33 protein-coding genes and 3 pseudogenes (2 of these 36 only partly in view) are annotated in these 57,671 nt (G+C 73.1%); 25 read left to right on the top strand and 11 right to left on the bottom strand.

Translation table 11 applies throughout. The features are described 5' to 3' along the window. The 5 genes and pseudogenes from ACFVVO_RS27445 to ACFVVO_RS27425 all read left to right on the top strand — a co-directional run. Window positions 1–37: the end of a methylaspartate mutase gene (locus tag ACFVVO_RS27445; protein WP_390058256.1), read on the top strand. 1,295 nt of this gene lie to the left of the window's left edge; the window shows 37 of its 1,332 coding nt (coding positions 1,296–1,332); its start codon lies off the left edge, out of view; it ends in the stop codon at window positions 35–37. 35 nt (window positions 38–72) lie between these two features. Then, window positions 73–6,102: pseudogene (locus tag ACFVVO_RS27440) on the top strand (type I polyketide synthase); the annotation flags it as partial. Window positions 6,103–6,197: 95 nt separating this feature from the next. Beyond that, a complete protein-coding gene (locus ACFVVO_RS27435; protein ID WP_390058255.1) occupies window positions 6,198–7,463 on the top strand; it encodes a type III PLP-dependent enzyme in 1,266 nt (421 codons plus the stop codon). 28 nt (window positions 7,464–7,491) lie between these two features. Continuing rightward, complete coding sequence (locus tag ACFVVO_RS27430; protein ID WP_390058254.1) at window positions 7,492–23,862, top strand: SDR family NAD(P)-dependent oxidoreductase; 16,371 nt, start codon at window positions 7,492–7,494, stop codon at window positions 23,860–23,862. Between the two features lie 75 nt (window positions 23,863–23,937). Further along, a complete protein-coding gene (locus ACFVVO_RS27425; RefSeq protein ID WP_390058253.1) occupies window positions 23,938–25,578 on the top strand; it encodes a PhpK family radical SAM P-methyltransferase in 1,641 nt (546 codons plus the stop codon). Window positions 25,579–25,668: 90 nt separating this feature from the next. Here the strand turns inward: ACFVVO_RS27425 and ACFVVO_RS27420 are convergent, their stop codons facing one another. Further along, the gene (locus ACFVVO_RS27420) at window positions 25,669–26,064 is read right to left on the bottom strand and encodes a ribonuclease domain-containing protein (protein ID WP_390058252.1); all 396 of its coding nucleotides are present in this window, start codon (window positions 26,062–26,064) and stop codon (window positions 25,669–25,671) included. 200 nt (window positions 26,065–26,264) lie between these two features. On the opposite strand from ACFVVO_RS27420, the gene ACFVVO_RS27415 reads away from it, so the two are divergent. Next, complete coding sequence (locus ACFVVO_RS27415) at window positions 26,265–27,455, top strand: cytochrome P450 (RefSeq protein ID WP_390058251.1); 1,191 nt, start codon at window positions 26,265–26,267, stop codon at window positions 27,453–27,455. A gap of 85 nt (window positions 27,456–27,540) precedes the next feature. Here the strand turns inward: ACFVVO_RS27415 and ACFVVO_RS27410 are convergent, their stop codons facing one another. Beyond that, complete coding sequence (locus tag ACFVVO_RS27410; protein ID WP_390058250.1) at window positions 27,541–28,563, bottom strand: Gfo/Idh/MocA family oxidoreductase; 1,023 nt, start codon at window positions 28,561–28,563, stop codon at window positions 27,541–27,543. A gap of 118 nt (window positions 28,564–28,681) precedes the next feature. On the opposite strand from ACFVVO_RS27410, the gene ACFVVO_RS27405 reads away from it, so the two are divergent. The 8 genes from ACFVVO_RS27405 to ACFVVO_RS27370 all read left to right on the top strand — a co-directional run bounded on the left by ACFVVO_RS27405 (window position 28,682) and on the right by ACFVVO_RS27370 (window position 39,277). Continuing rightward, on the top strand, window positions 28,682–29,431 hold the full coding sequence (locus tag ACFVVO_RS27405; RefSeq protein ID WP_390058290.1) for a GntR family transcriptional regulator: 750 nt from the start codon (window positions 28,682–28,684) through the stop codon (window positions 29,429–29,431). 211 nt (window positions 29,432–29,642) lie between these two features. Next, window positions 29,643–30,647 (top strand): sugar ABC transporter substrate-binding protein, encoded by a 1,005-nt coding sequence (locus ACFVVO_RS27400; RefSeq protein ID WP_390058249.1) that lies wholly within the window; start codon window positions 29,643–29,645, stop codon window positions 30,645–30,647. After that, window positions 30,644–31,684 (top strand): ABC transporter permease, encoded by a 1,041-nt coding sequence (locus ACFVVO_RS27395; RefSeq protein WP_390058248.1) that lies wholly within the window; start codon window positions 30,644–30,646, stop codon window positions 31,682–31,684. The genes ACFVVO_RS27400 and ACFVVO_RS27395 overlap by 4 nt, the downstream gene beginning before the upstream one ends. After that, complete coding sequence (locus ACFVVO_RS27390; protein ID WP_390058288.1) at window positions 31,651–32,454, top strand: ATP-binding cassette domain-containing protein; 804 nt, start codon at window positions 31,651–31,653, stop codon at window positions 32,452–32,454. Before ACFVVO_RS27395 ends, ACFVVO_RS27390 begins: the two co-directional genes overlap by 34 nt. Before the next feature lie 143 nt (window positions 32,455–32,597). Then, window positions 32,598–33,743 carry an ROK family glucokinase gene (locus ACFVVO_RS27385; RefSeq protein WP_390058247.1) on the top strand — a complete coding sequence of 382 codons (1,146 nt, stop codon included), beginning with the start codon at window positions 32,598–32,600 and terminating at the stop codon, window positions 33,741–33,743. Beyond that, on the top strand, window positions 33,740–34,321 hold the full coding sequence (locus ACFVVO_RS27380) for a sugar kinase (protein ID WP_390058246.1): 582 nt from the start codon (window positions 33,740–33,742) through the stop codon (window positions 34,319–34,321). The genes ACFVVO_RS27385 and ACFVVO_RS27380 overlap by 4 nt, the downstream gene beginning before the upstream one ends. A 130-nt stretch (window positions 34,322–34,451) precedes the next feature. Further along, a complete protein-coding gene (locus tag ACFVVO_RS27375) occupies window positions 34,452–37,331 on the top strand; it encodes an SNF2-related protein (RefSeq protein WP_390058245.1) in 2,880 nt (959 codons plus the stop codon). Then, window positions 37,328–39,277 carry an SWIM zinc finger family protein gene (locus tag ACFVVO_RS27370; protein WP_390058244.1) on the top strand — a complete coding sequence of 650 codons (1,950 nt, stop codon included), beginning with the start codon at window positions 37,328–37,330 and terminating at the stop codon, window positions 39,275–39,277. The genes ACFVVO_RS27375 and ACFVVO_RS27370 overlap by 4 nt, the downstream gene beginning before the upstream one ends. Before the next feature lie 49 nt (window positions 39,278–39,326). Here the strand turns inward: ACFVVO_RS27370 and ACFVVO_RS27365 are convergent, their stop codons facing one another. The 4 genes and pseudogenes from ACFVVO_RS27365 to ACFVVO_RS27350 form a co-directional block, all read right to left on the bottom strand. Next, window positions 39,327–39,521 carry a hypothetical protein gene (locus ACFVVO_RS27365; protein WP_390058243.1) on the bottom strand — a complete coding sequence of 65 codons (195 nt, stop codon included), beginning with the start codon at window positions 39,519–39,521 and terminating at the stop codon, window positions 39,327–39,329. Window positions 39,522–39,651: 130 nt separating this feature from the next. Next, window positions 39,652–39,938 (bottom strand): annotated as a pseudogene (locus ACFVVO_RS27360) (ATP-binding protein); the annotation flags it as partial. Window positions 39,939–39,952: 14 nt separating this feature from the next. Beyond that, window positions 39,953–40,294, bottom strand: a complete 342-nt coding sequence (locus ACFVVO_RS27355) for a DUF3140 domain-containing protein (protein ID WP_390058242.1) — start codon at window positions 40,292–40,294, stop codon at window positions 39,953–39,955. Between the two features lie 75 nt (window positions 40,295–40,369). Further along, on the bottom strand, window positions 40,370–42,502 hold the full coding sequence (locus ACFVVO_RS27350; protein WP_390058241.1) for an MMPL family transporter: 2,133 nt from the start codon (window positions 42,500–42,502) through the stop codon (window positions 40,370–40,372). A gap of 80 nt (window positions 42,503–42,582) precedes the next feature. Between ACFVVO_RS27350 and ACFVVO_RS27345 the strand changes: the two genes are divergently transcribed. The 9 genes from ACFVVO_RS27345 to ACFVVO_RS27305 all read left to right on the top strand — a co-directional run bounded on the left by ACFVVO_RS27345 (window position 42,583) and on the right by ACFVVO_RS27305 (window position 50,056). Then, window positions 42,583–43,089, top strand: coding sequence for a MarR family winged helix-turn-helix transcriptional regulator (locus tag ACFVVO_RS27345; RefSeq protein ID WP_390058240.1), 507 nt, complete (start codon window positions 42,583–42,585; stop codon window positions 43,087–43,089). Window positions 43,090–43,401: 312 nt separating this feature from the next. Continuing rightward, entirely contained in the window at window positions 43,402–43,884 is a 483-nt protein-coding gene (locus ACFVVO_RS27340; RefSeq protein WP_390058239.1) for a GNAT family N-acetyltransferase, read from the top strand. Between the two features lie 386 nt (window positions 43,885–44,270). After that, window positions 44,271–44,765 carry a GNAT family N-acetyltransferase gene (locus ACFVVO_RS27335; protein ID WP_390058238.1) on the top strand — a complete coding sequence of 165 codons (495 nt, stop codon included), beginning with the start codon at window positions 44,271–44,273 and terminating at the stop codon, window positions 44,763–44,765. A 529-nt stretch (window positions 44,766–45,294) separates the two neighbouring features. Then, the gene (locus tag ACFVVO_RS27330) at window positions 45,295–45,498 is read left to right on the top strand and encodes a cold-shock protein (RefSeq protein WP_023586116.1); all 204 of its coding nucleotides are present in this window, start codon (window positions 45,295–45,297) and stop codon (window positions 45,496–45,498) included. Window positions 45,499–45,842: 344 nt separating this feature from the next. Further along, complete coding sequence (locus ACFVVO_RS27325; RefSeq protein ID WP_390058237.1) at window positions 45,843–47,336, top strand: DEAD/DEAH box helicase; 1,494 nt, start codon at window positions 45,843–45,845, stop codon at window positions 47,334–47,336. A 45-nt stretch (window positions 47,337–47,381) separates the two neighbouring features. After that, window positions 47,382–47,786, top strand: coding sequence for a CBS domain-containing protein (locus ACFVVO_RS27320; RefSeq protein ID WP_390058236.1), 405 nt, complete (start codon window positions 47,382–47,384; stop codon window positions 47,784–47,786). Window positions 47,787–47,836: 50 nt separating this feature from the next. Next, window positions 47,837–48,145 (top strand): SCO5918 family protein, encoded by a 309-nt coding sequence (locus ACFVVO_RS27315; protein ID WP_390058235.1) that lies wholly within the window; start codon window positions 47,837–47,839, stop codon window positions 48,143–48,145. Between the two features lie 1,126 nt (window positions 48,146–49,271). Beyond that, complete coding sequence (locus ACFVVO_RS27310) at window positions 49,272–49,610, top strand: MerR family transcriptional regulator (protein WP_390058234.1); 339 nt, start codon at window positions 49,272–49,274, stop codon at window positions 49,608–49,610. A 242-nt stretch (window positions 49,611–49,852) separates the two neighbouring features. Next, complete coding sequence (locus ACFVVO_RS27305) at window positions 49,853–50,056, top strand: cold-shock protein (RefSeq protein ID WP_030052720.1); 204 nt, start codon at window positions 49,853–49,855, stop codon at window positions 50,054–50,056. Window positions 50,057–50,331: 275 nt separating this feature from the next. Here the strand turns inward: ACFVVO_RS27305 and ACFVVO_RS27300 are convergent, their stop codons facing one another. After that, the gene (locus ACFVVO_RS27300) at window positions 50,332–50,952 is read right to left on the bottom strand and encodes a hypothetical protein (protein ID WP_390058233.1); all 621 of its coding nucleotides are present in this window, start codon (window positions 50,950–50,952) and stop codon (window positions 50,332–50,334) included. 339 nt (window positions 50,953–51,291) lie between these two features. Between ACFVVO_RS27300 and ACFVVO_RS27295 the strand changes: the two are divergent. Further along, window positions 51,292–51,632: pseudogene (locus ACFVVO_RS27295) on the top strand (hemolysin III family protein); the annotation flags it as partial. 335 nt (window positions 51,633–51,967) lie between these two features. Here ACFVVO_RS27295 and ACFVVO_RS27290 read toward each other — a convergent pair. The 4 genes from ACFVVO_RS27290 to ACFVVO_RS27275 all read right to left on the bottom strand — a co-directional run bounded on the left by ACFVVO_RS27290 (window position 51,968) and on the right by ACFVVO_RS27275 (window position 57,466). Beyond that, complete coding sequence (locus tag ACFVVO_RS27290) at window positions 51,968–53,203, bottom strand: PP2C family protein-serine/threonine phosphatase (protein ID WP_390058232.1); 1,236 nt, start codon at window positions 53,201–53,203, stop codon at window positions 51,968–51,970. A 586-nt stretch (window positions 53,204–53,789) separates the two neighbouring features. Then, entirely contained in the window at window positions 53,790–55,475 is a 1,686-nt protein-coding gene (locus tag ACFVVO_RS27285) for a ribonuclease J (RefSeq protein ID WP_390058231.1), read from the bottom strand. Window positions 55,476–55,973: 498 nt separating this feature from the next. Then, complete coding sequence (locus ACFVVO_RS27280; RefSeq protein WP_390058230.1) at window positions 55,974–56,993, bottom strand: DNA-directed RNA polymerase subunit alpha; 1,020 nt, start codon at window positions 56,991–56,993, stop codon at window positions 55,974–55,976. 116 nt (window positions 56,994–57,109) lie between these two features. Further along, on the bottom strand, window positions 57,110–57,466 hold the full coding sequence (locus ACFVVO_RS27275; RefSeq protein ID WP_390058229.1) for a hypothetical protein: 357 nt from the start codon (window positions 57,464–57,466) through the stop codon (window positions 57,110–57,112). Window positions 57,467–57,550: 84 nt separating this feature from the next. Between ACFVVO_RS27275 and ACFVVO_RS27270 the strand changes: the two genes are divergently transcribed. Next, window positions 57,551–57,671: the start of a MerR family DNA-binding transcriptional regulator gene (locus ACFVVO_RS27270; RefSeq protein WP_390058228.1), read on the top strand. It continues 146 nt past the right edge of the window; 121 of the gene's 267 nt are visible here — the first part of the coding sequence; its start codon is at window positions 57,551–57,553; the stop codon falls past the right edge of the window.

Genomic DNA, 57,671 nt, shown 5'->3' with positions numbered 1-57,671 from the left:
GAGCCCCGACCACCTGGTGAGGATGACGAAGGAATGACCGAGACCGCCTCCACCGAGCAACTCGTCGGGGCCCTGCGCCGTTCCGTGCTCGACAACGAACTGCTGCGCCGGGAGAACGAGCGACTGACCGCCGCCGTGTCCGAACCCGTCGCGGTCGTCGGCATGGCCTGCCGCTACCCGGGCGGCGTCACCTCCCCGGACGGCCTGTGGGACCTGGTCGCGTCGGGCACGGACGCCATCGGGACGTTCCCCGTCGACCGCGGCTGGGACCGGGAGGCGCTGTACTCGCCGGTGCCGGGCACACCCGGGACCACGTACTCCTGCGACGGCGGATTCCTCTACGACGCCGCCGACTTCGACGCGGACTTCTTCGGCATCTCCCCGCGCGAGGCACTCGGCATGGACCCCCAGCAGCGGCTGCTGCTCGAGACCTCCTGGGAGGCGCTGGAACGGGCCCGGATCGTCCCGGCGTCCCTGCGCGGCAGCCGCACCGGTGTGTACGCCGGGGTGATGTACCACGACTACGGCCCCGGCAGCAGCGACGGCAGCCTCGTCTCCGGGCGCGTCGCCTACACGCTGGGCCTGGAGGGCCCCGCGCTGTCGCTGGACACCGCCTGCTCGTCCTCGCTGGTGGCCCTCCACCTGGCGACCCAGGGCCTGCGCCGCGGGGACTGCTCACTGGCGCTGGTCGGCGGGGTCACCGTGATGACCGAGCCGGACATGTTTGTCTACTTCAGCGGCGAGCGCGGACTGTCCTCCGACGGCCGCTGCAAGGCGTTCTCCGCCCGGGCCGACGGCGTCGGCTGCGCGGAGGGCGCCGGCGTACTGGTGCTGGAGCGGCTCTCGGACGCGGTGCGCGCCGGGCGCCGGGTGCTCGCGGTGATCCGCGGCTCCGCGGTCAACCAGGACGGCGCCTCCAGCGGGCTCACGGCCCCCAACGGCCCCGCGCAGCAGCGTGTCATCGCCGCCGCCCTCGCCGACGCCCGCCTGACCCCGGGTGACGTGGACGCGGTCGAGGGCCACGGCACCGGCACCAGACTGGGCGACCCGATCGAGGCACAGGCGCTGCTGGCCGCCTACGGCAGGGGCCGGGACGCCGCACAGCCACTCTGGCTGGGATCGGTGAAGTCCAACATCGGGCACACCCAGGCCGCGGCCGGCGTGGCCGGGGTGATCAAGATGGTCCAGGCGCTGCGGCACCAGGTGCTGCCCCGCTCGCTGTACGCGGACGACCCCACGCCCGAGGTGGACTGGACGTCCGGCGCGGTACGGCTGCTGGCCGACGCGGTGCCGTGGCCGCGCGGCGGGCGCCCGCGCCGGTTCGGGGTGTCCTCGTTCGGGATCAGCGGCACCAACGCGCATGTCCTGGTGGAGGAGCCGCCGGGGGACGATGCGGACCCCGACGTTTTCGAGGGTGGTGCCCCGAGCGGCCGGGCCGCCGACCCCGGTCCGGCGGACGACGTGTCGGCGTGGCTGGTGTCGGGGCGTTCGGCGGCGGCCCTGGCGGGCCAGGCAAGGGCGCTGGCGGACTGGGTGCGGGAGCGTCCGGGGTTCCCCGCGGCGGCCGGGGCGCGCGCCCTCGCCGCCACCCGGTCGGTGTTCGAGCACCGGGCGGTGGTCTCCGCCCGGTCCGCCGGTGAACTGCTCGCCGGTCTCGACGCGTTGGCCGAGGGGCGGGACGCCCCGGGTGTCGTGTCCGGGCGCGCCGGGGCGGCCCGGCCGGCGTTCGTGTTCTCCGGACAGGGCTCGCAGCACCCCGGCATGGGAGCGGGGCTCGCCGCCCGGTACCCGGTGTTCGCGGATGCCTACGCCCAGGTCTGCGCCGCCTTCGACGGGCTGCTGCCCCGGCCGCTGGCGGACGTCGTGGCCTCCGGTGACGAACTGAACGAGACGGTCTTCACCCAGCCGGCGCTGTTCGCCCTGCACACCGCCCTGGCCCGGCTCCTGGAGTCGTTCGGCGTCACCCCGGCCGCGGTGGCCGGGCACTCCATCGGCGAGCTGTCCGCCGCCCATGTCGCCGGCGCCCTCGGGCTGGCGGACGCCGCCCGGCTGGTCGCGGCCCGCGCCCGGGTCATGCAGGTCCTGCCGCCCGGCGGCGCGATGGCGTCGGTCGCCGCGGACCGGGAGACGGTCGCGGCCGTGCTCGCCGGCGGCACCGTCCGACTCGGCGGCGGAGGCGTGGTGGGCCCGGGATTCCCAGGGGTCGACATCGCCGCGGTGAACTCGCCGCGTCACACCACCCTTTCGGGCGCCGCCCAAGCCGTCACGGCGGCCGTGGCGTTCCTGTCCGCACACGGGGTGCGCACCTCGACGCTGCCGGTGTCCCACGCGTTCCACTCCCGGCTGATGGACCCGGCCCTGCCCGCCCTGGCCGAGGCGGCCGCCGCCGTCGCATGGCAGGCACCGGCGATCCCGGTCGTGTCCACCCTCACCGGACTCGCCCTCACCACGGCGGAGTTGGCGGATCCCGGACACTGGACCCGCCATGCCCGTGAGGCCGTCGACTTCCCCGCCGCCCTGACGACGCTCACCGGCACCCACCGTGCCACCGCGCTCGTGGAGCTGGGCCCCGACCGCACCCTGACCACGCTGGCCGGGCACTTCCTCGACGCCGCCCCGGACCTCCACGTCACCGCGATCCCGGTGCTCCACCCCGCACAGGACGAGACCGAGACCCTGACCACGGCCCTGGCCCGCCTGCACGTCGCCGGTGCCGCCGTCGGCTGGCTCCACGCCCTGCCCGGGACCGGCGAGCCGGACGGCGCGGACCCGGCCCTGCCTACCTACGCCTTCCAGCGCCGGCGTCACTGGCTCGGTACGGCGCCCGCCCGCACCGCCGGACTGGACGCCACCGGGCATCCGCTCCTGCCCGCCGTCACCACCCTCGCCGCCGACGGCACCCTGCTGCTCACCGGCACGCTCACCCCGCACGCCATCCCCTGGCTCACCCACCACTCCGTCAACGGCGAGCCGCTGCTGCCGGGCGCCGCGCTGGTGGAGCTGGCCCTCCACGCCGCGGGCCACACCGACACCCCGTACCTGCGCGAACTGACCGTGCACACCCCCCTCACCCTCACCGAGGGCCGCCCCGTCGCCCTGCAGGTCCACACCGGTACGCCCGACCGCGACACCGGCGAGCGCGCCCTGCGCGTGTTCTCCCGCCGTGCGGCCGACGGCCCGTGGACCAGGCACGCCGAGGGTGTGCTCGCGCAGGGGCCCGTGCCCGGTTTCGCGGACGTCGAGGTCCACGCGCCGGGGAACTGGCCGCCCTCCGGCGCCCGGAGCGTCGATGTGAGCGACGCCTACACCGAGTTGGCCGGTCAGGGACTCGGCTACGGTCCCTCGTTCCAGGGCCTGCGGGCCGCGTGGCGCCTCGGCGACGACGTGTTCGCCGAAGTCGCCCTGCCGGACGGCGTGGACGCCACCGGGTACGGCATCCACCCGGCGCTGCTCGACGCCGCCCTGCACGCCGCCGCCCTCGTGGACGACGATGCCCGGCCCGGACACCCGCTGATCCCGTTCTCCTGGGACGAGGTGGTGCTGCACACGCCCGGCGCGACCACACTGCGCGTCCGGGTGCGCCGCACCGGAGCCGGCACGTCGGCGATCACCTGCACCGACGGCCTGGGCACGCCGGTGTTCTCCACCGGGACCCTGGTGGCCCGGCCGGCGCAGGCGCGGGCGGGCGGCCCGGCCCCCGTGGCGAACCAGAACCTGCTGGAGGTGTCCTGGGTGCCGGTGACGGCGCCCGACGCCGTGGCCTCGACCCCGTTCGGCCGGGCGGTCGTGGGCCCGTCGGTACCGGCGTTCGCCGGGCCGGCCGAGGTTCCGGCGTACCCGACGCTCGCCGCCCTGGCGGACGCGCTGACCGGGGGCGCGGCGGAGCCCGACGTCGTCATCGTCCCGTGTCCGGCGGACGGCGCGACCGCCGATCTGCCACCCGCCGATCTGCCACCCGCCGATCTGCCGGCCGCCGTCCATGAGGCGGCGCACGGCATGCTCGGCATCGTCCAGGCGCGGATCGCCGACGAGCGCCTCGCGGGGTCGCGCGTCGCGGTCGTCACGCGGGGCGCGGTGGCCGTCGCCGACGGAGAGGCGCCGAGCGATCTGGTCGGGAGCGCGCTGTGGGGGCTGGTGCGCAGTGCGGAGGCGGAGAGCCCCGGGACCTTCGTCCTCGTCGACATCGACGAGCCGGTGGACGCGGCGGTGTTCGACGCCGCGCTGGCCACGGGCGAACCCCAGGTCGCCGTGCGCGCCGGCCGGCTGCTCGTCCCCCGGCTCGCGCGTCCCACGGCCCTGGTCGCGCCGCCCGGCACCGAGCACTGGCGGGTCGCGGCGTCCTCGGCGGACGCGGCCGAGCGGGCGGCCCTGGTCGCCGCCCCGGAGACGGCGCTCCCACTGGAGCCGGGGCAGGTGCGGATCGGGGTACGGGCGGCGGGACTCGACGCGCCCGATGCCTCGGTGGGCGCGGGATTCGTCGAGGAAGTGGGGCCCGGGGTGACACGACTCGCTCCCGGCGACCGGGTCCTCGCGCCGCTGCCCGGCGGCGCGGGGCCTGTCGCGGTCGCCGACCAGGGGCTGGTGGCCCGGCTGCCGGGGGAGTGGTCGTTCCCCGAGGCGGCGGCGCTGCCCGCGGACCGGGTCCGCGCCCTGGCCGGTGACCCCGGGCAGCTCTTCGAGGGCGGTGGCCCCGAGCCGACGGCCCCGTATCTGGGGGACCTCGCACGAGCCGCCGACGCGCTGCGGGCCGAGGGGACGGGGAAGCCCGTGCTGCACGTCCCCCGGCGGTTCGGCCCGGACGACACGGTCCTGGTCACCGGCGGTACCGGAACGCTCGGCGGACACGTCGCACGGCACCTGGTGACCGCGCACGGCGCACGCCGGCTGATCCTCGCCGGCCGTCGTGGGCCCGACGCGCCGGGCGCGGCCGAGATCGTCGGCCGGCTCTCCGCCCTCGGCGCCGAGGCGCGGGTGCTGGCCTGCGACGTCGCCGATCCGGACGACCTCGCCGCGCTGCTGCTCTCCATCCCGGCCGGACAGCGACTCGCGGGCGTGGTGCACCTCGCCGGGGTGACCGACGACGGCGTCGTCGCGGCGCTGACCCCGCGGCGGATGGACACGGTCCTGCGTCCCAAGGCCGACGCCGCCTGGCATCTGCACCAGCAGACCCGCGGCCTCGACCTCGACATGTTCGTGCTCTTCTCCTCCGGCGGCGGCACGCTCGGCGCCCCCGGCCAGGCCAACTACTCCTGCGCCAACGCCTTCCTCGACGGCCTGGCCGCCCACCGCCGCGGCCTGGGACTGCCCGCCCAGTCGCTGGCCTGGGGCCTGTGGACCGGCCAGGGCATGGCCGGGCGGATGTCCTCCACCGACGTCGCCCGCATGGCAGGCTCGGGCGTCGGCGGGCTCTCCGTCGACGAGGGCCTGGAGCTGTTCGACCTGGCCGTTGCCGTCGGCGGGCCCCAACTGCTGCCGTTCCGGCTGGACCTGGCGGCCCTGGGCCGGCCGGACGCCGACGTGCAGCCGATGTTCCGCGCGCTGGCCGGCCCACCCCGCCGGACCACCTCGGCCGGCGCCACGGCCACCGATGACGCCGCCGCCCGCCTCCGCGAACGCCTCGCCGGACTCGATGCCCGGGAGGCGGAGCGGGCGCTCGCCGAACTCGTCCAGGCCCATGTGGCCGCCGTCCTCGGACACGGCTCGCCGACGGCCGTCGGGCTCGACCGGCCCTTCAAGGACGCCGGGTTCGACTCCCTGACCAGCATCGAACTGCGCAACCGGCTGGCCACCGCCACCGGACTGCGGCTGCCCGCCACCCTGGTCTTCGACCACCCGAGCACCGCCGACGTCGCCGCCTACCTGCGGAGCCGACTGCGGCCCGACACCGGGCCGGAGCGGGAGCCGGACGGCGACGAGACCTGGCTGCGCGACCTGTTCACCCGCATACCCCTGCAACGGCTCCGCTCCAGCGGCCTGCTGGACACCCTCATGGGCCTGGCCGGAGTAGCGGGGGCCGATCGCCTCCTGGTGGTGGACGACGCCGACATCGACGAGATGGACGCCGCCGAGCTCATCGACATGCTGATGATCGACGACGACTGACCGGCCCCTAGGCACCCCTATCCGGGCGCTCACCGCGGGTCCGCGGCCGACCGGTAGGGGTACCACGGCTTTTCGCCGCCGACCAGGATTCCCCCATGCCACGAGCCCGTGACGAAGTGCTCCACGCTCGGTTGGCCGCTGAGTACGGGACTCCGCTGTACGTCTACGACCTCGACGACGTCGCCGAAGCGAAGGCGGACCTGTTCTCGTCGCTGCCCGAGGGCGTGGACCTCTACTACGCGTTGAAAGCCAACCCGCACCCCGACATCGTCCGGACCCTCGGCGAGGACGGGCCCGGAGCACCGGGCTGCGGCACGGAGATCAGCTCCACCGGTGAGCTGGCCGCCGTCCTCGCGGCCGGGCTGTCCGCGGCCGGCTGCCTGTACACCGGCCCCGGCAAGACGGCACGCGAACTCGACGAGGCGATCCGGCTCGGCGTGCGGCTGTTCTCCACCGACTCCGTGACCGACGTCCGCCGGCTCGACTCGGTGGCCGCGCGGCGCGGGGTCCGGGTCGAGACCCTGCTGCGCGTCAACGCCGCCTCGGCGGGCGCGACCACCAGCATCCGGATGACCGGTACGCCGTCGCAGTTCGGCTTCGACAGCGAGGACCTCCCCGGGACGCTCGCCGAACTGCGCGCCGACGCCGCCGACTCGGGCGGCCTCCGCGCGGTGGACATCACCGGGATGCACTTCTTCCCGCTGAGCAACACCACCGACGAGGACAACCTGATCGGCGAGTTCCGCAACACCCTCGCCACGGCAGCCGAGTTGAGCCGCGTGCACGAACTGCCGCTCCGGTACCTCGACATCGGCGGCGGATTCAGCGTTCCCTACGGCGTCCCCGGCGGCCGTACCCGCTACCCGAAGCTGCGCACGGAGCTGGAGGCGGCGCTGGACGTGGAGTTCCCGCACTGGCGGGACGGCTCCCCGCGCATCGCCTTCGAGAGCGGCCGCTACCTGGCCGGCGGTTCCGGCACGCTGCTGGCCACCGTCACCAACGTCAAGGTCAGCCGCGGCCGCAAGTTCGTGATCACCGACGTCGGCATCAACACCTTCGGCGGCATGTCCGGACTCGGCCGGCTGCTGCCGGTCGCGGTCGAACCGGCCGGACCCGGCGAACCGGTCGAACGCGCCTCGCTCGTCGGCCCGTTGTGCACACCGGGCGATGTGCTCGGCCGGGAGATCGAGCTGCCCGAGCTGGCCCCCGGCGATCTGCTGGCGATCCCCAACGCCGGGGCGTACGGCCCCACGGCCAGCCTGCTGATGTTCCTCGGGCGGCCCGCGCCGACCGAGGTCACCGTCCGCGACGGCGCCGTCGTCTCGGCCTCGCGGCTCGTGCACAGCCGTTCGCCGCGATGACTGACCGAACCGAAAGCGAAGCATGCCGATGAGTGGGCCGAAGCTGCCTGAGAACCTCGCCGACCTGACCGGGCTCACCGCTCCGGAGCAGCAGCGCCGGCTGGTCGAACTGGTGCGTGAGGTCAGTGTCGCCGCGCTGCGCCGGATCGCTCCCGGGCAGCCCGGCCGCGAGGACCCCGCGGCGGACGCGGACCTCCCCTTCCGCGAGCAGGGCCTCGACTCACTGGCCCTGGTCGATCTGCAGGAACGGCTCAGCGCCGCCACCGGGCTGCCGATCCCGCCCACCGTGGCCTTCGACCACCCGACCCCGGTCCTGCTGGCCGAGTACCTGCGCGCCGAGCTGCTCGGCCTCGCCCCGGCACCCGCGCACCGCCCGGACACGGCCGGCCCGGGGACGGCCGCCGGCGACCCCGGCGACCCGATCGCCATCGTCGGCATCGGCTGCCGCTTCCCTGGCGGCGTCACCGGCCCCGAGGACCTCTGGACGCTCGTGGACGGTGGCCGGGACGTCCTCGGCCCGTTCCCGGCCGACCGCGACTGGGCCCTGGACGGGTTCTTCGACCCCGACCCGGACCGCACCGGAACCAGCTATGTGGACCGCGGCGGCTTCCTCGACACCGCCACCCTGTTCGACCCGGAGTTCTTCGGCATCGGCCCGCGCGAATCCGTCGCCATGGACCCCCAGCAGCGGCTGGTCCTGGAGACGGCCTGGCACGCGCTGGAGGACTCCGGCATCGACCCGCTGTCCCTGCGCGGCAGCGACACCGGCGTCTACGTGGGCGCCGAGTCGCACGAGTACGGCGTGCACACCGTGGACGCGCCCGAGGGCCTGGCCGGTCATCTGCTGACCGGCAACGCGCCGAGCGTCATCACCGGGCGCGTCGCCTACACACTCGGCCTGGAGGGACCGGCCGTCACCCTCGACACCGCCTGCTCCGGATCGGCCGTCGCGCTGCACCTCGCGGTACAGGCCCTGCGGCGCGGGGAGTGCTCCCTCGCCCTGGCCGGCGGGGTCGCCGTCATGGGCAGCCCCGGCGTCTTCACGGCGTTCAGCCGGGCGCGCGGCCTCGCCGCGGACGGCAGGGTGAAGGCCTTCGCGGACGCGGCGGACGGCACCGGCTTCTCCGAGGGCGTCGCCCTGTTCGTCATGGAACGGCTCTCCGAGGCCCGCCGGCGCGGACACCGGGTGCTGGCGCTGGTGCGCGGTACCGCGGTGAACCAGGACGGTGCCTCGAACGGGCTGACGGCCCCCAGCGGCCCGGCCCAGCGACGACTGATCCACCAGGCGCTGGCCGACGCCGGTCTGGCCCCCGCCGACGTGGACGCGCTGGACGCCCACGGCACGGGAACCCGGCTGGGCGATCCGATCGAGGCCGGCGCGATCCTCGCCACCTACGGGCAGGACCGGCCGGCGGACGAGCCGCTGTGGCTCGGCTCCGTCAAGTCCAACCTCGGGCACACCCAGGCAGCGGCCGGCGCCGCGAGCGTCATCAAGATGGTCATGGCCATGCGGCACGGCCGGCTGCCGCGCTCCCTGCACATCGACGCGCCCTCGGGACACGTTGACTGGTCGGCCGGTGCGGTACGACTGCTGACCGAACCGGTGTCCTGGCCACGCGGCGACCGCCCCCGCCGGGCCGGCGTCTCGGCCTTCGGCGTCAGCGGCACGAACGCCCACCTCATCCTGGAGGAGGCCCCGGAGGAGGCACCGGCGGACGACGGGCCGGGAGCGGACCCCGAGTTCACCCGGGATGCCGCCACCACCGCCACCGCCACCGCCACCGTCGCCGCCGAGCCGTCAGCCGTAACCTCGGCCGACGAGCCGGCCGAGCCGTCACCCGCGCCCCCCGCCGACGAGCCGGCCGAGCCGTCAGCCGCCGCCCCCGCCGCCCAGTCGGCCGACCCAGCCGGGGACGCGGTCCCCGTCGTGGTGTCCGCGCGTGGCGCGGCCGCCCTGCGGGCGCGGGCTGAGCAGCTCGCCGGGATCGCCGCGGACCCCGCCGACCTCGCCTTCTCGCTGGCCACCACCCGTGCCACGCTGGCCGATCGCGCCGTGGTGGTCGCCGCCGACCGGACGGAACTCGAACGCGGACTGCGTGCCGTCGCGGCCGGGCAGCCGGCCCCGCAGGTCTTCACCGGCACCGCCACGCAGGGCGCCCTCGCCTTCCTGTTCACCGGCCAGGGCAGCCAGCGTGCCGAGGCCGGACGCGCGCTGTACCGGCGTTATCCGGTGTACGCCGAGGCGCTTGACGAGGCGGCCGCCGAACTGGGCCTGCAACTGGAACGGCCGCTCACCGACGTCCTGTTCGCCGGGCCCGGGTCCGCCGCGGCCGCGCTGATCGACCGTACCGACTACGCCCAGCCGGCGCTGTTCGCGCTCGAGGTCGCGCTGTTCCGGCTGCTGGAGTCGTGGGGACCGCGGCCCGACGCCCTGGCCGGACACTCGGTCGGCGAGTTCGCCGCCGCCCATGCCGCAGGGGTCCTGTCCCTGCCCGACGCGGCCCTCCTGGTCGCCGCCCGCGGCCGCCTCATGCGGGACCTCCCGGCGGGCGGTGCCATGACCGCCGTGGAGGCCACCGAGGACGAAGTCCTGCCCCTGCTCGGCGAACTGACCGGCATCGCCGCCGTCAACGGCGACCGCGCCCTGGTCGTGTCCGGCGCCGAGACCGAAGTCGCGCGGATCGGCGACCACTTGACCGCCCTCGGCCGGCGGGTGAAACCGCTACGCGTTTCGCACGCGTTCCACTCGCCGCTCATGACACCGGTGCTGGCGGAGTTCCGGCGCACCGCCCGCGTCGTCGACTTCCGACCCGCCCGCATTCCCATCGTGTCCACCGTGACGGGCCTCCCCGCGACCGCCGCGGAACTCTCCGAACCCGACTACTGGGTACGGCACATCAGCAGTCCCGTGCGCTTCCGCGACGCCGTGCGCACCCTCGCCGGACAGGGTGTCGCCACCTTCCTGGAACTGGGCCCCGACGCCGTCCTGTCGGCGATGGGCCCGGCCTGCGTGGCGGACCCCGCGCCGCTCGCCTTCGCCCCGCTGCTGCGCGCCGGCCACGACGAGCGGCGCACCGTGACGGAGGCCCTCGCCACCGCTGTCGCCCGGGGCGCCGACGCCGACTGGTCCGCCCACTTCGCCGACCGCGGTCCGCGCCGCGTCACGCTGCCGCCGTACCCCTTCCAGCGGCGCCGGTTCTGGCTCGCGCCGAGGCGGCCCGGCGCGGACGCCGAGGCGCTCGGCCAGAGCACGGTCGACCACCCGATGCTGGGCGCCGCCATCCGGACCGCCGGCGCCGACGAGACGGTGCTGACCGGCCGTCTCTCGCTGTCCGCGCTGCCCTGGCTGGCCGACCACACGATCGACGGCCTGGCCCTGCTCCCGGGCACCGCCTACCTGGAACTCGCCCTGCGGGCCGGGGCGGAGACGGGCTGCCCCGTCGTCGAGGACCTCGCGATGGAGGCGCCGCTGACCGTCCCGGCCACCGGCACCGTCACCCTCCAGGTCCGCGTGGGACCGCTCGACGAGAGCGGCCGGCGCTCCGTGCGGGTGTACTCACGGCCCGAGGACGCACCCGCCGGGGCGCCCTGGCTGCGCAACGCCGACGGCACCCTGCGGACGTCCGCCGAGCCGCTGCCCGAGCCCGCCCCGGCCCAGTGGCCGCCGAAGGACGCGACCCCGGTCGACATCTCGGCTCTCTACGGCCGGCTCGCCGAGCAGGGCTACCAGTACGGACCCGCGTTCCGGGGGCTGCGTGCCGTGTGGCGGCGCGGTGCCGAGGTGTTCGCCGAGGTCGCCCTCCCCGAGGGCGCCGAAGCCCCGGGCTGCGCACCGCATCCGGCCCTGCTCGACGCGGCGCTGCACGCCACGGACTTCGCCTGGGGGAGCGGCCCCGACGGCCGGCTGCGGCTCCCGTTCGCCTGGAGCGGCGCCCGTGCGGCGGCGACCGGGGCGACGGCGGCCCGCGTGCGCGTCGTGGCCGAGTCCGACGACCGGGCCGCGCTCTCCCTGTGGGACCCGGCCGGTACGCCGGTCGCGACGATCTCGTCCTACCGGGTGCGCGAGGTCTCCCAGGAGCAGCTCAGGGCCGCGAAGGCCGCCGCCCGTGGCCCGCTGTACCGGGTGGAGTGGACGGCCGTACCCGTACGGCCCGCCGAGCGCGAGCTGCCCGCCGCCGGGGACACCGGCGCCCCGGGGCGGCCCGGAGCCGTCGTGCTGACCGTGGAACCGGCCGGGGACGCGGGCCCGGCCGCCGTACGGGCCGTCACCGGCCGCGTCCTCGACGCCGTGCGGGCCCATCTCACGGACCCGGCCGATGCCGACACGGTCCTGGTGGTGGCGACCCGCGGCGCGGTCGCGGCCGCCGAGGGCGACGTCTCCGACCCGGCCCAGGCCGCCGTGTGGGGTCTTGTGCGCTCCGCGCAGGCCGAGCGGCCCGGCCGGCTCGTCCTCGCGGACCTGGACGAATCCCCCGACGCGACACGGCTGTTGGCCGCCGCGGTCGCGGGTGGCGAGTCCGAGGTGGCCGTCCGGTCCGGCCGGGTCCTGGTGCCCGGCCTCGCCCCCGTGCCTTCCGCCGCCCCCGGTGACCCGCGTCCCCTCGATCCGGACGGCACGGTCCTGATCACCGGCGGCACCGGCGGGGTCGGCGCGCATGTCGCCCGGCACCTGGCGAGCGCCCACGGGACCCGGCACCTGTTGCTGGTCAGCCGGGGCGGCCCGCACGCACCGGGCGCCCGGGCCCTGTCGGCCGAACTCGCCGCGCTCGGCGCGGACGTCACGCTCGCCGCCTGCGACCTGGCCGACGCCCGGCAGGTGGCCGCGCTGCTCGCGGACATACCCGCCGACCGGCCGCTCACCGCGGTCTTCCACGCCGCGGGCGTCATCGACGACTGCCTGGTCACGGACCTGACCGCCGGGCGCCTTGACACCGTGCTGCGGCCCAAGGCCGACGCCGCCTGGCATCTGCACGAACTGACCCGCGACACGGACCTGGCCGCGTTCGTGCTCTTCTCCTCCACCGCCGCGCTCTACGACGCACCCGGACAGGCCGGATACGCCGCGGCCAACGGCTACCTGGACGCGCTCGCCGGCCACCGGCGGGCCGCCGGACTGCCCGCCGTCTCCCTGGCCTGGGGACTGTGGACCGGTACCGGCATGGGCGCCGGACTCGACGCCGCCGCGCTGGCCCGTATCCACCGCTCCGGTCTCGCCCCGCTCGACGCCGCCGAGAACCTCGGCCTGCTTGACCTGGCCCTGCTCGGCGCGCCGCCCGCAGCGGTACCGGTGCGGATCGACACCCGCGCCCTGCGCGACCGCACCGGAGGTGTACCCCCGCTGCTGCGGAAGCTGGTCGCCGCGCCCGCGCGCACCGCCCCCGTGGGCGCCGTACCGTCCGCCGCTTCGGCCGCCGGCGCGCTCGCCGCACTGCCCGCCGCCGAGCGTGCCGAGCGACTGCTCGACCTGGTACGCGGGCACGCGGCCACCGTCCTCGGCCACCAGGACGCGGAGGCCGTCGGCCGCACCCGGGCCTTCACCGACCTGGGCTTCGACTCGCTGTCGGCCGTGGAACTGCGCAGCCGGCTGGGGGCGGCGACGGGCCTGTCCCTGCCCGCCACCCTCGTCTTCGACTTCCCGACCCCCGACGCGCTGGCCCGCCACCTCGAGGAGTCGTTCACGGGCCTCGCCGGTGAGCAGGCGGCCGCCTCGGCGCCGGCGCGTCCCGCCGGCCCGGCAGCGACGCCGGACGAGCCGATCGCCATCGTCGGCATGGCCTGCCGTTATCCGGGGTCCGTCGGCTCCCCCGAGGACCTGTGGCGGCTGCTCGCCGACGGGACCGACGCCATCGGGCCGTTCCCCACCGACCGCGGCTGGCCGGCCGACCTGTACGACCCGGACGGCACACGCGCGGGAACGAGCGTCACCCGCGAGGGCGGATTCCTTTACGACGCCGCCGAGTTCGACGCCGACTTCTTCGGGATCAGCCCCCGGGAGGCCCGGGCGATGGACCCCCAGCAGCGGCTGCTGCTGGAGGTCGCCTGGGAGACACTGGAACGCGCGGGCATCGACCCGCACGCGCTGCGCGGCAGCGACACCGGCGTCTACGCGGGCGTGATGTACCACGACTGGGGCCTGCGCCTCGGGCCGATGCCCGAGGAGATCGCCGGATACCTCGGCAACGGCGGCCTGGCGAGCGTCGTCTCCGGACGCGTGGCCTACGCCCTCGGCCTGGAGGGCCCGGCCCTGACGGTGGACACCGCCTGCTCCTCCTCGCTGGTCGCGGTGCACCTGGCGGCGCAGGCGCTGCGCGGCGGCGAGTGCGGTCTCGCGCTCGCCGGCGGCGTCACGGTGATGTCGACCGCCGACACCTTCGTCGACATGAGCCGCCAGGGCGGGCAGGCCCCGGACGGCCGCTGCAAGTCGTTCGGCGCGGGCGCCGACGGCACCGGCTGGAGCGAGGGCGTGGGCCTGCTGCTGCTGGAGCGGTTGTCCGACGCGCGGGCCAACGGGCATCGGGTGCTCGCGGTCGTACGGGGCTCGGCGGTCAACCAGGACGGCGCCTCCAACGGGCTTACCGCGCCCAACGGTCCGGCGCAGCAGCGGGTGATCCGGGCCGCGCTCTCGGCGGCGGGTCTCGCCCCGCGCGATGTCGACGTGGTCGAAGGGCACGGCACCGGTACGCGGCTCGGCGACCCGATCGAGGCGCAGGCGCTGCTCGCCACCTACGGCCGGGACCGCGAGCCCGGGGACCCGCTCTGGCTCGGCTCGGTCAAGTCCAACATCGGCCACGCGCAGGCGGCCGCCGGCGTCGCCGGGATCATCAAGACGGTGCTGGCGATGGAGCACGGGGTGCTGCCCAAGTCGCTGCACTCCGGTGCCCGTTCCGACCAGGTCGACTGGTCGCGGGGCGCGGTGGAACTGCTCACGGAGTCCAGGTCCTGGCCGGGCCGTGGCGGGCCCCGGCGGGCCGCGGTGTCCTCGTTCGGCATCAGCGGCACCAACGCCCATGTGATCCTGGAACAGGCCGGGCCCGCGGACGCCCCGGAGAATCCGGGCACCGGAGCGGCACCGGCCACGCACCGCACCGTCGTGCCCTGGGTGGTCTCCGGCCGTTCCGTCGAGGCGCTGCGCGAACAGGTCGGCAGACTCGCCGAGTTCGCGGCGGCGACGGAGCCGGACCTCACCGACCTCCTCGACGCCGGTGCCACACTGGCCACCGGCCGCGCGGCCCTCGAACACCGCGCCGTCGTCCTCGGCACGGGCCGGGAGACGCTGATCCGCGGTCTGACGGCCCTGCCGCTCACCGACACCGTCCGCGACGGCAAACTGGCCTTCCTGTTCACCGGCCAGGGTGCGCAGCGCCCGGGCATGGGCCGCGAGGCGCACGCCGCGTTCCCCGTCTTCGCCGAGGCCTTCGACGAGGCGGTGGCCGCCCTGGACCGGCACCTCTCGCGACCGCTGCGCGACGTCATGTGGGGCGCCGACCCGGCCCTGCTCCAACGCACCGAGTACGCCCAGCCGGCCCTGTTCGCCGTCGAGACGGCACTGTTCCGGCTGCTGACCTCCTGGGGGGTGCGCCCCGACCACCTGCTCGGCCACTCGATCGGCGAACTCACCGCGGCCCACGTGGCCGGCGTCTGGTCGCTCGACGACGCGGCGAAGCTGGTCGCCGCGCGGGGCCGCCTCATGCAGGCGCTCCCGGCGGGCGGGGCGATGGCCGCCGTACGGGCGACCGAGGCGGAGGTGGCGGCCAGACTCACCGGGAACGTGGGCATCGCGGCGGTCAACGGCCCCGCGTCGACCGTGATCTCCGGCGACGCGGCCGAAGTACGGCGTATCGCGAAGGAGTTCGCCGCCCTGGGTGTCGCGACGACCGAGCTGCGGGTCAGCCACGCCTTCCACTCGCCCCTGATGGAGCCGATGCTGGAGGCCTTCGGCGAGGTCGCCGGCACCCTGACGTACGCCACCCCCGAGCTCGCCCTGATCTCCTCCGTGACCGGCGAGTCGGCGGACCCGGCCGAGCTGTGCACGCCGGGCTACTGGGTGCGCCAGGTGCGGGAGACGGTCCGGTTCGCCGACGGGGTCGGGACACTGGCCGAGCGGGGCACCGTCACCGCGCTGGAACTCGGGCCCGACACGGTGCTGAGCGCGGCCGGCCCGGAGAGCGCCGGCGGGCACGACATCGCGTTCGCCCCCACCATGCGCCGGGCCACCGGCGAGGAGGAGTCGATCGTCGCCGGGCTCGGCCGGGTGCACGCACGTGGCGGCCGGGTCGACTGGGCCGCGTTCTTCGAGGGCCGTAGGCCGAGCCGACTGTCCCTGCCGACCTACGCGTTCCAGCGCCGCCGCTACTGGCTCGACCCGGCCCGGCCCCTGGGCGACCCCGGCGCGGCGGGCCAGGACGCCGTCGGCCACCCGATGCTGGCCGCCGCCATAGTCGTACCGGAACCGGACACCGTGGTGTTCACCGGCCGGCTGTCGGCCACCGACCCGTCCTGGATCGCCGGCCACGACGTGCTCGGGGGCGTCCTGCTCCCGGGCACGGGCTTCGTCGAACTCGCGCTCCGGGCCGGTGAGTACGTCGGCTGCGAGCGGATCGAGGAGCTGACGCTGGAACGGCCGCTGCCGCTGCCGTCCGGTGCGCCACTGCCGTCCGGCGTGCTGCTGCGGGTGAGCGTCGGTGCCGCCGGGGACGACGGATCGCGCACCGTCGCCGTGCACTCCCGCGCCGAGGGCCCCGGTGCCGGTACCTGGGTCCGCCACGCCACCGGCGTCCTCACGGCCCGCGACGAGGCGGACGACGCGCACGAGGCGTTCGCCGCCCTCGCCGCCTGGCCGCCGCCGAACGCCGTCGAGCTGCCGGTCGCCGACGCCTACGACCGCCTCCTCGGCCGGGGTTACGACTACGGGCCCGCGTTCCAGGGCCTGCGCCGCGCCTGGCGCTCCGGCGACGACGTCTTCGCCGAGGTCGAGCTGCCCGCCGAGGCCGCGGCCGAGGCCGCCGCGTACCGGCTGCACCCCGCGCTGCTCGACGCCGCGATGCACGCCGACCTGGTCGCCGACGGCGGGGACGGCGCGACCCTCCTGCCGTTCTCCTGGAACGGGGTCACCCTCGAATCCGCCGGGCGCGGCGCTCTGCGCGTGCTGCTGCGCCGGCTGCGTGGCGAGGAGGAGACGGAGATCGCCGCCACCGACGCCGACGGCACCCCGGTGCTGCGCATCCGTTCGCTGACCAGCCGTGCCGTGCGCCCCGAACAGTTGGCGCCGCGCACCGGCGGCTCGCCGCACCGCCTCGACTGGCTCCCGGCCGAGGGCCCGGGGGGCACGGTCCCGCGCCACGAGGTGTGGACCGTCACCGCCGCGCCCGGCGACGCTTCCGTACCGGAGGCCGCGGCGACGGTCGCCGCCCGTACCCTGGCCCGGCTGCGTTCCTGGCTCGCCGACGACACCACCGGCGACACGCTGCTCGTGGTGCGCACGGTGCGCGCGGTCGCGGCCCGGCCCGGCGACCCGATCGACGTCACCCAGGCCCCGGTCTGGGGCCTCGTGCGCGCCGCGCAGGCCGAGCACCCCGGCCGCATCGTGCTCGTCGATGTCGATGTCGACGTCGACGCGGACACCGGCCCGGACACGGGCCCGGACGCCGCCTTCGACCCGTCGGTGCTGGCGCTCGGCGAGCCGGAGAACGCGGTCCGCGAAGGAGCCGTCCTCGTTCCCCGCCTCGTTCCGGTGGCGCCGCCCGCCCCGGCCGAGGACCGCGCCGGCGCCTGGCGGGGCACGGTCCTGATCACCGGTGGGCTCGGCGGCATCGGCGGTCTCCTCGCCCGGCACCTGGTCCGCCGCCACGGCGTCCGGCATCTGGTCCTCACCGGCCGCCGTGGGCCCGGTACGCCCGGCGCCGCCGGGCTGCGGGAGGAACTCGCCGCGCTCGGCGCGGACATCACCGTGGCCGCGTGCGACGTCACCGACCGGGCGCGGCTCGCCGCGGTGCTCGCCGCGATCCCGCCGGAGCGGCCGCTCACCGCGGTGATCCACGCCGCCGGCGTCGCCGACCACGCGCTGACCACCGACCTCACCGAGGAGCGCCTCACGGCGGTACTGCGGCCGAAGACCGAGGGCGCCTGGCATCTGCACGAACTGACCCGGGACCTGGACCTGAAGGCGTTCGTGCTGCTCTCCTCGGCGGGCGGCACCGCGCTGGCCGCCGGTCAGGGCAACTACGCGGCGGCCAACGTCTTCCTCGACGCCCTCGCCGCCCACCGCCGCTCCGCGGGCCTGCCCGCGCTGTCGCTCGGCTACGGCATGTGGGCCGCCGACACCGGGCTCGGTGCGGTCACCGACGCCGACCTGGAGCGCATGGCGCGGCTCGGGCTGCCCGCGCTCGACCCGGACGACGCCCGCGCCCTCTTCGACGCCGCCCTCGGCCTCGGCGAGCCCCACGTCACCGTGCTCCGCACCGACCGCCACGCCCTCGCCGCGCGCGGCGACCGGCTCCCGGCGGTGCTCCGCGCCCTGGTACCGCGCCGCAAGGCTGCCTCCCGGCAGCCGGCCGGTGCCGCACGGTTCGCCGGGCTCGCCGGCTTCGAACGGCGGCGCGCGCTCCTGGAGGAGGTGCGCGGCACCCTGGCCGCCGTCCTCGGCCACACGGACGCGGACGGGATCGATCCGGACCGCCCGCTGCGCGACCTCGGCGTGGACTCCCTGGCGGCGGTCGAACTGCGCAACGCGCTCGGCATGGCGACCGGTACCCGGCTGCCGGCGACCCTGGTCTTCGACCACCCGACCGTCCGGGCCGTCGCCACGGTCCTCGACGAACGCCTCACGGCCACGCGACAACCGTCCCTGGCCGCTGAGTCCACTACGACGGAGACCACCGCCACGACGTCCGTCCCCGACATGGACGCCGGCGCCCCACGCTCCGAGCAGCGCCCGGAGCACACCGACGACCCGATCGCGATCGTCGGCATCGGCTGCCGCTTCCCCGGTGACGTACGGGGCGCGGAGGACCTGTGGCGGCTCGTCACCGAGGGACGCGACGCGACCGGCGACTTCCCGGCGGACCGGGGCTGGGACACCGAGGCGATCTACGACCCCGAGCCGGGCGTTCCCGGCCGGACCTATGTGCGGCGAGGCGGGTTCCTGTACGACGCCGCCGACTTCGACCCGGAGTTCTTCGGCATCATGCCGCGCGAGGCCGTCGCCATGGACCCGCAGCAGCGCCTGCTCCTGGAGACCACCTGGGAGGCCTTCGAGGACGCCGGCATCGACCCGCACACGCTCCGCGGCAGCCGCACCGGCGTGTACGTCGGCATCATGTACGCCGAGTACGGCCGCCGCCCCGGCACCGCCCCCGACGACCTGGCCGGTTACCTCGGCAACGGCAGCGCGGGCAGCATCGCCTCCGGACGCGTCTCGTACTGCCTCGGTCTGGAGGGCCCCGCCGTCACCGTGGACACGGCGTGCTCGTCCTCCCTGGTCGCCCTGCACACCGCCGTCCAGGCGCTGCGCGCCGGGGAGACCACCCTCGCGGTGGCCGGCGGCGTCACCGTGATGCCGACCCCCGAGATCTTCGTCGACTTCAGCCGGCAGCGGGGCCTGTCCCCGGACGGCCGGTGCCGGGCCTTCTCCGACTCGGCCGACGGCACCGGCTGGAGCGAGGGTGTGGGCCTGCTGGTGCTGGAGCGGTTGTCCGACGCGCGGGCCAACGGGCATCGGGTGCTCGCGGTCGTACGGGGCTCGGCGGTCAACCAGGACGGCGCCTCCAACGGGCTTACCGCGCCCAACGGTCCGGCGCAGCAGCGGGTGATCCGGGCCGCGCTCTCGGCGGCGGGTCTCGCCCCGCGCGACGTCGACGTGGTCGAAGGGCACGGCACCGGTACGCGGCTCGGCGACCCGATCGAGGCGCAGGCGCTGCTCGCCACCTACGGCCAGGACCGTACACCGGGACGGCCACTGTGGCTCGGCTCGGTCAAGTCCAACATCGGCCACGCGCAGGCGGCCGCCGGCGTCAGTGGCGTCATCAAGATGGTGATGGCGCTGCGCCACCGCGAACTGCCCAAAACCCTGCACGCCGACGAGCCCAGCCGCCAGGTGGACTGGACCGAGGGCGACGTCCGCCTGCTCACCACGGCACGGACCTGGGAGGCGGCCGGGCCGCGCCGGGCCGCGGTCTCCTCGTTCGGGCTCAGCGGCACCAACGCGCACGTGATCCTGGAAGAAGCGCCCGAAGGCCCCGTGCGGACCGCCGAGCGGACCGCGCCGACTCCGGTGCCTCTGCTGCTGTCCGCCGCCTGCGCAGGTCAACTGGACGCCCAGGCCGAGCGGTTGCGGGCCCTGCTCGCCGCCGACCCGGCGCTGCGGACGGACGACGTCGGTCACGCGCTGGCCACGACGCGCGCCGCGCTCGGGCACCGCGCCGCGATCTTCGCGGCCGACCGCGACGAGGCCCTGCGCGCCCTCACCGCCCTCGCGGCCGGGGGCACCGCGGACCCGGCCGTGCCGGTCCACCGCCGGGTCGCGGACACCGACGGCCTGACGGCCTTCCTCTTCTCCGGCCAGGGCTGCCAACGCCCCGGCATGGGACGCGAACTGGCCGCCTCGCACCCGGTGTTCGCCGCCGCCCTCGCGGAGGTGAGCGAACTGCTGGACCCCCTGCTGGACCGTCCGCTGCGGGACGTCGTCGCGGCCCCGGACGCCACCGAACTGAACCGGACCGTGTACACGCAGACCGCCCTGTTCGCCCACGAAGTCGCCCTGTACCGGCTGCTGGAGTCCTGGGGCGTCCGGCCCGCGATGATCGCCGGGCACTCGGTCGGTGAACTGGCGGCGGCGCATGTCGCCGGTGTGCTGTCGCTGCCCGACGCCTGCCGTCTGGTCGCCGCGCGCGGCCGGCTGATGCAGGCGCTGCCGCCGGGCGGCACCATGGCCGCGATCCGGGCCGCCGAGGAGGACGTCCGCCCGCACCTCACCCCGGGCGTCTGCGTCGCCGCCGTCAACAGCCCCACCGCGACGGTGGTCTCCGGCACCGAGGCCGAAGTGCTGGCCCTCGCCGCCCGCTTCCCGAAGGCCACGCGGCTGAACGTCTCGCACGCCTTCCACTCGCCGCTCATGGAACCGATGCTGGACGAGTTCCGGGCCGTGGCGAAGGGCGTCGACCTCGCGGAGCCGCTACTGCCGCTCGTGTCGACCGTCACCGGCCGGCTCGCCGCCCCCGGCGAACTCACCTCGCCGGACTACTGGGTGCGGCAGGTCCGGGACACCGTCCGCTTCGCCGACGCCGTACGCGAGATGGCCGGGCAAGGAGCCGTACGCTTCCTGGAGTTGGGACCCGACGCGGTGCTCGCCCCGCTGACCGCGGCCACCCTGGACGGCCGGCGCCCGCTCGCGGTGGCCGCCGCCCGCAAGGGCGCCGACGAGACGCGCACCCTGACCGAGAGCCTGGCGCTGCTGCACACCGACGGCGCCGCGATCGACTGGCGGGCCGTCCTGGCCGGCACCGGCGCGCGCCGGGTCGACCTGCCCACCTACGCGTTCGAGGCCCGCAGGTTCTGGTTCGACCCGGAACCGGCCCTCACGGGCGCGGCCGCGCACGGCCAGGACGACACCGCGCACCGGCTGCTCACCGCGGTGGTCGCCGCGCCGGAGACCGGGGGAGTCACCCTGACCGGCCGGCTGTCGCACGCGGCGCAGCCCTGGCTGGCCGACCACGACGTGCTCGGCACCGTGATGCTCCCGGGCACCGCCTACGTGGAACTCGCGGTGCGCGCCGGGGAGGAAGCCGGCTGCCCGGTCGTGGAGGAGCTGACCATCGAGGCCGTGCTGCCGGTACCGGCGCGGGGCGCGGTCGCGATCCAGGCCGTGGTCGGCGGTGCCGACGAGCACGACCGCCGCTCCTTCGCCGTGTACTCCCGACAGGAGGGCGCCGGGCCGGACGTGCCGTGGACCCGGCACGCCACCGGCGTACTGGCGCCCGCCGAGTCCCCGGCGCCGGAGGCCTCCGCCGAGTCCCCGGCGGCCGAAGACCCGGCCGGGAACCCGGTGCCGCGGGCCACCGGCGCCGGGCCGGCCGCCTGGCCGCCGGAGGGCGCCGAGGAGGTCGACATCACCGACGTCTACGACTACCTGACCGGCCAGGGCTACCACTACGGCCCCACGTTCCGCGGGCTGCGCGGCATCTGGCGCCGGGGCCGGGAGGTCTTCGCCGAGGTGGCGCTCCCGGACGAGGCGGCCGGCGAGGCGGCCGAGTACCGCATCCACCCCGCGCTGCTGGACGCCTCGCTCAGCGCCACCGACTTCCTCGGCGACCGCAGGCCGCAGGACGTCGGCGCGACGATGCTGCCGTTCGCCTGGACCGGGGTGAGCGTGCACTCCCGTGGCGCCTCCCGGCTCAGGGTGCGCATCGACTGGGCCGGGGCCGGCACCCAGGCCGGCTCGGACGCCGTACGGCTGGAACTGGCGGACGTCGAGGGGCGCCCGGTGGCGACCGTGGAGTCGCTGGTCGTCCGGGCCGTCACGCCCGAGCGGGTCGCCGCGGCGGCCGCCACCCTGGCGGGCACCCGTATGCGGGACACCATGTTCCGGCTGGGCTGGGACTCGCTGCCGCTCGGCACCGCGAGCGCGGACACCCACGGCTGGGCCGTACTGCGCCCACCGGGCGGCGTGGCCTTCGAACTGCCGGACGTCCCCGTCTTCACCGGCCTTCCCGGGCTCCTGGCACACCTGGACGACGGCACGCCGGTGCCCCCGGTGACGCTCTTCGCGTGCCCCGCCGGACCGCCGGCCCACGACGACGACATGCCGGCCGCCACCGGCACACTGCTGCACTCGGTGCTGGACCTGTTGCGCGCCTGGCTGGCGGACGACCGGTTCGCCAAGTCCCGGCTGGTGGTCGTCACCCGGTCCGCCGTCGACACCGACACCGTCGACCCGGCGCACGCGGCGGTGTGGGGACTGGTCCGCGCCGCGCAGGCCGAGCACCCAGGCCGGATCGTGCTGGCCGACCTGTCCGACCACCGGTTCCCGGCCGCCCTGCTCGCCGCCGACGAGGCCGAACTCGCCGTGCGCGGCGCCGACATCCGGGTGCCGCGCCTGGCCCCGGTGCCCGCGTCGGCCCCCGAACGGCCCTCACCCTGGGACCCGGACGGCACGGTCCTGGTCACCGGCGGCACGAGCGGGCTCGGCGCGGTCGTCGCCCGGCACCTGGTGTCGGCCCACGGGATCAGGCACCTGCTGCTGGTCAGCCGACGGGGCGCGGCGGCCCCCGGGGCGCTGGAGCTGGCCGAGTCGCTGACCGCGCTGGGCGCCACCGTCGAGGTGGCCGCCTGCGACATCGCCGACCGGGCCGCGCTGGCCGCCGTACTCGCGGCGATCCCGGCCGACCGCCCGCTGCGCGGCGTGGTGCACGCCGCCGGAGTGATGGACAACGCCACCCTCGGCGACCTCACCGCGAACCAACTCGACCGCGTCGTACGGCCGAAGGCCGCCGGCGGCTGGAACCTGCACACCCTCACCAGGGACCTGGACCTGACGGCGTTCGTGCTCTTCTCCTCGGTGTCGGGGCTCGCCGTCGCCGCGGGACAGGCCAACTACGCCGCCGCCAACCGCTTCCTGGACGCGCTCGCCGCCCACCGCCGCGCCACCGGCCGCGCCGCGACCTCGCTGTCCTTCGGACTGTGGACCGTGCGGACCGGCCTCGGCCGTGCCTCGGGCCTGCCGGACCCGGTCGAGGCCGAACGCGACGAGCAGCGGATGGCCACCGCCGGACTGCCACCGTTCTCCGAGGCCGAGGGCCTGGCCATGTTCGACGAGGCGGTCGCGCTCGACCAGCCGGCCCTGGTGCCGCTGCGCATCGACACCGAACGCCTGGCCGGACTGGACGGTTCCCTGCTCGCCCCGGTGCTGCGCGGCCTCGCCGTACGCTCCGGTTCCGCGCGGCGCGTCACGGCACGCACCACGGGCGGCGGCACACCGGTGACCGCCCACCGGCCGGGCGCCGACGCCGCACTGCGCCGGCGCCTCGCGGAACTGCCCGCCGAGGACGCCCTGCGGACGCTGGTCGACCTGGTCTGCGCCCAGGCCGCCGCCGTGCGCCACGGTGACGCCGGGGACGTCGATCCCGACCGCGGGTTCACGGACATGGGCCTGGACTCCCTGGCCGCCATCGAGCTGCGCAACGCCCTGCAGTCCGCCACCGGCATCCGGCTGCCCGCGACCCTGATGTTCGACCACCCCAACCCCCGTGCGCTGGCCGGTCTGCTGGCCGAGGAGTTCGGGCTGACGCCGGAGCCGGAGGAGGCGGCGGGCGAGGACGACACGGACGCCGAGGTGGCGCAGACCGTCATGGCGCTGAGCGTCGACGACCTGGTCCGGGCCGCGCTCGGCGGCCGGGACGACGACTAGAGGACCACTGGACGTGTACGGCCCTGGCCGAGCGTGCACCGATTCCGCTGGGACACACGGAAGGCAGAACTGACCATGGAACAACTCGACTGCGTCGTCATCGGCTACAACGAGGGCGACTTCCAGGACTACCGCGCCATGTGCGAGGGCAGTGGCGCCGGTTCGCCGACGCTGCAGATCTACAGCAAGGAGTACCTGGAGGTCGACGGCCGCCACCTGTCCTGGATGGACGGGCTCAGCGCGCTGCGCAACAGGGCCACCGGACGCGACGACCGCTACCACGTGGGCGAGGTGCACAACCTGGCCGGCCTGTATCTGAGCAACTTCCTGCGCAAGGCGGGCCTGAGCGCCGAGGCCGTGTCGCTGTTCAGCGCCGAGCAGGAGCGCCTGGCCGACCTGCTGGAGCGCGGGCCGCGGGTGGTGGCGGTGACGACGACGTTCTACGTCAACATCATGCCGGTGCTGCCCGTCATCGACTTCGTGCGGGCGTACGCGCCGGACGCGCACATCGTCGTCGGCGGCCCGCTGGTCGACAACATCTGCATGGACGGCGTCGAGGGCATGGCCCAGGATCTCCTGCACGGCATGGGCGCCGACAGCTACATCGTGGAGTCCCAGGGCGAGGGCGCCCTGGTCGAGCTGGTCCGGGCGGTACGGCGGGGCGCGCCGCTCGACGGCATCGCGAACACGGTCACGCTGTCGGACGCCGGCCGCTGGGTCGCCGGGCCCAAGAAGCCGGAGGCCAACAACATCGACCACGCCGCGATCGACTGGTCCGGCTTCAGCCCGGAGCTGATCGGCACCACGGCCCAGACCCGTACCGCGCGGTCCTGCGCGTTCAAGTGCAGCTTCTGCGACTACCCGATGCGCGCGGGCGCGCTGACCACGGCGTCCGTGGACACGGTCCGGCACGAGCTGCGCTCGATGGCCGAACTCGGCGTGAAGAACCTGGTGTTCGTGGACGACACCTTCAACGTCCCGCCCAAGCGGTTCAAGGAGCTGTGCCGCATGCTGATCGAGGAGGACCTGGGGCTCAACTGGTACTCCTACTTCCGCTGTTCGAACGCCCGCGACGAGGAGACCTTCGACCTGGCCGCGCAGAGCGGCTGCCGGGGGGTCTTCCTCGGCATCGAGTCCGGCGACCAGGACATCCTGGCCGCCATGAACAAGCTGGCGCAGGACGCCCAGTACCGCAACGGCATCGCCCAGCTGAAGCAGCGCGGCATCACCACCTTCGCGTCGATCATCGTCGGCTTCCCCGGTGAGAACGAGCGGACGGTGCAGAACACCATCGACTTCCTCAACGAGACCGGCCCGACCTTCTGGCGGGCGCAGCCGTGGTGGGGCAACCCCAAGGCCCCGGTCTACCAGCGCAAGGAGCTGCACGGCATCGAGGGCGAGGCCTACAACTGGTCGCACCACACGATGAACTCCCGTGAGGCGGCGAACTGGTGCGACGTGATGTTCGAGAAGGTCACCGAATCGGTCTGGCTGCCGCTGTACGACTTCGACTTCTGGGCGCTGCCCTATCTGGACGGCAAGGGCCTCAAGGTCGAGGACCTGGTGCCGATCCTGCGCGCCTCGCAGGAGATCATGCGGGAGCGGGACCGGGCGACGCCGGACGCCGTGCGGCTCACGTCCCTGAACGACGAGCTGTACAAGGCCGTCGCCGCCGTCGACATGGCGCCGTCGCGGTTCGGGTTCGCCACCGTGTGAAGCGGCCCGGGACGCCGGCGGACGGCGGAAGGCCCCCGGCGCGGTGCGCCGGGGGCCTTCTCGTCGCCGTACGGACGATGCCGGTACGACCTAGCAGCCGAAGTCGACGAGGTCGAACGTGGTGTAGTGGTCGGAGGTGTAGTAGTCCTCCTGGGTTTCCTCGCCGGTGACGATCCTGCGTGCGCCGCGCGTGGGGGAGCCCGGCGTGATGACGGTGTACTCGTGGTAGTAGCCGCTCTGCTGACTCGGCAGCACGTTCTCCCGGTTCTGGAAGACGGTCCCGTCCTGCGAGTAGGGGAACGGCCCGCCCTTGTCGATCAGATCGAGCGTGTCGTGTGCCTGTGAGGGGAGGTCGCCGTAACAGATGCTGCCGACGGAGGCGGCCGTCGCGTCCGCCGTGGTGGCGGAGACGGCGCCACCCACGAGGAGGGCGGACAGGGCAGCGGCGGCGACACTGATACGAGATGCGCGTGGGGGGAATCTCATGCCTTCATGATGACGCGCGTAGAGCGTGACATGTCAATGACAATCTTGCGGAGTTTCCCGTGAAGTCACGTGAATGTCGCGCGAGTTGACCTGGACCGGCGGCGATGGGCACTGAGCGCCCGTCCCGCGCGTTGGCACCTTGCAGGCACCGCACCGGGGGACGTCCCCGGTGCGCCTCGGGGGAGTCCGGAAGGGGAGCGATGGGCAGGCGACCGGTGATCGATCTCAGGGAGTTCGGGGACGCGTTCCGCACGGACCCGCATCCGTACTACGCGAAGCTGCGCGAGCAGGGGCCTGTGCACCGGGTACGGCTCGGCGGGGCGGACACGGGACAGTTGACCTGGCTGGTCGTCGGGTACGAGGAGGCGCGTGCCGCCCTCGCCGATCCCCGGCTGGCCAAGGACACCGCCCGGATCGGCTCGCCCCTGCTGGACGAGGAGAAGATCGGCAAGTACCTGCTGGTCACCGACCCGCCCCAGCACACCCGGCTGCGCTCCCTGGTCACGCGCGCGTTCACCATGCGCCGGGTGGAGCGGCTGCGCCCCCGGATCCAGCAAATCACCGACGACCTGCTGGACGAGATGCTGCCGCGCGGCCGCGCCGACCTCATCGAGGCGATGGCCTACCCGCTGCCCCTCACCGTCATCTGCGAACTCCTCGGCGTCCCGGACATGGACCGCGCGGAGTTCCGCCGGATCTCCACCGAGGTCGTCGCACCGACCAGCGCCGACACGGAGTACGACGCGGTCGTCGCCCTCGCCCGGTACCTCCGGGACCTGATCGAGGACAAGCGGAGCGCCGGCCCCACCGACGACCTGCTCAGCGACCTGATCCGCACCACCGCCGAGGACGGCGACCGGCTCTCCTCGCGGGAACTGAGCGGCATGGCCTATCTGCTGCTCATCGCCGGCCACGAGACCACCGTCAACCTCGTCGGCAACGGCGTCCACGCCCTCCTCGCCCACCCGGACCAACTCGCCGCCCTGCGTGCCGACATGGGCCTCCTGGAGGGTGCCGTCGAGGAGATGCTGCGCTACGAGGGCCCGGTGGAGACCGGCACGTACCGGTACGCCGCCGAAACCCTGGAGATCGCCGGCACGGTGATCGAGAAGGGCCAGTCGGTGATGATCGGGCTCACCGCCGCCGGCCGTGACGGCGACCGCTACGCCGACCCGGACCGGTTCGACATCCGCCGCGACGCCCGCGGCCACCTCGCCTTCGGCCACGGCATCCACTACTGCCTGGGCGCGCCCCTGGCCCGCCTGGAGGGCCGTATCGCCATCGGCACCCTCCTGGAGCGCGCCCCCGGCCTCGCCCTCGACGGCTCCCCGGGCGAGTGGCTGCCGGGCCTGCTGATGCGGGGGATGCGCAGCCTTCCCGTGCGCTGGTGAACCCCACCGGCCCGGCCGGACGGGCCGCCGCGCCGGTGAGCGGCACCGGCCCAGGCAGACGGCCGTGCCGGTGAGGGGCACGGGTTCAGCCGTACGACGGCTGGACCCGGTCCTGCATCTCCAGCAGCCGCACCGGGCGGCGCTCCCGCCGGGACACCTCGCAGGCCTCGGCGATCCGCAGCGCCTGCAGGGCCTCCTGGCCGTCGCACGGATTGGGCCGCTCACCGCGCAGCACCTCGACGAAGGCGCACAGCTCGGCCTCGTAGGCCGGCCCGAACCGCTCCAGGAACCCGGTCCAGGGCCTGGACGCGGCCGGTGGCCCGGTCGGCTCGGTGGACGCGACCGGCGTACGGTCGTCCAGGCCCACCACGACCGTGTCCCGTTCCCCGGCCAGCTCCATCCGGACGTCGTACCCGGCGCCGTTCAGCCGGGTCGCCGTCGCCGTGGCGAGCGTGCCGTCGTCCAGGGTGAGCAGGGCCCCGCCGGTGCTGACGTCCCCGGCCTGGCGGAACATCGGCGGCCCGGCGTCCGAGCCGGTCGCGTACACGTCCGTCACCTCGCGGCCGGTCACCCAGCGCAGCGCGTCGAAGTCGTGGATCAGGGTGTCCCGGAACAGACCGCCGGACAGCGGCAGCCACTCCGGCGGGGGAGGGGACTGGTCGGAGGTCATCGCCCGTACGGTGTGCAGCCGCCCGAGCCGGCCCGAGCGCACCGCCTCCCGGGCGCCCGCGTAGCCCGCGTCGAAACGCCGCTGGAAGCCCATCTGCAGCACCGTCCCCGCCGCCTCGACCTCGGCGAGCGCGTGCAGGGTGCCCGGCAGGTCGAGCGCTATGGGTTTCTCGCAGAAGACCGGCAGGCCGGACCGGGCCGCCCGGCCGATCAGCTCGGCGTGCGCCGCGGTCGCCGTGGTGATCACCACCGCGTCCACGCCCCACCTGAAGATCTCGTCCACCCCTGGCGCCGCCGTCTCGCCCAGCCGGTGTGCAAGCGCTTGTGCCCGCGCCGGGTCCGCGTCGGTCAGGATCAGCGACCCGACCTCGCGACTGCGGCTGAGCGTGTTCGCATGAATGGTGCCGATGCGGCCCGTACCGATGACCCCGATGCGCATGGAAACAAAGTGAGGGCGGACCCCGGACCCTGTCAATCGCAATGTCCGGACAACCGGACTACACGACTTCCCGTCAACCGGGCACGCGGCTACGCTCGAGCCCGTGCCCAAACCAGTTGTGGACCCGACCGTCTCACTCGATCTCCGTGTGGACCGCAGTTCCCCGGTGCCGTTGTACTTCCAGCTCTCCCAGCAGCTCGAGGCCGCGATCGAGCACGGCAGCCTCACGCCCGGCAGCCTGCTGGGCAACGAGATCGAGCTGGCCGCCCGGCTCGGCCTGTCCCGGCCCACCGTCCGCCAGGCCATCCAGTCCCTCGTCGACAAGGGCCTGCTGGTCCGCCGCCGGGGCGTGGGCACCCAGGTCGTGCACAGCCAGGTCAAGCGCCCCCTGGAGCTGAGCAGCCTCTACGACGATCTGGAGGCGGCCGGGCAGCGGCCCGAGACCAGGGTCCTGGTCAACACCGTCGTCCCCGCCTCCGCCGAGATCGCCGCCGCGCTCGCGTTGCCCGAGGGCAGCGACGTCCACCGCGTCGAGCGGCTGCGCCTCGCGCACGGCGAGCCGATGGCGTACCTGATCAACCACCTGCCGCCCGGCCTGCTCGACCTGGAGACCGGCCGGCTGGAGGCCACCGGTCTGTACCGGCTGATGCGCTCCGCCGGGATCACCCTGCACAGCGCCCGCCAGTCCATCGGCGCCCGGGGCGCCACGGCCGCCGAGGCCGAGCGGCTCTCCGAGACGGCGGGCGCCCCGCTGCTCACCATGCGGCGCACCACCTTCGACGACACCGGCCGCGCGGTGGAGTTCGGCGACCACACCTACCGTCCGAGCCGCTACTCCTTCGAGTTCCAGCTCCTGGTACGCCCCTGAGCCGCCGGCTCGTACGCCCCTGATCGCAGGGCCCGCACGCCCTTGATCGCCCGGCCCGCGTCACGTCGCAATGTCCGGACAAGTTGGCGGGCAGGGACTCCCCGGCGGTGTCATGGGTGTTCCCCGTGTTCGATACTGGAGTGTTCGGGGCCGCCGAGATGATCGCCGGCCCCTTGCGTACGGACGGACACGGCAAGAAGGGCACGGCCTCGTGGCACGGTTTCGGACCTGGGTAGGCATCGCGCTGGCAGGGGCACTCTCGGTGTCCCTCGCCGGGTGCAGCAGCACCGGCGGCAAACGGGCGGAGGACGCCCGCAAGGCCGCGGCGGCCCAGGGGCGGGCGGCGGTGAACACCCCCCGCTGGACCTTCGCGATGATCACCCACTCGGGAGACGGCGACACCTTCTGGGACATCGTGCAGAGCGGCGCCAAGCAGGCCGCCCTCAAGGACAACATCAACTTCCTGTACTCGCACGACGACGAGGCCCAGCAGCAGGCCCAGCTGGTGGACGCGGCGGTCGACAAGAAGGTCGACGCCATCATCGTCACCCTCGCCAAGCCCGACGCCCTCAAGGCCGCCGTCGCCCGCGCCGAGAAGGCCGGCATCCCGGTGATCACCGTGAACTCCGGCTCCGAGGAGTCCAAGGCCTTCGGCGCCCTCACCCACATCGGCCAGGACGAGACCGTCGCCGGCGAGGCCGTCGGCGAGGAGCTGAACAAGCGCGGGAAGAAGAAGGCGCTGTGCGTCCTGCACGAGCAGGGCAACGTCGGCCACGAGCAGCGGTGCGACGGTGTGGCCAAGACCTTCCACGGCACCGTGCGCAAGCTGTACGTCAACGGCACCAACATGCCCGACACGCAGTCCGCGATCGAGGCCAAGCTCCAGGCGGACACCTCCGTCGACGCGGTCGTCACCCTCGGCGCCCCCTACGCCGACACCGCGGTGCAGGCGAGGAAGGGTGCGGGCAGCAAGGCGGAGATCGACACCTTCGACCTCAACGCCAAGGTCGCCGCCGAGCTGAAGGACGGCACCCTCGGCTTCGCCGTGGACCAGCAGCCCTACCTCCAGGGCTACCAGGCCGTGGACCTGCTCTGGCTGTACAAGTACAACGGCGACGTCCTCGGCGGCGGCCGGCCCGTGCTGACCGGCCCGCAGATCGTCACCAAGGACCAGGCCGCCGCGCTGGCCGACTACACCGAGCGGGGCACCCGATGAACGCCACGCTCGAACAGGCGCCGGACGAGAGACTTCTGCGGAGCTCGCCCCTGCGGAAACTGCTCGCCCGCCCGGAGCTGGGCTCGGTGGTCGGCGCGCTCGCCGTCTTCGTCGTCTTCGCCTTCGCCGCCGACGGCTTCCTGCGTGCCGCCAGCCTCAGCACGGTCCTGTACGCCTCCTCGACCATCGGCATCATGGCCGTCCCCGTGGCGCTGCTGATGATCGGCGGCGAGTTCGACCTGTCCGCCGGCGTCCTGGTGACGTCCTCGGCGCTGGTCTCGTCGATGTTCAGCTACCAGATGACGGCGAACACCTGGGTCGGTGTGGGCGTATCACTGCTGGTCACCCTGGCGATCGGCGCCTTCAACGGCTTCATGCTCACTCGTACGAAACTGCCCAGCTTCATCATCACGCTCGGCACCTTCCTGATGCTGACCGGCATGAACCTCGGCTTCACCAAGCTGATCGACGACACGGTCTCCACCAAGACCATCGCCGACATGGAGGGCTTCCCGAGCGCCCACGCCGTCTTCGCCTCGACCCTCACCGTCGGCGGCCTCGACTTCAAGGTCACCATCCTGTGGTGGCTCGGACTGGTCGCCCTCGGTTCCTGGATCCTGCTGCGCACCCGCGCCGGCAACTGGATCTTCGCGGCCGGTGGCAACCAGGACGCGGCACGCGCGGTCGGCGTCCCGGTCGCCAGGACGAAGATCGGCCTCTACATGGGCGTGGCGCTCGGCGCCTGGATCTCCGGCCAGCACCTGCTCTTCTCCTTCGACGCCGTCCAGTCCGGCGAGGGCGTCGGCAACGAGCTGATCTACATCATCGCGGCCGTCATCGGCGGCTGCCTCATCACCGGCGGGTACGGCAGCGCCGTCGGCTCGGCGGTCGGCGCGCTCCTGTTCGGCATGACCAGCAAGGGCATCGTCTTCGCCGAGTGGAACCCGGACTGGTTCAAGTTCTTCCTCGGAGCGATGCTGCTCCTCGCGACCCTGCTCAACGCCTGGGTCCGCAAGCGCGCGGAGGCCAACAAGTGACTTCTCTCGTCGAGCTGACCGACGTCAGCAAGCACTACGGCACCGTCCGCGCCCTCGAAGGCGTCTCCCTCGAGGTCCATCCCGGGGAGATCACCTGCGTCCTCGGAGACAACGGGGCCGGCAAGTCCACCCTGATCAAGATCGTCGCGGGCCTGCACCGGCACGACGGCGGCACCCTGCGCATCGAGGGCGAGGAGACGACCCTCTCCTCCCCGCGCGAGGCCCTGGACCGGGGCATCGCCACGGTCTACCAGGACCTCGCCGTCGTTCCCCTGATGCCGGTCTGGCGCAACTTCTTCCTGGGCTCGGAGCCCCGCAAGGGCGTGGGCCCGTTCAAGCGCCTGGACATCGACCTCATGCGCCGCACCACGCGCGAGGCCCTGCTCCGCATGGGCATCGACCTGCGCGACGTCGACCAGCCCATCGGCACCCTCTCCGGCGGCGAGCGCCAGTGCGTGGCGATCGCCCGCGCCGTCCACTTCGGCGCCAAGGTCCTGATCCTGGACGAGCCGACGGCGGCGCTGGGTGTGAAGCAGTCGGGCGTGGTGCTGAAGTACGTGGCGGCGGCACGCGACGAGGGCCTGGGCGTCGTACTGATCACCCACAACCCGCACCACGCGTACCTGGTGGGCGACAGGTTCGTCCTGCTGCGGCGGGGCACGATGGTGGGCAATCACACAAGGGACGAGATCACCCTGGACGAGCTGACCCAACAGATGGCCGGCGGCTCCGACCTTGACGCTCTACGCCATGAACTGCAGCGTGGCTGAGGGGCGCGGGGCCGTGTCGTTCTGCGGCTTCACGGCGTGGGCGCGACCGGACCGGACGGACCGGTTCCTGCACTGATCGCGCACCCGTCCGTCCGCGGCCGTGTACGGCACCTGCCCCCACGGTGAGGCAGAATCGAGCAACGATGAGCACCTACCGCGACCTCACCGCCCCCATCGGCTCCCGCCGAGCCCCCGTGCTGCGCACGGTCGGGACAAGGGAACGCCGCTCGCACCTGACCGCGCCCCGCGTGCCCACGGTCGGTATCGACATCGGCGGCACCAAGGTCATGGCGGGCGTGGTGGACGCCGACGGCAACATCCTGGAGAAGCTCCGCGCGGAGACCCCGGACAAGTCCAAGAGCCCCAAGGTCGTCGAGGACACCATCGCCGAGCTGGTCCTGGACCTGTCCGACCGGCACGACGTGCACGCGGTCGGCATCGGCGCCGCCGGCTGGGTCGACGCCGACCGCAACCGCGTCCTGTTCGCGCCCCATCTGTCCTGGCGCAACGAGCCCCTGCGGGACCGCCTCGCCAGCCGCCTGTCCGTACCGGTCCTGGTGGACAACGACGCCAACGCCGCCGCCTGGGCGGAGTGGCGCTTCGGCGCCGGACGCGGCGAGGACCACCTGGTCATGATCACCCTCGGCACCGGCATCGGCGGCGCCATCCTGGAGGACGGCCAGGTCAAGCGCGGCAAGTACGGCGTCGCGGGTGAGTTCGGCCACATGCAGGTGGTGCCCGGCGGCCACCGCTGCCCGTGCGGCAACCGCGGCTGCTGGGAGCAGTACAGCTCCGGCAACGCGCTCGTCCGTGAGGCCAAGGAGCTGGCCGCGGCCGACTCCCCGGTGGCCTACGGGATCATCGAGCACGTCAAGGGCGCCATCGACGACATCTCCGGCCCGATGATCACCGAGCTGGCCCGCGAGGGCGACGCCATGTGCATCGAGCTGCTGCAGGACATCGGCCAGTGGCTCGGCGTCGGCATCGCCAACCTGGCGGCGGCCCTCGACCCGTCCTGCTTCGTGATCGGCGGCGGCGTCAGCGCCGCCGACGACCTGCTCATCGGCCCCGCCCGGGACGCCTTCAAGCGCCACCTCACCGGCCGCGGCTACCGCCCCGAGGCCCGCATCACCCGCGCCCAGCTCGGTCCCGAGGCCGGCATGGTGGGCGCCGCCGACCTCGCCCGGCTGGTCGCCCGGCGGTTCCGCCGGGCCAAGCGGCGCCGGGTGGAGCGCTACGAGCGCTACGAGCGGTACGCGCAGGCCCGCCGCGACCAGGACACCGCATGACCACATCGCTGCCGCACCAGGCCGCGCCGCCGGACGAGCCGCGCCGGGCCGTGGAGGACCCCCGCCACAAGGCGAAACGCAGGGTGCTCACCCTGCTGATCATCGTGCTGCTCATCGGCGTCCCGGCGGGCTATCTGGTGATCTCCGCCAACCAGAGCCGAAGCAGCGGCAAGGACAAGGAGGCGAAGTACTCGGCGACCGGCCTCGCCCCGGGCTTCCCCTCCAAGGTGCAGCGCCGCCTCTACCAGGTGGCCGTACCGCACCCCGCCGACTACATCGCCTACTACGAGACCAACAACTGGAAGACCAGCCGGCTGTACATACAGTTCCGTACCAACAGCGCCGGCCTGGACAGCTTCCTGGGCGCCATGGGCGTACGCCGGGACGAGCTGAAGAAGGACGCCGAGCCGATCAGCGCCCGCGACCGGAAGGTCTCCGGCTGGAACTTCACCGGACCCGGCCCGTGGTGGGGGCTGGCTCATCCGCAGAAGAACCCGGCGCCCACCCAGGACGTGCTCGTGAACATGGCCGACCCGAACTTCCCGATGGTGTACGTCGTCTCCCGCACGGTCCCGTAGCGCGGTCCCGGGCGGCCGCCGGGACCGTGGCACCGCCGCGGCCCGGCGGCCGGACCCGGTTGTCAGACCCCGCCCGTAGAGTCGAGGGCGTCCGGCAGGTCCAGGACCCGGGCGGGAGGTGGCAGAACGTATGAGTGGTGGCACGGCCGCGGTCGCGGGACCCGCGGGAGGGCCCGGCCCGACCGGGAACCCGGTACCGGTGCGCCTCGCGTCCGTCTACCTGCCCGCGCCGCTCCCGCGCGAGAGCCGGATCGCCTTCTGGGACCCCGAGGGCGGCCCGCTGCCCACCGACGACGGGACCGGAGCCCCCGACGGGGCCGGCGCGCCGGCCGTCGAAGAGCTGACCGTCGTACGACGCCACGGAGCGGGTGCCCGCCGCCGGCAGGTGCCCGCGCTGACCCTGTCGATCGCCGAGGCACTGCCCCTGCTGGTACGGGCCCGGCGCGACCCCGCCGCCCACCCGGCCACCGCCTGCTGGGGCGCCGCCGCGCTGCACGCCCTGCGCCTCGTCGCCCGTGGCCGCCTGCTGCCCGGCCTGACCCCCGGCGGCCACGACGCCTGGCGGGCCGGTCCGCTGGAACCCGGCGACATCACCCATCTGCGCGCGGTGGCCGCCGCCCTGCCGCCCGAGGGCCACGCCGTCCCGCTGCCGGAACCCGGCCCGCTGCGGCTGCCCGAGCCGGAGGCGCTGGTCCGCTCCTTCCTGGACGCGGTCGCCGACACCCTGCCCCGCACCCCCGCCGCCGCCCACACCGCGGGCCGGCCCTTCGCCGCCCGAGAGCCCCAGTCCCTGCCGCACGCCCACGAGTGGGCCGCGGAGGTCGCCGCCGGCATGGACGCGGGCGTACGGATCTCGCTGCGCCTCGACCTGTCCGCGTACGACGTCTTCGACGCCGGAGCCGTCGAGGGCGCCCGCGCCGCCGGGGCCGCGATCGTGCAGGTGCACAGCCTCGCCGATCCCACTCTGATGACCGACGCGGCCGCCCTGTGGGCCGGCGAGGCGGACGCGGCGTTCGGCCCGCGCGCCCATGTGGACGCCGCCCTCGCCGTACGGCGCGCGGCCCGGGTGTGGCCGCCGCTGCACCGGCTCACCGAGCAGGACGTCCCCGACGTCCTCGCCCTGTCGGAGGAGGAGCTGGGCGATCTCCTCGGCGTGGCCACCGCGCGGCTCGGCGCCGCCGGGGTGGCCGTGCACTGGCCCCGGGACCTCGCCCGCGACCTCAGCGCCACCGCCGTGGTGCGCCCGGCGCCCGGCTCGGCGACCGACGGCACCGGGTTCTTCGAGAGCGAGGACCTGCTGCGGTTCAGCTGGCAGCTCGCGCTCGGCGGGGAACCGCTCAGCGAGGCCGAGATGGACGCGCTCGCCGAGGCCCACCGGCCGGTCGTACGGCTCCGGGACCGCTGGGTGCTGGTCGATCCGGCCCTGGTCCGCAAGGCCCGCAAACGCGAACTGGGCCTGCTCGACCCGGTCGACGCGCTGTCCGTCGCCCTCACCGGCACCGCCGAGGTGGACGGCGAGAGCGTCGAGGCCGTCCCCGCCGGCGCGCTGGCCGCCCTGCGCGACCGCCTCACCGCCGGACTGCGCCCGGCCGAACCGCCCGCCGGACTCGACGCCACCCTCCGCGACTACCAGCTGCGCGGCCTGGCCTGGCTCGACCTGATGACCTCCCTCGGCCTCGGCGGCTGCCTCGCCGACGACATGGGCCTCGGCAAGACCGTCACGCTCATCGCCCTGCATCTGAAGCGGGCCCGCACCGAGCCGACCCTGGTGGTCTGCCCCGCGTCCCTGCTGGGCAACTGGCAGCGCGAGATCACCCGGTTCGCGCCCGGCGTCCCGGTCCGCCGCTTCCACGGACCCGACCGCACCCTGGGCGGCCTGGCCGGCGGCTTCGTCCTCACGACGTACGGCACGATGCGCTCCACCGCCGAGCGGCTCGCCGAGCAGCCGTGGGGGATGGTCGTCGCCGACGAGGCGCAGCACGTGAAGAACCCGTACTCCGCGACCGCCAAGGCGCTGCGCACCATCCCGGCACCCGCGCGTGTGGCCCTCACGGGGACTCCGGTGGAGAACAACCTCTCCGAACTGTGGGCCCTGCTCGACTGGACCACCCCCGGTCTCCTCGGCCCGCTGAAGTCCTTCCGCGCCCGGCACGCGCGCGCGGTGGAGAACGGCGAGGACCAGGAGGCGGTGGAGCGGCTGTCCCGGCTGGTCCGCCCTTTCCTGCTGCGCCGAAAGAAGTCCGACCCCGGCATCGTCCCCGAGCTGCCGCCCAAGACCGAGACCGACCACCCGGTGCCGCTCACCCGTGAACAGGCCGCCCTGTACGAGGCGGTGGTGCGCGAGTCCATGCTGGCCATCGAGACCGCGGAGGGCATCGGCCGGCGCGGCCTGGTCCTCAAACTGCTCGGCGCCCTGAAGCAGATCTGCGACCATCCCGCGCTGTACCTGAAGGAGGAGGCCCGCGCCGACCGGCTGGCCGCCCGCTCCGGCAAACTCGCCCTGCTGGACGAGCTGCTGGACACCGTGCTCGCCGAGGACGGCTCCGTCCTCGTCTTCACCCAGTACGTCGGCATGGCCCGGCTCATCACCGCCCACCTGTCCGCCCGCGCGGTCCCCGTGGACCTCCTGCACGGCGGTACGCCGGTGCCGGAGCGCGAGCGCATGGTCGACCGCTTCCAGAGCGGCGGGACCCCGGTGCTGGTGCTATCGCTGAAGGCGGCCGGCACGGGTCTGAACCTCACCCGCGCGGGCCATGTCGTCCACTTCGACCGCTGGTGGAACCCGGCCGTGGAGGAGCAGGCCACCGACCGCGCCTACCGCATCGGCCAGACCCAGCCCGTCCAGGTCCACCGCCTGGTCACCGAGGGCACGGTCGAGGACCGCATCGCCGAGATGCTCGCCGCCAAACGAGCCCTGGCCGACGCCATCCTCGGCTCCGGCGAGTCCGCCCTGACGGAACTGACGGATCGCGAACTGTCCGATCTGGTCTCACTGCGGAGGACCTCATGACGACCGGGGAGCATCGCCCCGGCGACGCCGCCCGCGAGGCCCTGCGAGCGGCACGCCGGCACACCGGGACCGCACGGAACGAGACGGCACCCGAACCGGAGAGCCCACCGCCCACCACCGCGCCGGCGCCCGGCGCCGAGTCCGGCGCGGGACCCTCCACCACGGCTGAGCCCCGCCCCGCCGACGTAGCGAGGGCGGCACTGCGTCCCACCGACGCGGCCCCGACCACCGACGCACCCCCGACCACCGACGCGTCCCTGACCACCGACGCGCCCCCGTCCGTCACCGGGACCCCGTCCGCCGGAGGGCGCCCCGGCGATGTCGCGCGGGAGGCGCTGCGTGCCGCTCGGCGGGAGGCGTCGCGGGCCCGGGCGGCGGAAGGCGGTGCACAGCGCGGGGGCCGCGCATCGGCGCGCCGGGCCTCCGAGCCGTCCAGGGAGCCCGCCGGACCCGGGCAGCCCGGCGAGTCACCCCGGGCCGCACGCGCCCAAGCCGTCCAGGACATGCGGCAGTTCCTGAACGGCGCCTTCCGCATGCCCTCCTGGACGGACAGCCCGGACAGCCCAGAGGCCCCGGATACGCCTGAGACCCCGGAAATCCCGCACGAGCCGGGTGACGCCGGCACCCCCGCCCGCCCGGACGATCACGCGGCCGCGCCTCCGCAGGTGCCCAGCACCATGGCCACGCCGCACCGGGACTCCGAACTGCGCCGAACCTTCCCGGCGTTCCCGCCACCGGCCGTTCCGGCGGAGGAGTCCGCGTTCGCCGGGGCCTGGTGGGGCAACGCCTGGGTCGACGCGCTGGAGCGGGGCGCGCTGGACGTCAAGAGGCTTGTCCGGGGCCGGGGTTACGCGGACGCGGGCAACGTGGACGCGATCACCGTGACCCCGGGCCTGGTGCTGGCGTACGTGCGGGGGAGCCGCCCGCGTCCGTACCGGGTGCAGGTACGCCTGCGCACACTGGAGGACGGTGACTGGGAGCGGTTCCTGGACGCGGCCGCTGACCGGCCGGGCCATATCGCGGCCCTGCTCGACAAGGAGCTGCCCGAGTCCCTCGCCGACTGCGGTGTGCCCCTGCTGCCCGGTCCCGGCGATCTCGCCCCGCGCTGCAGCTGCCCCGACTCCGGACACCCCTGCAAGCACGCGGCCGCCCTCTGCTACCAGACGGCACGCCTGCTCGACGCCGACCCCTTCGTACTGCTCCTGTTGCGCGGCCGCGGAGAACGCGAGCTGCTGGACGCGCTGTCCCGCCGCAGCGCCGCCCGGGCGGCCCGCGCCGCCCAGGAAGGGGCGCCGCGGTCCTTGCCCGGCGTCCGCGCCACCGACGCCCTCGCCCCGCGCCGACTGCCGCCGCCGCCCCAGCCGTTGCCCGCGCCGCCGCACCCCGAGCAGCCGCCGGTGTACCCGGCGGCGCCCGGCGGCCCGGACCCCTTCGCGCTGGACCAGCTCGCCACCGACGCCGCCGCCCGTGCGCACGCCCTGCTCACCACCGGACACGACCCGGTCGGTGAACTCACGCTCTGGCAGGACGCCGTACGGCTCGCCGCGGCCCGTCCGGGCTCCGGCCTGACCGCCGCCAGCCGCGCGCTGTACGCCACGCTCGCCGCGGCCGTCGGACGCACCCCGGCCGACCTGGCCCGCGCGGTCGCCGCCTGGCGGCAGGGCGGCCCGGAGGGGCTGGCCGTCCTGGAGGACCCCTGGGACCCGCCGGCCGGCCGCTTCGACCGGGCCCGCCCGCTGCTGCTCGCCGCCGACCTCCCGGCGTTCCGCCCCTGGCGCAACCACCTCACCCACCCACGCGGCCATGTCCAGCTCCGCCTGGGCCGCGACGGCCTGTGGTACGCCTACGAGTCGGAGCCGGGCCAGGAGGACTGGTGGCCCCGGGGCACCCCCCACCTGGACCCGGTGGGAGCCCTGACCGGCCTGGGCACCCCGGACGACCTGTAGGCCGCGCCCCGGAACTCCGGGACGCGGCCCGCGAGGTCAGGAGCCGCGCTCAGACCGTCGTGAACGGCAGCACCAGCCGGGACGGATGGGCGGCGTCGCGGTAGATCTTGTGGGTGACGGGACGCCCCACCGGCAGGTGGAACGCGTCCGGCGGCAGCAGGGCGTTGTGCTCGTCGGCCAGGGGCTCGTCGTTGGACAGCTCCACGACCAGCCGGTGGCCCGGCAGGAAGGTCGCCGCGAGCACGAGGAGGCCGCGCCTCTGACGTCCGGACGGGACGGTCTGCCGGTTCCCGCCACGCCGTAGCGCGGTCGGCCGGGTCGACGGGGCTCTCCGGCCGCGCCCGTGGGCGGGCGCGGCGGTACGCGCCCGCTCGTCACCCGGACGTCAGCAGCTGCTCGGTCCAGATGGTCTTGCCGCCGGGGTGGTAGCGGCTGTCCCAACGGTGGGTCATCTGTGCGACCAGGAACAGGCCCCGCCCGCCCTCGTCGGACGGCCGGGCCCGGCGCGGATACGGCGCGACTGACTGGGGTCGGTGACCTCGTAGACCAGGCGGTCGTGCCTGGTCAGCCGCAGCCCGACCGGGCCGCCCGGGTTGCGGACGGCGTTGGTGACCAGCTCGCTGACGATGATCTCGGTGGTGAAGGCCAGCTCGTCCAGGCCCGGCCGCCGGCCGGTCACTTCTTGGGATCGTGACCCCAGTTCATGAGTGAGTAGCGCCATCTGGTGTCGGTGATGTCGCCACCGGGGCGCTGTTCGACGTGGCGTCTGACGTAGCCGACCACCTTGCGCATGTGGGCGATGTCGTCCTCGCCGAGATCCGCCTTCTTCCTGCGCAGCAGGGTGACGATCCGGCGTCCGGACTCGTGTCCGACGCTCTCGCCGCCGTCACTCTGCCCCACGCTCTTCGACTCGTCGGTCTCCAGCCACTTCTCGAGTTCGCCGGCCGTCATGTTGACGGCGTCGCCGAACGCGTGCCGGACGTCGTCGTCCTCGCTGTCCCTGTGTTGTGCGGACATCAACGATTGTCACCCCTCACGTCACCCGGTCGCCTCACTCGCCCAGGTTCGTCCAGGTCACCGGAGCGCGCATCCTCAGACCCCGGCGCCCTCCACCCCGTTCGCCTCACGCGCACCGGGCACGGGGGCCGCACCGTCACGAGGCAGGACACTGGGCCACCAGGCCCGCGGGCCGATGTCGAGCATCAGGGCCGGGACCAGCAGCGAGCGGACCACCAAGGTGTCCAGCAGCACGCCGAAGGCCACGATGAACGCGATCTGCACCAGGAAGGCCAGCGGGATCACCGTCAGGGCGGCGAACGTCGCGGCCAGCACCACCCCGGCCGAGGTGATCACCCCTCCGGTCGTGGTCAGACCGCGCAGCACCCCCTGCCGGTTGCCGTGGACGAGTGCCTCCTCCCGCACCCGGGACATCAGGAAGATGTTGTAGTCGACCCCCAGCGCCACCAGGAACACGAACCCGTACAGGGGCACCGACGCGTCCGCGCCGCCGAAGCCGAACAGGTGCTTGAACACGAGCGACGAGACGCCGAGCGTCGCCAGGAAGTTGAGCGCCACCGTCGCCACCAGCAGCACCGGCACGAGCAGGGAGCGCAGCAGCAGGACGAGGATCAGCAGGATGATCCCCAGCACGACGGGCACGATGACGGTACGGTCCCGGGCGGAGGTCCGCTGGGTGTCGTACTGCTGGGCCGTGTAGCCGCCGACCAGCGCGTCGGCCCCGGGCACCGCGTGCACCCGGGCGCGCAGCCGCTCGACGGTCCGCTTGGCGGCGTCGCTGTCCGCCGCGGCCTTCAGGGTGGCGTCGATGCGGACCCGCCCGTCCACGACCTTCGGCGCCCCGCCACCGGGCCGCCCGGACGCCGAGACGGCGGCCGCCGACGCCACGCCGTCGGTGCCCTTCGCCGCGGCGGTCACCTGGGCGGCACGGCCGGCGTCGGCGATGATGACGGCCGGATTGCCGGACCCGCCCGGGAAGTGCTCGCCGAGCGTCTTCTGGGCGGCGACCGACGGGGCGTCGTTCACGAAGATCTCGTCGAGGGGCACTCCCTTCGCGGACAGCGAGGGGGAGAAGGCCGCGAGCACGGCGAGGCCGAGCGCGGTCACCACCCAGACCGCGCGCGGGCGGGCGCCCACCTTGCCGGCGACGCGGTGCCACACGCCGTGCCCCTCCACGGAGGCGTCCGACTCCCGCGGCCGGGACGGCCAGTAGGCGCCGCGGCCGAGCAGCGCCAGCACGGCCGGCAGGAAGGTGAGCGTGGAGAGCACGGCGCAGACGATGCCGATGGCGCCGACCGGCCCGAGCGCGCGGTTGTTCGTGAGGTCGCTGGCGAGCAGGGCCAGCAGCGCGAGTGCCACGGTGGCGGCGCTAGCGGTGATCGCGCCGAAGGACCTGCGCACCGCCGCCATCGCGGCCGGGGCACGGTGCAGGCCCGTCGCCAGTTCCTCGCGGAACCGCGCGGCCAGCAGCAGCGCGTAGTCGGTGGCGGCGCCGATCACGAGGATGGAGAGGATGCCTTGCACCTGCCCGTCCACCCGGACCACGTCGTGGTCGGCCAGCGCGTAGACGACCGCGCACGCCAGTCCGAGGGCGAACACCGAACCGAGGATGATCACGAAGGGCAGCAGGACGCTCCGGTAGACCAGGAGCAGGATCAGCAGCACGGCGCCGAGCGCCACGCCCAGCAGCAGCCCGTCGATGCCCGCGAACGCGTCCCCCAGATCGGCCTGGCTCGCCGCCGGGCCGGCGATCTCCGCCGTCGTACCCGGCACGCTCCGCGCCGCCCCGCGCACGGCGTCCAGCACGTCGGGCAACCGGTCGCCCAGGTCCGGCCTCAGCTGGACGACGGCCTGCAACGCCTTTCCGTCCTCGGAGGGCAGCGCGGGAGACGGCGCGCCGACGATCCCGGTCCGCCCGGCGAGTGCGCCGATGGCCCGGGTGGCGGTCGCGCGCCGGTCGTCCGTGATTCGGTTCCCGTCCGCCGTCCAGACGACGATCGCGGGCAGGGTCTCGGCCTGGTCGAACGCCTCGCGGGCCTTGAGCACCTTGGTCGATTCCGCGCTCTGCGGCAGGAACGCGGACTGGTCGTTGGTGGCGACCTCGCCCAGTTTCCCGGCGTAGGGACCGAGCGTTCCGCCCACGCCGAGCCAGACGGACAGCAGGACGAGCGGCACGAGCCAACGCGTCCAGCCGGGTGTCGCTCTCATGCGTCTCCTCGAAGTATGGGTGCGACCAAGTAAGTCAGTCGTCAAGTATCTCAATGATTGAGTAACCATATACTGGGGCGATGTACGGGACCGAACACGCCTCGCCGCCTCTTCCGGGGGACGACCCCACGGGGTTGCAGTCCTTCGCGGTCCTTCTGCGCCGGCTCAACGGCGAGTTCAACCGCATCGCCCACGAGTTCGCCCAGACCCAGGGCCTCCACCTCACCGACGTCCAGGCCCTCGTCGCGATCCTGGACGCCGATCCCGAGGAGGGGCCCATGACGCCCGGGCGGCTGCGCAGGCAGCTCGACCTCACCTCCGGCGCCGTGACCGCCTGCCTCGACCGCCTGGAGCGGGCGGGGCACATCCGGCGCGTCCGCGCGGCCGACGACCGCCGCGTCGTCCATCTGCACTACGCGGAGGCGGCCAGAGGCGTAGCCCGGGACTTCTTCCAGCCCCTGGCCCGCGGCACCGAGGCCGCGCGGCAGCGCTTCAGCCCCGCGGAGCTGAGCGTCGTCACCCGCTTCCTCGTGGAGATGAACCGGGAACTCGCCCTCCTGCGCAGCGGTCCCGCCTCCCGTCCGTGAGGTTCCCCCCGGGACGTGGCCGGCTCCGGCCGCCGGGGCCGGTGAACAGGTCGAGGATGATCCGCCTCACGAGGCCGTCCCCGCACAGGCTGGCTTTCGCCGCGGCAGGCCCGGGGGAAGCAGCCGTCGACCACCCCGTTCCCCAGCTCCTCCGCAGCGGGCGTCCATTGCTGCTGGCCGGCAACCCATTCGGCGGCGGTGACGTGGTCGATCAGGGCCTGGGCGAGCGGTTCCCGGGAACGGTGCGGGAACGCCTGCCCGAGCAGCCGACCCGCCGCACGAAGGCACCCTCCGATGCGAAATACTCTCCCGATGGGTTCACGCACTTCCCCGATCAGCCGGCCGATCACGATACGGAGGGCCGTCGCGCGGGATGCCAAACGGCTCACGCGGCTCGTGCGTGGCTCAGGCGCCTACGAGGGTAAGTACGCATCCGCGGTCGCGGGCTACCGGGTCGGCCCTGATTACATCGAGGCCCACCGTGCCTTCGTAGCCGTCGGCGCCGACGAGCATGGGAGCCGGGTCCTCGGGTTCTACTCGCTCGTCCTCGCCCCACCGGAGCTCGACCTGCTGTTCGTCGCCGACGAAGCGCAGGGCCGGGGTATTGGACGACTGCTCGTCGCGCACATGCAGTCCGAGGCCCGTGCCGCCGGGCTCGACCGTGTCAAGGTCGTGTCGCATCTTCCCGCCGAGGACTTCTACCACCGTGTCGGTGCAGTGCGGATCGGGACCGCGCTCGCCAACCCGCCCGCCGTGCCGTGGGACCGTCCCGAATTCGAGTTTCGGATTCCTTAGGAATGACGCGGGGTGCCGGTTCGCAGGGCACTGGCTTCGCCTGCATCGTGGCCGGCATGCAGGAGCCGTTGGACGCCGCGCGCTCCGTGTGTGCGGTCGTCTCTGCCCCGGCGGGGGATCGCCTGCGTCGGCGGCCTCTTCCGGCGACTCCCTCACCTCCGGCACTCCCAGGGCCATCGAAATCGCGCACACCTCAGCTCGCTCCCCGCACGACAGAGGTCGGCCGCTGCACCGGCCGGCGTCGGTACGGCCCGCGGGGGAGCGGATCGGCGGGAGGCTCCGGACCAGTACTCCAGCCGTAGATCGTTATGTGCCCTGGTCTTGGGGCTGTCTGCCACTGGCGGAACTCAGGTGGCCTCAGCCCATGATCTGGGTAGAGTCGCGCAATGCCCGAGCTGAAGCGGCTGCATCCCGGCCACGCCCCGGCCGTTCTCGCCTTCGAGCGGGCGAACCGCACCTACTTCGCTGCCTCGATCTCCGACCGCGGCGACGACTACTTCGACCAGTTCACCGACGGGTACGACGCCTTGTTGGCCGAGCAGGAGGCCGGCAGCTGCGCCTTCTACGTGCTCGTCGCCGAGGACGGCTCGGTGCTCGGCAGGTTCAACCTGTACGACTTGGAGGACGGCACTGCCAGACTCGGCTACCGGGTCGCGGAGCGGGTCGCCGGCCGCGGCGTGGCGACCGCGACCGTCCGGGAACTGTGCCGGATTGCGACCGCGAGGCACGGCCTGCGCACACTGCGGGCGGCCACCTCTCACGAGAATGCCGCGTCCCGGAAAGTCTTGACCAAGGCCGGGTTCGTCCCGGTTGGCCCTGCCACCCCGGCCGATCTCGGCGGCAAGTCAGGCACCTGGTACCAGCACGACCTCCAGCCATAGAGCTTGATCTTGCTCGTGGGTCGGCTGCGGGAAGGCTGCGGCCATCGCTGATCACATCGGTGTGAAGACTAACGATCTTGCGGTGACCGCAGGTCACGGCGTAGACCCTGCCCGCTGGCAGGAAGCGTTCGAGGTCCTGGCGAGGACACCGTCTTCGCGACCAGGCCGGAGCCGGCCGCCCGCATGTTCGGTCGATTCTTGGTTGCACTTTGTGATACCGCTCTTCCTGAAACGTCGCACTCCGAGTGGAGCGATATCTGTGCTCGCGAAGTGAGGCTTTGGCGGACCGTGTAGTGAGAGTTCTTACCGCAATGAGCGGAGCGGAAATGCGTAATGTGCACGCGCCGTTCCAGTGTGCTACTGTCGATCTCAGTTGCAGTTGTGGTTCCCGAAACTTCAAGTGCTCCACCCAGTTCTATCGGGTGGGAGCGCTTTTGTATTTCCGGTCATTTCCGGGCGGGGTAATCATCGCGGCGACACGGTGTCCGCGGAGTGCGGATCCGATGTACTGCCCCGAAGGAGATATGACATGGCTGCTGGTACCGTGAAGTGGTTCAACGCGGAAAAGGGCTTCGGCTTCATCGAGCAGGACGGTGGCGGCGCTGACGTGTTCGCCCACTACTCGAACATCGCCGCGCAGGGTTTTCGTGAGCTGCTCGAAGGCCAGAAGGTGACCTTTGACATCGCGCAGGGCCAGAAGGGCCCGACGGCCGAGAACATCGTTCCGGCCTGACGCTGACGCATATTTCGTAGCTGGGGCCCGCATCCTTCGGGGTGCGGGCCCCAGCTGCACACATCCCCCGCAGCGGTTTCACCTGCGGGACGACTCGGAGAAATCCGCAGTCCCACCACGCGCGGCTCCTCCTTCAGTGATGCGGGAGCGTCCTGAAGAGCCGCGCCGCAGCCGACGCCCGGATCTTACGTCCCATCGCGTCACCCATTTCAGCACCTGCGCCCCCGGATATTTCCGCCGGCCCAGACCTGTTTTCTTTTGCCACCGGTCCATACTTGTAATTCTTCATGCCGCTCATTGCTGCGGGAATTCCTTGATATGTGCCGCATCAAGGAAGGTTCCGCATGAACCGCACCCGTACGAACGACCGCTTCGACCGCTCCCGTCACGGCAGTGTCGACGCCGGAAAGAGCGGCAGCCGCATGGGCTCACCGGCACCGCGCCGTTCCGGCGGCCCGGCCCGTTCCGGTGGTTACGGCCGCCGGCCCGCCGCAGTGCAGGGCGAGTTCGCGCTCCCCAGGACGATCACCCCCGCGCTGCCCGCCGTCGAGAGCTTCGCCGATCTCGGCATGCCCGAGCCTCTACTGGCCGAACTCGGCAAGCAGGGCGTGACCGTACCGTTCCCGATCCAGGGAGCGACGCTGCCGAACTCCCTGGCCGGCCGTGACGTCCTGGGCCGCGGCCGCACTGGTTCCGGGAAGACTCTCGCCTTCGGCCTCGCCCTGCTCGCTCGTACCGCTGGCCAGCGTGCCGAGCCCCGCCAGCCGCTGGCGCTGATCCTCGTACCGACGCGTGAGTTGGCGCAGCAGGTGACCGACGCGCTCACGCCGTACGCCCGCTCCGCCAAGCTGCGGCTCGCCACGGTGGTGGGCGGGATGTCGATCGGCCGACAGGCCGGCGCGCTGCGCGGCGGGGTCGAGGTCGTCGTCGCGACCCCGGGCCGGCTCAAGGACCTCATCGACCGTGGTGACTGCCGGCTGAACCACGTGGGCATCACGGTGCTGGACGAGGCCGACCAGATGGCCGACATGGGTTTCATGCCCCAGGTCACCGCGCTGCTCGACCAGGTGCGTCCGGAGGGACAGCGGATGCTGTTCTCCGCCACCCTGGACCGTAACGTCGACCTGCTGGTTCGCCGCTATCTGACCGACCCCGTCGTGCATTCGGTCGACCCGTCGGCCGGCGCGGTCACGACGATGGAGCACCACGTCCTGCACGTCCATGGCGCCGACAAGCACGCCGCCACGACCGAGATCGCCGCCCGCGACGGCCGCGTGATCATGTTCCTGGACACCAAGCACGCCGTCGACCGGCTGACCCAGGACCTGCTCAACAGCGGGGTGCGCGCCGCCGCGCTGCACGGCGGCAAGTCGCAGCCGCAACGCACCCGCACGCTGGCGCAGTTCAAGACGGGGCACGTCACCGTGCTGGTGGCGACCAATGTCGCGGCGCGCGGCATCCACGTCGACAACCTCGACCTGGTCGTCAACGTCGATCCGCCGACCGACCACAAGGACTACCTCCACCGCGGCGGCCGTACCGCCCGCGCCGGCGAGTCCGGCAGCGTCGTCACGCTCGTCACACCGAACCAGCGCCGCGGCATGGTCCGCCTCATGGCGGACGCCGGAATCCGGCCGCAGACCACCCAGATCCGCTCGGGAGGCGAGGCCCTGAGCCGGATCACCGGCGCCCAGGCCCCGTCCGGCATCCCGGTCGTCATCACCGCACCGGTGGTCGAACGCCCCAAGCGCAGCGCCTCCTCCCGAGGCCGACACCGCCCTTCCTCGGCGACCCGGCGCGCCCCCGTACGCCGGCCCGTCCTCGACGCGGTGGCCTAGAACCTTCGTGATCGGGAAGTTGACCCATGCCTGCAGGAGGCACCTTTGACGCTGATTCAGATGCAGCCCCACCCGGCGGGCGCCAACCCCGTGCACAGGACGGCGTTGGAGGTCATGGACGCGGCCGGACCGCAGGTCTGTGACGACATGAGCGTCGAGGTGGCGCTGGCCGTCATGGCCGCCGCACGCACGGGCCGACTGGTCGTCTGCGACCAGGACGACCAGCGCATCGGCCTGGTGACCCGAACCGACCTCACCGCCGTCCGCGACAGCGGCGCTCACACAGATCGCGTCCGCCTGCGCGACATCCTCGGCGACCACGGATCGTTCACCTCACCCGTGACCGCGATGGGCGAAGCCGAGCACGCGATGCGCTCCCGTCGGCTCGGTGCTCCGCGAGTCGTGGGCGAGCAAGGCAGCGCCCCGGGCATCCTCGCCCTCTCCCGCTGAAACGCCCCGCCCCTGGTCGGACCGTTCTTCCCTTCCCCCTGTGAGGACACATGCGCTGCGTCATCGCCCGCTTCCCCTTCGAGCTCACCAAGGGCGGAGTGCTGGAATCGATGAAGGGCATCAAGCCCGAACCGGTCGTCGGAGAATCCGTGATCATCGGCCGCCGCCACTACCCCCTCAAGCAAGTCGGCCAGGTCATCACCCGCCAGGACCGCCGTGACTTCAGCGCCGCCGAAGTCCTCCGGGCCATGACTCAGCTCGGCTTCACCTGCCGCGCCCTCCCCGAGGCCGCGCCTCTGGACGTCCCCGGCTCGCTGCAGCACGCCTCCGCGATGCTCGGCACCCCCGCGACGGTCTGACCAGGTAGACAGGCACGAGCCGAATCCGACCAGCAGTGTGGGCCCGACCGGTACGCCGGTCGGGCCCACACTGCGTGCAGCGGGTTCCCGTCGCCGTCGCTCAGTGATCGGAATAGCTGAAGTCGCCCACGGTCCAGGCGCTGACGTCCGCGATCGCAACCCGGTGCATCCCCCCGTCTCCGGGATTCCCGGCGTGCGCTGCGGGATCCGCGCGACATGGAAGTGCAGATGCGTGGGCGGCCCGTCCTTCTCGGTGCCCGCCGACCGTAGCCGCGGCGCAGTCGGCGACGTCACGCTCGGCCCGACGTGCTGCGCGGCGGTGGGTCACGGTGGGCGCCGGACTGAGCCTTGGAGCTCCTTGAACCACCATGGGCCGGTCGAGGCGGATTACCTCGCCTTCGAGCGCGCGGAAATCTATGTCGGTCAGAGTAGACATTGGGCGGCGCTGTGGTTATGGTTTCTCTCGTAGCCGAGATCGAGCGAGGCCCGGCAGAGACGAACTGCCGGGCAGTAGTACACGCGGTTGCAGTTGGCAGGACGGTGCGGTGGTGGAGTTCCGAAGCCATAGCGGTTGCAGGACGGCGACGGGACTGACGACCGGACCGGGTGGCCCGCAGTGATCAGGGGCCGCCATGAGCAGTACCGCAGTGGCAGTACCCGCAAATGAAGGATCGCAGTACCCAGCAGTGAGGTCAGTGAGCAGTACCTCGGTGAAGGCGTCGGCTGCGGGCGCGCGCACCGGGAGGTTCGGCAGTGGGGTTCCAAGCCAGAGCAGACGCAGGACGGGCGACGGGGCCGGCTGCCGAAGGGTGGCGCTGTTCGAGGCCACCAGCAGTTCGCAGTTTCCGCCAGTGAGTAGTTGATCAAGAGGGAAGAACGGAGGAGCCGAGCACCATCAGGATCGCCCGGGCGGAAGTCTTGGACCCGGGTACCGCAGGACATCGATAGTGAGGTGGTCTCCGGTCAAGCAACCGCGATCCCCGCGCCCCCGACAGAGTCTCGGTCGGGTCCGCGGAAACAGAGGGCCGGTGCAGTATCAGGGCCGGCAGATGGTGTAGTAGTTCCTTCGGGGCCCTGGTGCCAGTACGGCGCCAGGGCCCCTCAACGCGTTCCGCAGAGAGGTGCGATGACAGCAGACGACACGTTCGGCCGTCTCGACGACGACGATTACCCCGCCTACACCATGGGCCGGGCCGCCGAGATGCTCGGCACCACACAGGGCTTCCTCCGCGCCATCGGCGAAGCCCGCCTCATCACCCCGCTCCGCTCCGCAGGCGGCCACCGCCGCTACTCCCGCTACCAACTGCGCGTCGCCGCCCGCGCCCGGGAACTCGTCGATCGGGGCACCCCCATCGAGGCCGCCTGCCGGATCGTCATCCTCGAGGACCAGCTCGAGGAAGCCCAGCGCATCAACGCCGAATATCGCCGCGCCGCCGAATCGGCGAACCCCACGGCGGCGGCATGAGATGAGCGTGCCGTCAGCGTCGGCGGGCACCGCACGCACGGTCTCGTGTGCGGTGTGATCATTTCCTCTGGTGACACGGTGTGTGGGCGTGTAGCGTCTGCGTCAGCTGTCGTGGTTCGGAATTCCCTCTTGCCCACGCCTCTGGTGTGGGCGTTTTGCTGTGCTGTGCCGCAGGGACCAGGGCGATCACCTCCGTCTTCCACATGGAGTGGGAGGCGTTCATCGACTGGAAGGCATAAGACATGGCAACGGGAACTGTGAAGTGGTTCAACGCGGAGAAGGGCTTCGGCTTCATCGCCCAGGACGGCGGCGGTCCGGATGTCTTCGCGCACTACTCCGCGATCAACTCCACGGGCTTTCGTGAGCTCCAGGAGGGCCAGGCCGTGACGTTCGACGTCACCCAGGGCCAGAAGGGTCCGCAGGCCGAGAACATCAACCTGGCCTGACCTCGCAGACCTGCCCGAGGGGTCGCGCGCGCCGCGTCCGGTGGCCGCGCCCGTGCGGGCCCTGCCGGCCACCTGGACGAAGGCGCCTGCCCTCGTGCCGGGCCGACGCAGGATCAGGGGCCGCGCAGCAATGGCTGCGCGGCCCCTGGTCTGTGGAGGCCCTGGGCTTGTGCGACTTCGGCTTGGAACTTCCCGACCTCAGTCGCTGCCAGCGTCGTCGGGCACGGGAGCCGCATGTCCGGCGCGGCTACCGGGCAGCTTGGAGGAGCCGACGTTCAGACGCTCGTCCAGGCGTCGAGGAAGGCTTTCCGTCCAGCCGGATCGTCCGACCTGCGGTCTGCGTGCAGGACGCGCCAGGCGGTGAGTTCGAGATCTCGGAGCCACAGTTCTCCGATGACCTGTGTCTTGAGGTCGGGCAGATGGTCGGACTCGACGAGGGCCTGACCGATCACCTCCCCGGCCGCGAAGCGCTGGGGCGGGGTCATCTCATCGACGGCCGAGAGGACCTGCCGGGCCAGGGCGGTTCCCTCTCCTGCCAGCGAACGCAGCACCAGAGACTTGATGTTCACGGGCAGCAGGTACGCCGTGCCCGAAGACCTCCACAGGTCCGACCAGAAGCGTTCTCCTGCCGCGGTGGGGGCAGGCAGCGCGGCCAGCAGCCCGAGGAGATGGCCGGTGGCCGCATAGCCATCGGAGTGGGCGGCTGCGACGACTGCGACGCCGGCGACGCCCTCCACATCGAGATGGGCGGCTTCGAGACACGAAGCCAGACCCAATTGATGTTCCAACTGGTGTGCCAGGGCAGCGGATACGTGGGGGCGGACCTCAGGAAGCATCGGCGATCCTTGCGCGTAGGCGAGCGGAGATGCCCGTTCGTAAGCCCTGATCGTTCCCATGACCAGCCGTTCTACTCGGCTTCGGCAGGCCCAATTGGCGGTAGGGCGACGGGGTTGGAGTTCACACCCGGTGGCGAACCGGCCCGGGCCCGGCCACGTGGCTCTGGGGTTCTGGACCGACCTCCCGTCATGTGTCCGGGTGAGGTTTCCTAGCATGACCGCATGGTTGCCAGTGACACCCAGGACCCCGGGGGAGGACGAGAAGCTGTGTCCCGCGACGCCGCTGAAGTCGAATGTGGTCACGTCGTGTCAGCGCGTGGAGAGCGCCGTGCAGACGGGCTACCCGACGAATCACCAGGCGACCATGCGGGGAAGGGGGCTCACTCGGTTACTGCTCTGGTGGAGCGGGTGGCCGACCTGGCCGAACCGATCAAGCCGAAGTTGCGTGGCTGGTTCCATGCCGGAATGGTCCCCGCCGCATTGATCGCGGGCGTCGTACTCATCTGCCTGGCCAGTACTCCGCAGGCGGCCCTGGCCTGCGCTGTGTACTCGATCACCGCCTGGCTGCTGTTCGCGACGAGCGCCATCTACCACCGTGGCACCTGGGACCGCTCGGCGAGGCTCTTCTGCGACGCCTCGACCACGCCAACGTCTTCCTGATCATCGCCGGCACCTGCATCCCCCTGGCCGTGCTCCTCCTCGCGCCGGACCAGCGGTCCGTGCTGCTGTGGATCGTCTGGGCGCTTGAAAGCCGTCCGCCGTCCGGTCTGCAAGTCGGCTGCTCTCCAGGGTGCGGCGCTCCGCGGGCAGGCAAGGACGGAGGAGAGAGAAAGACGAGACAGCGGTCTTCAACCTACCTGCGATGGAGGGGGCCCTGTGTTCGAGGCGGAAGACATCAGGGGATGGCGTGGCCACGACGTGCTCGACCATGAGCGGCACACGATTGGCGTCCCGGCCGCATCCTCCTCGGCCTGGCCTGCGCCGCCGCAGGAGCCTGCCCCAGTGACGCGGTCGCCTGGGGCAGAGCACCCCGTTCCACCTGCCCATGAAGCGGGGTGCCGGAGAAGTTCCCGAGTCATCGCCCAGGAACGGTCCGCCCCGCCCGCCGGGCGGAGGCGTCGGCGAGGTCGGCTCCGGTGTCGGCGTCCCGCAGGGCGTGGCCGACGCCGTGCCAGTCAAGGCACATGACGGTCGCGTCGTCCCGCAGGTGGCCGTGGTGGGCGTCGATGACCGTTGCGATGAGGGTGCGAGCGGCCTCGCGGGGATGCAGCGCGCGGGTGCGGACGATCAGGTCCGACAGATCGAGGCTGCCTGCGTTGCGCTCCAGCATGCCGTCGGTCAGCATCACCAGCCGGTCGCCCGGCCGCAGGTCCAGCGACTGGACCCGGTAGCTGTGAGGGGCATGGAAGCCGAACGGCCTATCGATCTCCGGAGCGATCTCCCGCACCTGTCCGTCCCGCATCCGCAGCGGCCAGGGGTGCCCGGCGTTGATGAACTCGGTCTTGCCGTCGATCAGGCTGATACGCAGGAGCTGGCCGGTGACGTAGCTCTGGCGGCCGTGTTCGCGCATGGCCTGGTCGGCCTGGCGGGCCTGTTCGGCGAGGTCGGCACCGGCCCGCCGGGCCCGGCGCAGGGCGCCCACCAGGAGGGTGGCCAGCAGCGCGGCGTCGACATCGTGACCCATGGCGTCGGTGACGGAGAGCTGGACCGTGTCCCGGTTGATCACGTAGTCGAAGGTGTCACCCCCGACGTGGTCGGCCGGCTCCAGCGCCCCGGCCACCGCGAACTGCGCCGCCTCACACGCCAGTGACGCCGGGAGCAGCCGGTGCTGGATCTCCGCGGCCAGGCTCAGCGGGGTGGTACGGCGGCCCCACTGGTACACGTCGGTGAAGGACCGGTTCGCGATGACGATGTACGCCAGGGCGTGCGCGGTCTCGCCGATCGCCCGCATCACCTCCGCGTCCGGCGCCGCGGGCAGGAACAGTTCGAGGAGCCCGATGGCGTCCCCGCGGTTGGTCACTGGGGCGACGATTTGAACCAGCGCGCCCTCGCCCTTGTCCTCCACGCTCGGTCGCTGGGTGCGGATCACGTCGTCGTACAGGGTGTCCCGCAGCGTGATGCGCCGGGCGGGTTCATCGGTCTCGACGCTGCCCGCCGCCCCCAGCCGTACGACCGAGCCGCCGGCGAAGTCGATGATGAGGAACGACACCGACGCGGCCCCGAGCTGCTCCTTGAGCATGCGCGCGACCACGTCGAGTGACTCCACGGGCGCTGCGCTCTCCGCCGCCGCCAGCGTCCCCGCCAAGGTCATCGCCCTCCCCCGGCCATTCCCGTTCTCCGGAGTACGAGGGGTCGGCTCACCGTCCCCGTCAGGCCCGCATACGGTCACGGTGACTCCTCGCCGCTCGCTGGTGCTCAGGGTGCCGTCCCGGGTGCGCGAGGGGCCCACGCCAAGCCCGGTGCCGGGCAGATGCTATGGCACCACAGAGCCCCTGAACGGTATTCCACTCGGTCAAGCGCCCATTCCCGCTCGCTTGCTTGCTGGATCTGGTCGATGAGGTGGTGCTGTGACGCCGTCGGCGAGCGTGGTCACCTCGGTCGTACCGGTGGTCTTGTCGCGGGTGACGGCGGTGTGCACGTGGGCGCGGTCCCGCACGCCGTCGTCTGGCGTGACCGTGACGCACGTTTGACGCTCCGGCCGCTCCAGAGACCGACCCCAGAGCGGGAGAACCCCCGTGAACTGCGGGTTCTCCCGCCTCCAGTCTAGGATGTGTTCCCGATGACTCATTATGGTGCGCTGCCACCCCGGCCTGCTGGGGTGGCTGCTGACTCCCGTGCCCGACCTCGATGCCGGCGGGGCCGCGACCGGAACGGGGACCGTGCTGCCGGGCCGTGGCTCAGGCGTCGATGATGACGGGGATGATGAGGGGCTTGCGGCGGTGGGCGCGGAACGCCCAGTTCGCCACGGCGCGGGCGACGAGTTGTTCGAGTTGGCGCGCGTCCCCGACGCCTTCCTCGGCCGCGGTGGCCAGGGTCTTCTCGATGACGGGGATGACCGGCTCGAAGGTCGTGTCGTCGTGGACGAAGCCCCGGGCCAGGAAGTCGGGGGCCTCGGCGAGGGCGCCGGTGTCCGCGTCGACGATCGCCACCACCGTGACCACGCCCTCGGAGGCGAGGGTGAGGCGGTCCTTGAGGGACGCTTCGGTGGCGCCGCCGACTTCCATGCCGTCCACGTAGACGTTGCCGGCGGGGACCTTGCCGGTGATGGATGCGCGCCCGTCGACCAGGTCGACGACGACGCCGTCCTCGGCGATGACGACCCGCTCGGGGTCGACACCGGTTCGGATGGCGAGGTCGCCGTTGGCCCGCAGGTGGCGCCATTCGCCGTGCACGGGCATGACGTTGCGGGGCTTGACGATGTTGTAGCAGTAGACGAGTTCGCCGGCGCTGGCATGCCCGGAGACGTGCACCTTGGCGTTGCCCTTGTGGACCACGTGGGCGCCCCACCGGGTGAGTCCGTTGATCACCCGGTAGATGGCGTTCTCGTTGCCGGGGATCAGGGAACTGGCGAGCAGGACGGTGTCGCCCTTGCCGATGCGGATCACGTGGTCGCGGTTGGCCATCCGTGACAGCGCGGCCATCGGTTCGCCCTGGGAGCCGGTGCACACCAGAGTGATCTTGTGGTCCGGGAGCTTCTCCAGCTCCTTCGTGCTCACGACCAGACCGGAGGGGACCTTCAGATAGCCCAGGTCACGGGCGATGCCCATGTTGCGGACCATCGACCGGCCGACGAAGGCGACCTTGCGGCCGTGCTGGTGGGCGGCGTCCAGGACCTGCTGGATTCGGTGCACGTGGCTGGCGAAGCTGGAGACGATGACCCGGCGCGGCGCGGTGCGCATCACCTGCTCGATCGCCGGGTTCAGCTCACGCTCGGAGGTGGTGAAGCCGGGTACTTCGGCGTTGGTGGAGTCGGTGAGGAACAGGTCCACGCCCTCCTCGCCGAGGCGGGCGAAGGCGCGCAGATCGGTGATGCGGTCGTCGAGAGGGAACTGGTCCATCTTGAAGTCGCCGGTGTGCAGCACCATCCCGGCCCGGGTGCGGATCGCGACCGCGAGGCTGTCCGGGATGGAGTGGTTGACCGCCACGAACTCGCAGTCGAAGGGTCCGAAGCCACGGCGGTCGCCCTCCCGGACCCGCACCGTGCGCGGCCGGATGCCGTGCTCCTTGAGCTTGGCATCCAGGAACGCCAGCGTCAGCTTGGAGCCGACGACGGGGATGTCGGACCGCTCGCGCAGCAGGTACGGCACGCCGCCGATGTGGTCCTCGTGGCCGTGGGTGAGTACGACGGCCACGATGTCGTCCAGCCGGTCCCGGATCGAGGTGAAGTCCGGCAGGATCACGTCCACGCCGGGCTGGGTCTCCTCGGGGAACAGCACGCCGCAGTCGACGATGAGCAGCTTGCCGGCGTGCTCGAAGACGGTCATGTTGCGGCCGATCTCACCTAGGCCGCCCAGGGCGATGACCCGCAGCCCTCCTTCGGGAAGGGGTGGGGCGGCTTTCAGCTCGGGGTGCGGATGACTCATACCCCTGACGGTACCCGGAGACCGGGACGGGTGATCCACTGCCCGTGTCATCTCCTTTCCCCGACGGAGCGGGACACCCGTTTCCCCGACGGAGCGGGACACCCGCGGTGGGTGCCTCAGCACGATCGCATCACCCCGGCGGCCGGACCGGGAGTGGTGAAAGGCGGTACCACCTTCCGTGGCCGAACCGTTTCGCCCGGTGCTGGAGAAGATCTCGTCATCCTGTCGTGTTTTCCGGCGTTCGCTGCCTCCCGGTGGGCCTCGGCACCGGTCCACTCGCAGTGGTCGAGACGCGGGTGCCCTCGGCGGTCAGGAGCAAGTGGACTGAGAGGGCCCCGGGGCAGCCTCCTTGCCGTGCAGCCAGATGTTCTGCGGGCGACGGCGATGAGCGGGTCAGCTCGCGCGGGCGCGGACCCGGTCGAGGCCGCCCAGCGGGCGGAGTGGAGGTTCTCCTGTCCCCGTGCGCGCAGTGTCGCCATGTCCGGCGCAGCGCAGCGTTCAGTACTGCTCGGTATCCCTGAAACCCGTGTCCACGTCGTCGGCGCCGAAGGCGTCCGCAGCGGCGGTCGGGTTGAATCCGGGCGGGCTGTCCTTGAGGCCGAGGCCCATGCCGGCGAGCTTTTCCTTGACCTCGTCGATGGACTTCGCACCGAAGTTGCGAATGTCGAGGAGGTCGGCCTCGGAGCGGGCGACGAGCTCGCCCACGGAGTGGACGCCCTCGCGCTTGAGGCAGTTGTACGACCGGACGGTGAGGTCGAGCTCCTCGATCGGCATGACCAGATCGGCGGTGAGGGCGGCGTCCACCGGGGACGGGCCCATGTCGATGCCTTCGGCTTCGATGTTCAGCTCGCGGGCCAGCCCGAACAGCTCGACCAGCGTCTTGCCGGCGGACGCCATGGCGTCACGGGGACGCATGGCCTGCTTGGTCTCGACGTCGACGATCAGCTTGTCGAAGTCGGTGCGCTGCTCGACACGGGTGGCCTCGACCTTGTACGTGACCTTGAGAACCGGCGAGTAGATGGAGTCGACCGGGATACGGCCGATCTCCTGGCCCACCTGCTTGTTCTGCACGGCGGAGACGTAACCGCGGCCGCGCTCGACGGTCAGCTCCATCTCCAGCTTGCCCTTGCCGTTGAGCGTGGCGAGGACGAGGTCGGGGTTGTGCACCTCGACACCGGCCGGCGGGGCGATGTCGGCGGCGGTGACCAGGGCCGGGCCCTGCTTGCGCAGGTACATCACCACGGGCTCGTCGTGCTCCGAGGAGACGACCAGCTGCTTGATGTTGAGGATCAGGTCGGTGACGTCCTCCTTGACGCCCGGCACGGTGGTGAACTCGTGCAGAACGCCATCGATCCGGATGGACGTGACGGCCGCTCCGGGGATCGAGGAGAGGAGGGTGCGGCGGAGGGAGTTGCCGAGGGTGTAGCCGAAGCCCGGCTCCAGCGGTTCGATCACGAACCGGGAGCGGAACTCGTCGACGACCTCTTCAGTCAGGGACGGACGCTGAGCAATCAGCACGGGGTATTGCCTCCAGTGGTTTGGCGCCCGCTATGTGACGCCGTAGACACCACGAAGGGTACGGGCGATACAGGCGATACGGTCTCCGCAGAGGCCGAACCGCCTGTCTCGCCGACTCAGGGAGGAGGCTTCGGGTCTCCCTGCATGGGCGGGCAGTCGCAGTCATGGCCAGCCTCTGCGACGTACACCGCCCGCTGCAGGTCGGCCACGCTCGGTGCCCCCTCGGTCCGCCCGTCCGGGCTGCGATACAGGCGGCAGGAGACGGAAGCTGCTGCCCCGGGGACGGCGAAGGGGTCGTTGCCGTTGATGAGGACGGTGGGGGAGCCGGTCATGCCGAGCCGTGCGGCCTGCGCCTCGTCGGCGACTTCCACCAGTTCGAGAACGACGGCTCGTCCGTCGAGTGCCTGCTCGATTCGCTCGCGCGCCAGTGGTGCGTTGGGGCAGTCGGGCACTGCCAGAACCGTGATGCGCATGGCCGTATCCTCCCAGGTCACTGCGGATGCGACCGGCGGTAGACCTTCCAGCGCACTGGAAGGTCAAGGCGTAGCTTCGGCGGTATGCGCATCGGAGAACGGGCCGTCGCGAACGATCTGACGCCCAGGACGATCCGCTTTTGCGAGCAGGCCGGACCGCTGCCTGCGCCGCCCAGGACGGCGGGTGGCTACCGTGACCATCCGT

This window comes from Streptomyces sp. NPDC058145 (genome assembly GCF_042884245.1).
Lineage (GTDB): Bacteria > Actinomycetota > Actinomycetes > Streptomycetales > Streptomycetaceae > Streptomyces.
The sequence above is the reverse complement of the archived record's forward strand: the minus strand, read 5'-3'. Positions and strand labels throughout refer to the sequence as shown.

What these genes read in the sequence shown, in the direction of transcription:
- ACFVVO_RS27435 (WP_390058255.1), top strand. Translation starts at nt 6,198, where the DNA reads ATGCCACGAGCCCGTGACGAAGTGCTCCACGCTCGGTTGGCCGCTGAG.
- ACFVVO_RS27430 (WP_390058254.1), top strand. Translation starts at nt 7,492, where the DNA reads ATGAGTGGGCCGAAGCTGCCTGAGAACCTCGCCGACCTGACCGGGCTC.
- ACFVVO_RS27425 (WP_390058253.1), top strand. Translation starts at nt 23,938, where the DNA reads ATGGAACAACTCGACTGCGTCGTCATCGGCTACAACGAGGGCGACTTC.
- ACFVVO_RS27420 (WP_390058252.1), bottom strand. Translation starts at nt 26,064, where the DNA reads ATGAGATTCCCCCCACGCGCATCTCGTATCAGTGTCGCCGCCGCTGCC.
- ACFVVO_RS27415 (WP_390058251.1), top strand. Translation starts at nt 26,265, where the DNA reads ATGGGCAGGCGACCGGTGATCGATCTCAGGGAGTTCGGGGACGCGTTC.
- ACFVVO_RS27410 (WP_390058250.1), bottom strand. Translation starts at nt 28,563, where the DNA reads ATGCGCATCGGGGTCATCGGTACGGGCCGCATCGGCACCATTCATGCG.
- ACFVVO_RS27395 (WP_390058248.1), top strand. Translation starts at nt 30,644, where the DNA reads ATGAACGCCACGCTCGAACAGGCGCCGGACGAGAGACTTCTGCGGAGC.
- ACFVVO_RS27385 (WP_390058247.1), top strand. Translation starts at nt 32,598, where the DNA reads ATGAGCACCTACCGCGACCTCACCGCCCCCATCGGCTCCCGCCGAGCC.
- ACFVVO_RS27380 (WP_390058246.1), top strand. Translation starts at nt 33,740, where the DNA reads ATGACCACATCGCTGCCGCACCAGGCCGCGCCGCCGGACGAGCCGCGC.
- ACFVVO_RS27375 (WP_390058245.1), top strand. Translation starts at nt 34,452, where the DNA reads ATGAGTGGTGGCACGGCCGCGGTCGCGGGACCCGCGGGAGGGCCCGGC.
- ACFVVO_RS27370 (WP_390058244.1), top strand. Translation starts at nt 37,328, where the DNA reads ATGACGACCGGGGAGCATCGCCCCGGCGACGCCGCCCGCGAGGCCCTG.
- ACFVVO_RS27355 (WP_390058242.1), bottom strand. Translation starts at nt 40,294, where the DNA reads ATGTCCGCACAACACAGGGACAGCGAGGACGACGACGTCCGGCACGCG.
- ACFVVO_RS27350 (WP_390058241.1), bottom strand. Translation starts at nt 42,502, where the DNA reads ATGAGAGCGACACCCGGCTGGACGCGTTGGCTCGTGCCGCTCGTCCTG.
- ACFVVO_RS27345 (WP_390058240.1), top strand. Translation starts at nt 42,583, where the DNA reads ATGTACGGGACCGAACACGCCTCGCCGCCTCTTCCGGGGGACGACCCC.
- ACFVVO_RS27340 (WP_390058239.1), top strand. Translation starts at nt 43,402, where the DNA reads ATGGGTTCACGCACTTCCCCGATCAGCCGGCCGATCACGATACGGAGG.
- ACFVVO_RS27335 (WP_390058238.1), top strand. Translation starts at nt 44,271, where the DNA reads ATGCCCGAGCTGAAGCGGCTGCATCCCGGCCACGCCCCGGCCGTTCTC.
- ACFVVO_RS27330 (WP_023586116.1), top strand. Translation starts at nt 45,295, where the DNA reads ATGGCTGCTGGTACCGTGAAGTGGTTCAACGCGGAAAAGGGCTTCGGC.
- ACFVVO_RS27325 (WP_390058237.1), top strand. Translation starts at nt 45,843, where the DNA reads ATGAACCGCACCCGTACGAACGACCGCTTCGACCGCTCCCGTCACGGC.
- ACFVVO_RS27315 (WP_390058235.1), top strand. Translation starts at nt 47,837, where the DNA reads ATGCGCTGCGTCATCGCCCGCTTCCCCTTCGAGCTCACCAAGGGCGGA.
- ACFVVO_RS27310 (WP_390058234.1), top strand. Translation starts at nt 49,272, where the DNA reads ATGACAGCAGACGACACGTTCGGCCGTCTCGACGACGACGATTACCCC.
- ACFVVO_RS27305 (WP_030052720.1), top strand. Translation starts at nt 49,853, where the DNA reads ATGGCAACGGGAACTGTGAAGTGGTTCAACGCGGAGAAGGGCTTCGGC.
- ACFVVO_RS27300 (WP_390058233.1), bottom strand. Translation starts at nt 50,952, where the DNA reads ATGGGAACGATCAGGGCTTACGAACGGGCATCTCCGCTCGCCTACGCG.
- ACFVVO_RS27290 (WP_390058232.1), bottom strand. Translation starts at nt 53,203, where the DNA reads ATGACCTTGGCGGGGACGCTGGCGGCGGCGGAGAGCGCAGCGCCCGTG.
- ACFVVO_RS27285 (WP_390058231.1), bottom strand. Translation starts at nt 55,475, where the DNA reads ATGAGTCATCCGCACCCCGAGCTGAAAGCCGCCCCACCCCTTCCCGAA.
- ACFVVO_RS27275 (WP_390058229.1), bottom strand. Translation starts at nt 57,466, where the DNA reads ATGCGCATCACGGTTCTGGCAGTGCCCGACTGCCCCAACGCACCACTG.